The sequence below is a fragment of the Aeromonas sp. FDAARGOS 1403 genome, assembly GCF_019047325.1.
Classification (GTDB): Bacteria; Pseudomonadota; Gammaproteobacteria; order Enterobacterales; family Aeromonadaceae; genus Aeromonas; species Aeromonas dhakensis.
On the sequence record NZ_CP077249.1, the window covers coordinates 3,678,967 to 3,736,637 of the forward strand.

Consider the following 57,671-nt stretch of genomic DNA (forward strand, 5'->3'; position numbering starts at 1 on the left):
TGGACAGTGACAACGATGCGGATTAATAACCCGGGCAGCCCGTGCCAGAGCGGCTTCCACCCCTTGCCGGCCCCATCGCCGGCAACTTCGTATAAAAACATGGTTCGACAATGAGAATGCTCAAACCCCTGCTGCTTGGTGTGCTGGTGCTGCTCACCGGTTGTCACAAACAGGATGACGCGTCCAGAACGGGACTCATCTATTGTGCGGAAGGCTCGCCCCAGACCTTCAATCCCCAGGTCTCCAACTCGGGGGTGACCCTGGATGCCAGCTCGCGCCCGCTCTATGACCGCCTGCTGGAGGTGAACCCCAACACCCTGGCGCTCGAAGGCGGGCTCGCCACCCGCTGGCAGGTGAGCGAGGATGGTCTCTCCTATACCCTGACCCTGCGCCAGGGGGTGACCTTTCACCACACGCCCTGGTTCAACCCCTCCCGCCCCCTCAACGCCGACGACGTGGTGTTCACCTGGCAGCGGCTGCTCAACAAGCTGCACCCCTATCACGAGGTGTCCGGCGGCGAGTACCCCTACTTCTACAGCCTGGGGCTGGATCAGCTGATCAAGCGGGTCTACCGGAAGGGGGCCGATAACGTCGTGTTCGAGCTCAACCGGCCGGATGCCTCCTTCCTCGCCACCCTGGCCAGCGACTACGCCATCGTGCTCTCCGCCGAGTATGCAGAGCAGTTGCAAAAGGCCGGCACCCCGGGACTCATCGACAGCCGCCCGGTGGGCACAGGGCCGTTCAGCTTCAAGGAGTATCGCCACAACGAATACGTGCGCTATCTGCGCCACCCCGGTTACTGGGGCGGCGAGGCCAAGATTGAGCAGCTCATCTACGACATCACCCCCAAATCCTCCAAGCGGCTGGCCAAACTGCTGACCGGCGAGTGCGACGTGATGAGCACCCCCTCCGCCAGCCAGCTGTCGGTGATCGACAAGGATCCCGACCTCAGCCTGGCGGTGCAGTCCGGCATGAACGTCGCTTTCCTCGCCCTCAACACCCGCAAGGCACCGTTCAACAAGGTGCAGGTGCGCCAGGCCATCGCCAACGCCATCAACATCGACAACCTGCTGCAGGCGGTCTATTTCGAGACGGGCCAGCCCGCCAACAGCCTGCTGCCGCCGCTCTCCTGGGGTTACAACCCCTCCCTGCCGATGCGCCAGCCGGATCTCAAGCGGGCGCGCCAGCTGCTCAAGGAGGCGGGACTGGCGCAAGGCTTCGAGATGCAGGTGCTGGTGCAGCCGGGCTCGCGCGCCTACAACCCGGATGCCCTCAAGACCGCCCAGCTGATGCGAAGCGATCTGGCCAAGATCGGCATCAAGCTCAAAATCGTGCAGCAGGAGTGGCCGGTCATCGAGGCCCGCCTCGCCCAGGGTCAGTACGACAGCTTGCTCAGCGGCTGGATCGCCGACAACGCAGACCCGGACAACTTCTTTCGCCAGCTGCTGAGCTGCGCCGCCGTCGAGCGCGGCAACAACTACAGCCGCTGGTGCAGCCCGGCGTTTGATCAGCTGCTGGACGACGCGGTGACCACGCCCCAGCTGGCGTTTCGGCTGCGCAACTACTATTACGCCCAGACCCTGCTCAACGAACAGATGCCGCTCATTCCGCTGGCCCATGCCCTGCGTACCCAGGTCAGCCGCAGCGACATCGAGGGGCTCTCCCTGATGCCCTTTGGCGGCACCGTCTTCAACCAGGCCTATCGGGAGTAAGCATGTTTCTCTATATCCTGCGTCGCATCAATCTGCTGCTCATCACCCTGCTAGCGCTGACCTTCGTCGCCTACCTGCTGGACGTGCGTCTCATCGGCCAGCAAGCCAGCTTCTGGAGCGGCTACCCCGACTTCCTGCGCCGCATTCTGGATGGGGATCTGGGGCTCTCCAGCGTCTCCGGCCTGCCGGTGCTGGACGAGATCCGTCACTACTTCCCCGCCACCCTGATCCTCTGCGGGGCGGCCTTTGCCATCTCGCTGCTGGTGGGCATTCCGCTCGGCACCCTGGCGGCCCTCTCCCAGGGCAAGCCGCTCGATCTCACCATCATGACCGCCGGCCTCATCGGTTACGCGGTGCCGGTGTTCTGGCTGGCACTGCTGGTGGTGATGTTCTTCTCGCTGGAGCTGGGCTGGCTGCCCGCCTCCGGCCAGATCAGCCTGCTCTATGACGTGCCCTCCATCACCGGCATCGCCCTCATCGACGTCTTGATGAGCCACGAGCCCTGGCGCCAGGCTGCCCTGCACGACGCCCTGCGCCACCTGATCCTGCCCTCGCTGGTGCTGGCGGTGGTGCCCACCACCGAGGTGATCCGCCACGTGCGCAGCTCCCTCATCGACGTGATGAAGCAGAACTACATCAAGGCAGCGGCCAGCCGCGGCCTCTCCCGCCGCCAGATCGTCTGGCGCCACGGCCTCAAGAACGCCCTGCCGCCGGTGCTGCCGCTGCTGGGCCTGCAGCTGGGCAGCGTGCTCACCTCCGCCATGATCACCGAGGTGGTGTTCGAGTGGCACGGCATCGGCCGCTGGCTCATCAACAGCATCGCCCTGCAGGACTACGCCGCCATCCGCGGTGCCACCCTGGTGGTGGCCAGCTTCGTCATCTTCATCAGCGTCAGCACCGAGCTGCTCACCACCATCATCTACCCGGCGCGGCGCAAAGAACTCTATGCAAAACAAGACTGAACGTGCTCATGGCATGACCCGGAGCCAGGAATCCTATGCAAGACAAGACTAGCCTCTACCCCGAGCTCAAGATCCTCTCGCCGCTGGAGCAGACCTGGGCCTCCTATCGCCGCAATCCGCTGGCGATGGCAGGGCTCTGGTGCTTCGTGATCCTGCTGCTCATCACCCTGCTCGGCCCGCTGGTGGTGCCCTACGGCATCGACGAGCAGCACAGCTCCCGCCTGCTGCTGGCCCCCTCCTGGGCCAACAGCGGCAACATCGACTACTTCCTCGGCACCGACGATCTGGGCCGCGACATCCTCTCCCGGCTAGTGGTGGGCGCCAGGCTCACCTTTGGCAACGCCCTGCTGGTGGTGGTGATCGCCATGGTGGTGGGCACCGCCATCGGCATCCTCGGCGGCATGAGCAAGGGGCTCAAGTCGAGCGTGCTGCACCACCTGCTCGATACCCTGCTCTCCATCCCCTCCCTGCTGCTGGCCATCATCATGGTGGCCATTCTGGGGCCGGGTCTGTTCAACACCCTGATCGCCATCACCCTGGCGCTGATCCCGCCCTTCATCCGGGCCACCTACAACGCGGTCCACACCGAGATGCAGAAGGAGTACATCATCGCCAGCCGGCTCGACGGCTCGCCCCCCTTGCGGATCATGCGCCTCGCCATTTTGCCGAACATCGTCGAGACCCTGGTGGCCCAGACCACCCGCACCCTGTCGGCGGCCATCCTCGACATCTCGGCGGTGGGTTTTCTCGGCCTCGGTGCCCAGTCACCGCAACCTGAGTGGGGCGCCATGCTGGCGGACTCCAGCGATCTCATCTATCTCGCCCCCTGGACCGTGACCCTGCCGGGCATGGCCATCCTGTTCAGCGTGCTGGTCACCAATCTAGTAGGTGAAGGCATTCGCGAAGCACTCAAAGAGGGGAATGACTGATGCCGCTGCTCGATATACGCAACCTCACCATCGAGATCGACACTCCGCAGGGCAAAGTCAAGGCGGTGGACAAGGTGAGCCTGACCCTGGCCGAGGGGGAGATCCGCGGCCTGGTGGGAGAATCCGGCTCCGGCAAGAGCCTGGTGGCCAAGGTGATCGTCGGCATCCAGAAGGACAACTGGACGGTGCGCGCCGACCGGATGCGCTTCAACGACATGGACCTGCTGACCATGGCTCCCCGCGAGCGGCGCCGCATCATGGGCCGCGAGATCGCCATGATTTTCCAGGACCCCATCAGCTGTCTCGACCCCTCCGAGGAGATCGGTACCCAGCTGGAAGAGGCGATCCCCACCGACTCGTTCGAGGGGCAGTTCTGGCAGCGCTTCCAGTGGCGCAAGAAGAAGGCCATCGCCTTGTTACACCGGGTCGGCGTCAAGGATCACCGCAAGGTGATGCGGGCCTACCCTCACGAGCTGTCGGACGGCATGTGCCAGAAGGTAATGATCGCCATGGCCATCGCCAACCAGCCGCGCCTGCTGGTGGCGGACGAGCCCACCAGCGCCATGGAGTCCACCACCCATTCCCAGATCCTGCGGCTGCTGGACAAGATGAACAAGCTGGGCAACACCACCATCCTCATCATCAGCAACGACATCGCCGCCATCGCCAACCTGACCGACACCATCAACGTGATGTATTGCGGCCAGATGGTGGAGGTGGGCACCCGGGAGCAGATCCTGGAGACCCCGCACCACCCCTATACAGATGCGCTGCTCAAGTCGATCCCCGATTTTGACAAGCTGGTGCGCCACAAGTCGCGCCTCGAGACCCTGCCCGGCGTCATTCCGCCGCTGCAGCACCTGCCCATCGGTTGCCGGCTCGGCCCCCGCTGCCCCTACGCCCAGAAGCAGTGCGTGCAGACGCCGCTGATGAGCAAGATCAAGGGGCACCAGTTCAGCTGCCACTTCCCGCTGAACATGGAAGAGCCCAAGAAGTGACGTCAATTTCGTATCAGTGCGTGACAGCGAGCCCTGTCACCAAGGAGTCAGGACAGTGATCGAACCCTCTCTGCTGCAGGTCCGGGGCCTGTGCAAGACCTATCAGAACCGCACCGGCCTGTTTCGACGCCGGGCGGTGGAAGCCATCAAGCCGCTCTCCTTTGATCTCGAGGTGGGCCAGACCCTGGCCATCGTCGGCGAGGCCGGCTCCGGCAAGAGCACCCTGGCCCGCATTCTGGCGGGCATGATAGAGCCGAGCGGTGGCGAGATCGCCATCGAGGGGCAGCCGATGATCCACGGCGACTATCAGACCCGCTGCAAGCTGCTGCGGATGATCTTCCAGGACCCCAACTCCTCCCTCAATCGCAAGATCAGGGTCGGCCAGATCCTGGAGACGCCGCTGCGCCTCAACACCGAGATGACCGAGGAGGAGCGCCGCGACAAGGTGATACAGACCCTGCGCATGGTGGGCATGCTGGCGGATCACGCCCTCTTCTACCCGCAGATGCTCTCCGCCGGCCAGCAGCAACGGGTGGCGCTGGCGCGGGCGCTGATCCTCAACCCCAAGATAGTCGTGGCCGACGAGGCGCTCTCTACCCTGGATATCTCGGTGCGCTCGCAGATCATCAACCTGCTGCTGGAGATGCAGGAGACCATGGGGCTCAGCTATGTGCTGGTGGCCAACGATCTGGGGGTGGTGAGCCACATCAGCGACGAAGTGCTGGTGATGCACGAAGGGCGGGTGGTGGAGCGCGGCAAGACCCTCAAGGTGTTCGCCGATCCCCAGCACGAGGTGACCCGCCGCCTCATCCAGAACTACGACAACGAATACCGCCGCTGAGCCCTGCCCGGCGGCCTGCCGCCGGCCCTTTCCCGCCTTTCCGCTGCCCCGAAAATGAGACAAAAAAATCCCGGCTCAGGGGCCGGGAATTGCGCTCAAAAGTAAATGCGTCGCTCGTAGTAGGAACGCTGCAATGGTAGGCAGCCCCCTTCGCGTCAACAACTGTCAGATCTGACAGGAAGACCGCTATGGAACCTGAACTGCGGATCCGGCGAGCGGATCAGCTCCGCCTCCAGCTGGCCGAAGAAGGCCACCCGCTCGCTGATGTCCTCCCCCGCATATTGCTCGGCCAGCGCCAGATAATCCTGATAGTGGCGCGCCTCTGAGCGCAGCAGGGAGACGTAGAAGCGACCCAGCTCCTCGTCCAGATGGGGTGCCAGCTTGGCAAAACGCTCGCAGGAGCGCGCCTCGATATAGGCGCCGATGATCAGCTTGTCGACTATGGTGGCGGGCTCGTGGGTACGCACGTGCTGCATCAGGTTGCGCGCGTAGCGGGAGGCGGTCACCGGGCCGTAGGGGATGTCGCGGGCGGCCATCAGCTCCAGCACCTGCTCGAAGTGGTGCAGCTCCTCCTGAATGAGCCGCACCATGGGAAACAGCAGCGGATTGCGAGAGAGCTCCTCGAACACGGTGCGATCGGTCTCTCCCATGGTCCGCTTGCCCAAGATCTCGGCCTTCTCCGGAATGGCGTCCAGCTCCCGATAGAACTCCAGCTTGGGCAGCAGATGTCGCTTGCCCTTGGGCAGGCAGTAGCGGCGCACCAGGCTGTGGGCGGTGAGCGCAGCCTTGTTTTCGCAGTTGGCGTGATCGATGAGCAGGGTCGGCAGCTGGGCGGGATCCCGCGCCATCTCGATCCACGCATCCGGGGTCTCGCAGTGCAAAAACTGGCGCACGGGGGCTAGCAGGTCATCCATCTGAACTCTCGTCTGGTCGGGTTGATACGGCGGCGGCCCATGCTAGCGGATCCCGCCGCCACTGCCCATAGCTGCGGCTACAAACGCTGCTTTTTCAAGCAGATGCAGAGCCCTTTTTGGCAAGCGGAAACAACAATGGGGGCCTTGGCCCCCATCTCGTTGCAACACCTCAACGTGGAAAACGTTTAACTGCCTTCGTTAAAAATTTCCAGGTTGCTGGTGCCTTCCTGCCACTCGCGCACCGCCTTGTTGTCATCGCTGCGCATGGCGTTGAGGTGGTCGAGGTAGGACTGATCCACGTCGGAAGTGACGTAGTGACCGTTGAACACCGAGGTCTCGAAGTGACGCAGCTCGGGGTTGATCTCCCGCACCGCCGCTTCCAGATCTTCCAGATCCTGGAAGATGAGGCCGTCGGCGCCAATGAGCTTGCACACCTCTTCCACTTCCCGGCCGTGGGCGATCAGCTCGTTGGCGGTGGGCATGTCGATGCCGTAGACGTTGGGGAAGCGAATTTCCGGTGCCGCCGAGGCGAAGTAGACCTTGGCAGCCCCCGCTTCACGGGCCATCTGGATGATCTGCTCGGAAGTGGTGCCGCGCACTATGCTGTCGTCCACCAGCAACACCTTCTTGCCCTTGAACTCGGAGCTGATGGCATTGAGCTTGCGACGCACCGACTTCTTGCGCTGGGTCTGGCCCGGCATGATGAAGGTACGGCCTATGTAGCGGTTCTTCACGAAGCCCTGACGGTACGGCAGATCCAGGGTGTGGGCGATTTCCAGCGCCACGTCGCAGGAGGTCTCCGGGATGGGGATGACCACGTCCACGTCGAGATCTTCCCACTCGCGGGCGATCTTCTGACCCAGCTTGCGACCCATGTTGAGGCGGGCGGCATAGACCGACACCTTGTCGATGCACGAATCAGGGCGAGCGAAGTAGACGTACTCGAAGATGCAGGAGCTCATTTGCGGGTTCTCCGCACACTGCTCGGAGAAGAGCTGGCCCTGCTCGGTGATGTAGATGGCCTCGCCCGGGGCGATGTCGCGCACCGTCTCGAAACCGATGGCATCGAGCGCCACGCTCTCGGAGGCGAGCATGTACTCCACCTGCCCCTGCTCGTCGACCCGGCGACCCAGGATCAGCGGGCGAATGCCGTTGGGATCGCGAAAGCCGATGAGACCGTGGCCGATCACCAGAGAGACCACCGCATAGGCGCCGCGGATCTGCTGATGCACCTTGCGTACCGCAGCGAAGATATCCTCCGGTTGCAGGGCCATCTTGTCGCAGCGATCCAGCTCGTGGGCCAGCACGTTCAGCAGCACTTCGGAATCCGAGGTGGTGTTGATGTGGCGGCGGGCCACCTTGAACTGCTGCTCCTTGAGCTCCTTGGCGTTGGTGAGGTTGCCGTTGTGGGCCAGCACCATGCCGTAGGGAGAGTTCACGTAAAAAGGCTGGGCTTCAGCGGCACTGGAGCTGCCTGCGGTGGGATATCTGACATGTCCTATGCCGATATGCCCTTTCAGGCGCTGCATGTGACGCACTTCAAACACGTCCTTCACCAGGCCGTTGGCCTTGCGTTGCCGGAAGTTTCCACTGTCAATGGTCACGATCCCGGCGGCATCCTGTCCCCTGTGCTGCAACACCGTCAAGGCGTCGTAGAGGGCCTGATTGACGGGGGTGGTGCCAACTATACCGACAATACCACACATGTCTTTGCTACCTCGAAGTCACTATACCTGTTTAAGAAAACTCGATGAGTTCAGCATGAACCCGAAGAACCACTGGATGACCGGCTTGAACTCGGGCACCAGCTTGGATGCCACCCACCAGTCGCTCTGGGAGAGGCTGGTGAAGGTATCCATGAAAAAAAGCAGGGCACTGACGATCAGTACCCCGCGAATTGCGCCAAAACAGATGCCGAGCACCCGGTCGGTGCCGGACAGCCCCGTCTTGTCTACCAGCAGCCCCACCACGTAGTTGACCACGCTGCCCAGGATCAGGGTCGCCACGAACAGGGCGGCGATGGCCAAGCCGTTGCGCACCAGGGGATCGCTGAACGAGGTGAAATAGACGGCGAGATCGGGATAGAAATGGCTGGCGATGAAGAAGGCGACGAACCAGGTGACGAGAGACATGGCCTCCTTGACGAAGCCGCGCACCAGGCTGATGAGAGCAGAGAAACCGACGATGCCGATGATGGCGTAATCAATCCAGACCATAGAAAAAGATGTCCTGCGAAATTGCGGCGCAGTCTAACAAAAACGATTGCGCAATGCTTGATAAAATTGTGTTACATGTTCAAAGAGACGCCGGCAACGCAGATTTATTCACGATAAAAACGGTTGACCGGCGCCAGAATGCACAACGCCATGGCATGCCATGGCGTTGTCGTCTGCAATGAGCGCTTACCCGATGTGGGTCAGGCCGCCCATGTAGGATTGCAGCGCAGCCGGGATCGCGATGCGGCCATCTTCCTGCTGGTAGTTCTCCAGCACGGCCACCAGGGTGCGACCCACCGCCAGGCCGGAGCCGTTCAGGGTGTGCAACAGCTGCGGCTTGCCGTCGATGCGCACGCGAGCCTGCATGCGGCGTGCCTGGAAGTCGGTGCAGTTGGAGACGGAGGAGATCTCGCGATAGGTGTTCTGGGCCGGCAGCCACACTTCCAGATCGTAGGTCTTGGCGGCGCAGAAGCCCATGTCACCGGTGGAGAGTGCCATCACGCGATACGGCAGCTCCAGCAGTTGCAGTACCTTCTCGGCGTGACCCACCATCTCTTCCAGCGCGTCCCAGGATTTTTCCGGGTGCACCAGCTGTACCATCTCGACCTTGTCGAACTGGTGCATGCGGATGAGACCGCGGGTGTCACGGCCGTAGGAGCCCGCTTCGGAGCGGAAACAGGGGCTGTGGGCGGTCATCTTGATGGGCAGTTCCTGCTCGTCGAAGATCTCGTCGCGGGCCATGTTGGTGAGCGGCACTTCGGAGGTCGGGATCAGGGAGAACTTGCGAACCTTGCCCTCTTCTTCCCCTTCCCCTTCGATACCGGTATTGAAGAGATCCTGAGAGAACTTGGGCAGCTGACCGGTGCCGTACAGGCTGTCCGGGTTGACCAGGTAGGGCACGTAGCACTCGGTGTAACCGTGCTGCAGGGTGTGCAGGTCCAGCATGAACTGGGCCAGAGCACGGTGCAGGCGGGCAATCTGGCCCTTCATCACCACGAAACGGGAGCCGGAGAGCTTGACGCCGTTCTTGAAGTCGACGCCCTTGGCCGCTTCACCCAGATCGATGTGATCGCGTACCTGGAAGTCGAACTCGCGCGGGGTACCCCAGCGGCGCACTTCCACGTTGTCGTTCTCGTCACGACCGACCGGAGTGGTGTCGCTCGGCAGGTTGGGGATGGCGTCGGCGATGGTCTTCAGCTCGGCCAGCAGGGCATCCAGCTCGACCTTGCTGGTCTCGAGCTCTTCGTTGATCTTGGTTACTTCAGCCTTGAGCGGGGCAACATCTTCGCCGCGACGGGCAGCCTCACCGATGGATTTGGAGCGGGCGTTGCGCTCGGCCTGCAGCTCCTGGGTACGGGACTGCAGATCCTTGCGTTTCTCTTCCAGAGCATTGACAGCCGCTACGTCCAGAGCGTAGCCACGTGTCGCCAGACGAGCGGCGGCATCGTCGATGTCGCTGCGCAGATATTTGGGATCCAGCATGGTTTACCTACTTTTTTAAAATGGGATCTGGGCCTGAGTCATCATGACGGGCTGGGAAACAGATCCGGAAGTTAACATCGGTTGGCACACCCCTGTCGTCTTTTTGCATCGGGCCAACAAGAGCAAGCCTTCGAAATCAAGAAGATGGCACCAGGCCAAGACAAGCGGGGTCAGAGGGGCAGTGTATCAGACCGCCCCCCCGCCCGAACAGGGACTATTGCGCCCGTTTTGCCCTGTTTTCCGGGGGATGACGACCTGGATCAAATCGGCTGACCAATTAACGTGCAATCGGCCCGAATTGGTCAGGCAGAGGCGCGGCCACTCACCTGCCCCGGCCGGTTATTTCTCCCGCTGACGCGGGCTCTGCTTGTCCAGTTCGTGCAGGTAGTCGAGCTTCTGGCCGATCTGCTTCTCAAGGCCGCGATCGGTGGGCTGATAGTACTGCTTGCCAGCCAGCTCAGGCGGGAAGTACTGCTCGCCGGCGGCATAGGCGCCCGGCTCGTCGTGGGCATAGCGATACTCGGCGCCGTAGCCCAGCTCGCTCATCAGCCTGGTCGGCGCGTTGCGCAGGTGCGGCGGCACCTCGAAGTCCGGCAGGTTTTTGGCATCATGAAGCGCCGCCTTCCAGGCGGTATAGACCGCATTGCTCTTGGGGGCGCAGGCGAGGTAGACGATCGCCTGGGCGATGGCCCGCTCCCCTTCCGCCGGGCCGATACGATGGAAGCAATCCCAGGCCGAGAGCGCCACCTGCATGGCACGGGGATCGGCGTTGCCCACGTCTTCCGAGGCAATCGCCAGCAGCCGGCGCGCAATATAGAGCGGATCGCAACCGGCGCTCACCATGCGGGCATACCAGTAGAGCGCCGCATCCGGCGCCGAGCCGCGAATGGATTTGTGCACCGCCGAGATGAGGTCGTAGAAGTGATCGCCCCCCTTGTCGAAGCGCGCCACGTGCTCCCCCACCACGGCGGCGAGCAATGTGCTGTCGATCACCCGCGCCCCGGCACTGTCGATTTCAGCCATGTCGGCCAACAGCTCCAGATAGTTGAGGGACTTGCGCCCATCCCCATCCACGGCTTTCGCCAGCGCCTCCTTCACCCCGGGGGCGAAGGCGAGGCTCGGGTCATTGAGGCCACGGGGGTCCTGCATCGCCTGATCGATCATGGCGAGGATATCCTGCTCCTCCAGCCGTTTGAGCAGATAGACCCGGGCCCGGGAGAGCAGAGCATTGTTGAGTTCGAACGAGGGGTTCTCGGTGGTGGCGCCGATGAAGGTGATGGTGCCGTCTTCGATGTGGGGCAGGAACACATCCTGCTGGCTCTTGTTGAAGCGGTGCACCTCGTCCACGAAGAGGATGGTGCGCACCCCGCGCCAGCTGTTCTCCTTGGCCTTGTCGATGGCGGCGCGGATCTCCTTGATGCCGGAGGTCACCGCCGAGAGCCGCTCCACCTCGGCCTGACAGTAGTGGGCAACCAGTTCTGCCAGCGTGGTCTTGCCGGTGCCAGGTGGTCCCCACAGGATCATGGAGTGGCAGTGGCCCGCCAGGATCGCCTTGCGCAGCGGTTTGTCGGGCCCGAGGATATGTTGCTGACCTATGTACTGCTCGAGGGTTTGCGGCCGCATCCGGGCCGCCAGCGGACGAAAGTCCGACGAGAAATCCAGCGATAAATTGCTCATCTGCATTGACCGTCAGGAAGGGTGCAGGCCGCCGTTGCCGGGCGGCCTGCCAATAAAGCCAGCGCCTGCTTGCGCATCAGCGCTGATCGTCCAGTGCGACCCCCGCAGGCGTCTTGAAGACAAATTCGTTGCCCTTGAGCGCCGGTTTGCGGTTGAAGTTGCTCAGGGTGAACTCGCTCCACTGCCCCTGGGCCTCTTTCACGTCGAAGCGGTTGATGTTGTTCTGGCGGTCGAAGGTGATGCGAAAGGAGGCGATCAGCTCATCCTGACTACGGCTGGTGACGGTGTAGACGTCCCCCTGCTGGGTCACGTCGTAGTTCTTCCAGAGTGCATCGTCGTTGCCGGCGATCAGCACGAAGGGGGTGTTGAGCACCGCATCCTTGAGCTTGAGCGCCGTCACCTGCTCGACGAAGGGATCGTAGATCCAGACATCCTTGCCATCGGCCACGATCAGGCTCTCGTCCGGCGTGGTGGTATGCCAGTTGAAACGGTTGGGACGCTGCACCAGCAGGGTGCCGCCGGCACGCTGCAGCTCCTTGCCCTTGCTGTCATAGACCACCTGGGCAAACTTGGCGGAGAAGAGGCTCACCCCCGCCAGTTTCTGTTTGAGATCGCTGGCCGCGTCGGCCCACGCCTGGCTGCTGGCCACCAGCAGCACTGTGCCCATCAACAGTTGTTTTTTCATCACGCTTTTCATAACGGCTATCTCGATAAAAGGCCATGCCCGCAGAGGGCATGGCCAGGATGATAGAGGGGTGAGCCTTAGTCCCGCACCGGTGGCGGGGCCAGCACGTCGCGCTGACCATTGCCGCCCGGGGCGCTGACGATGCCCTGGTTTTCCATCTGCTCGATGAGACGGGCCGCCCGGTTGTAACCAATCTTGAACTTGCGCTGCACGCTGGAGGTGGAACCACGGCGCGACTCCACCACGAAGGCCACCGCCTCGTCGAACAGGGGGTCGAGCTCTTCGTCGTCACCACCGCCATATTCGCCGCTGCCACCCTCGCCGCCCGACTCACCAGAGAGGATCTCCTCGATGTAGTTCGGCTCGCCGCGCAGTTTCCAGTCCGCCACCACCTTGTGCACCTCGTGGTCATCGACGAAGGCGCCGTGCACCCGGGTCGGATTGGAGGTGCCGGCCGGCATGTAGAGCATATCGCCCATGCCGAGCAGGGATTCCGCACCGCCCTGGTCGATGATGGTACGGGAGTCGATCTTGCTCGACACCTGGAACGAGATACGGGTCGGGATGTTGGCCTTGATGAGGCCGGTGATCACATCCACCGACGGACGCTGGGTCGCGAGAATGAGATGAATACCGGCCGCCCGCGCCTTCTGGGCGATACGGGCGATGAGCTCCTCCACCTTCTTGCCGACGATCATCATCATGTCGGCAAACTCGTCCACCACCACCACGATGTGAGGCAGTTTTTCCAGCTCAGGCGGCATCTGATCCATGGAGTCGCCCGGACGCCACAGCGGATCCAGCAGGGGGTCACCTTCTTCGATGGCCGCCAGCACCTTGTCGTTGTAGCCCTTGAGGTTGCGCACCCCGACCGCCGACATCAGCTTGTAGCGGCGCTCCATCTCGCCCACGCACCAGCGCAGGGCGTTGGCGGCATCCTTCATGTCGGTCACCACCTCGGTCAGCAGATGGGGGATCCCTTCGTAGACCGACAGCTCCAGCATCTTGGGGTCGATCATGATGAAGCGCAGATCGTCCGGCGTCGACTTGTAGAGCATGGAGATGATCATGGTGTTCACCCCCACCGACTTACCGGAGCCAGTGGTACCGGCCACCAGCAGGTGGGGCATCTTGGCGAGGTTCACCACCACGGGTTCGCCGGCGATGTCCTGACCCAGGCCCATGGTGAGCGGGTTGCGGCTGCCCGAGAACGCCTCGCAGTCGAGGGTCTCGCGCAGGTAGACGGTCTGACGCACCCGGTTGGGCAGCTCGATCCCCACATAAGTCTTGCCCGGGATCACCTCCACCACCCGCACGCTGCTGGCCGACAGAGAACGGGCCAAGTCACGGGAGAGGTTGGTGATCTTGCTCGCCTTCATGCCGGGCGCCAGATCCAGCTCAAAGCGGGTGATGACGGGGCCCGGATAGACGCCCACCACCTTGGCCTGCACGTTGTAGTCGGCCAGTTTCGCCTCTACCAGCCGGCCCATGCGCTCCAGCTCGTCCTTGCTCATCATCTGGGTCTTGGCGGGCGGACGGTCCAGCAGCTCGATGCTCGGTAAGGGGGGCAGTCCTGGTTGCAGACGGCGCTTGGGCTTGCCAGGAGTAGGGGCAGCCGGTGCCGGCGCCTCCTCATCCCCTTCGGCCCAGGGCAAGTCGAGATCATCGTCCTCGTCATCGGCCGTCACCAGCGCGGGCTGACGACGGACGCCGGCAGCGGCGGCCCGCTTGGTGCGGGTAACCGGCGCAGGTGCGTCATCATCGTCGTCGTCAAACTGCGGATCGAACTGGAAGGTATCCTCGTCGAGCTCGGGCAGCCACTCCTCGGACTTGGCCTTCTGGCCCTTGGCGGCCACCTTCTCCTTGGGACGACGGGTCCAGCCGGTATGTGGCTCATCCTCCTCGTCGTCACCCAGCTCGATGGCACCTACGCCTCCCTCCAGCAGGGGATCAGGCCCCTCGTAACGGGGCTGGCGCCAGCCACCGGTGAGCCAGCGGCCCAGGGTGGCAGGAAAGTGATAAACGGCTCTGACCGAGCCGGTGCAGGCGGCACCGATCCGCTCGACGATGGTGAGCCAGGACCAGCCGGTAAACAGGGTGATGCCGGTGGCCACGAAGCAGAGCAGCAACAGGTTGGCCCCAACGCCGCCAAACAGCGGCACCACGGCGGAGGAGATGACGTCCCCCACCAGACCGCCGGCGGAGAAATTCTGCAGATCATTGAAGTTCATGCTGGCGATGGCGGACATACCGAGCACGGTCAGGATGAAACCGACGATGCGCACCGACAGGGTGAGGTAGTCCACATCGAGCAAGCGGCTCGGGCGCCAGAACAGGCTCCAGCCAAGCAGCACGACCAGGGGGGGCACCAGGTAGGAGAAAGCCCCGAAGGTAAACATGGTGATATCGGCGAGCCAGGCCCCCGCGCTGCCGGCGAGGTTCTTCACCTCCCCTTGCCAGGAGGTCTGGGACCAACCGGGATCGGCGGGGTGGTAGGACAACAGGGCAAGCAAGAGATAGGCAGCCATCAGGGTGATGGCGATCAAGACGGCTTCGAAGATCCGTTGTGTACCTGATAAAGGAGTAAACAGCTTTTTATCGGCCAAACTCCGGCTCCTTTCTGAAAACATGTAATGCAGGGGGATAAGGGGGCCTAGTATCCCTGAAAAGCCCACCGGTTGTCAGCCAGTGCCCGATGTGCCGACCGTATTCACAACCGGCACGATAAGAAGAAACGAGCGGACCGGCCGCTCGTTTCTGAATGTCGTGACTTGTCGCAAGGCTGGCAAGCCACAGCATAACCCAACTCAACGGGTGCTGATCACCAGCCGACTGCTCTGTTTGACCTCTTCCATCACCACGTAGGTGCGGGTGTCGTTGACGCCGGGCAGACGCAGCAGGGTTTCCCCCAGCAGGCGGCGGTAGGCCGACATGTCGCTGACTCGGGTCTTGAGCAGATAGTCGAAATCGCCGGAGACCAGATGGCACTCCTGGATCTCTTCGAGCACCTGAACAGCCTTGTTGAACTGTTCAAATACATCCGGGGCACCGCGATTGAGGGTGATTTCCACGAATACCAGCAGAGACGCATCCAGATAATGAGGGTTCAGAATGGCGGCATATCCTTCAATATACCCTTGTCGCTCGAGGCGACGAACCCGTTCCAGACACGGTGTGGGACTCAGGCCAACACGTTTGGACAACTCAACGTTCGAAATTCTGCCATCCTTTTGCAGCTCATTCAGAATGTTGCGGTCAATCCTGTCCAAATCCTTTAGCCGACTCTTAGCTTCCATCATTTATTCCATCCTTTGGCTATTTTTTGGTAAGAATCACCAGTCATTTTATAATTATGGTCACAAATCCTGTCAATACCTGAATATGCTAGGTGCAAATGTTGCTGAAAACGAGCGCAACACAAAACACCAATCGATAGTCGAGGGATAGCATGATTATCGGTGTACCTGAAGAAATAAAAAACCATGAATACCGCTTAGGCATGGTTCTGGCCAGTGTACGTTAACTAACAGCACGAAACCATACCGTTTTCGCCCAAAGCGGCGCAGGAAGCGGCAATGAGTTTGCCAATGCAGATTATCACGCTGCCACTGCTGCTATTTTGTCCTGTATTGCCGAGCTTTTCGCCAGGGCAGAGTCACCACAACGATCAGCCAAGGCCGCCAAGCCGGCAGCCACCCTCTCGTGTTTCCCTCCTTTCTATAGATATGCACCTCACCGCTCCAGCGTGTTTTGCATCCGATGTGCCATAACGAGGGCGTTTCTTCGGCAAGAGAGTCCAGGCCCCTCCCCCAAGCTGTGCCGCCGAAGCGACCCTCGCTGACAACAGGGCCTCTTAGTGAGCCCCATCGAAGCCAAATTGCCCCACCCACAGCGGGCCCCACTGCGCCAGAAGCTGTCAATCCTGGTGAGCTTGTCTCCATGTGAGCGGGGTCCGGTTCACTTGTGCCTGCAATCAGGACGCACTAGCACCACTCCCCTTGTTGTCGGCCGTGGGGCCACCAGGCATTGCTCGCCCGGGCCCATGACGACAGCCAGGGACAACCCGTGGCAAACAACCCGTGACAAGAGAGCGCTTCCCCTTCATGAAGGGCCTTGAGGCCGATTGATGCAATCGACGCACTGGCCTTTGACCCCATATCACGAATTACCTACAATCGCGCAAACTCATCACGTCTCGGAAATCACATCATGAGCCAAGTCACTCATAGCAAACTGCTGATCCTGGGCTCCGGCCCGGCTGGTTACACCGCGGCCGTCTACGCCGCCCGTGCCAACCTCAATCCGCTGCTCATCACCGGCATGCAGCAAGGCGGTCAGCTGACTACCACCACCGAAGTGGAGAACTGGCCCGGTGACCCCGAGGGTCTGACCGGTCCGGCCCTGATGGAGCGCATGAAAGAGCATGCGGAGAAGTTCGATACCCGCATCCTGTTCGATCACATCAATGAAGTGGAGCTGACCCAGCGTCCGTTCCGCCTCAAGGGTGACAACGGCGAATATACCTGTGATGCGCTGATCATCGCGACTGGCGCCTCCGCCAAGTACCTGGGCCTGCCTTCCGAAGAGGCCTTCAAGGGCCGCGGCGTCTCCGCCTGCGCCACCTGTGACGGCTTCTTCTATCGCAACCAGGAAGTGGCCGTGGTCGGCGGCGGCAACACCGCCGTGGAAGAGGCACTCTATCTGGCCAACATCGCCAAGAAGGTGCACCTGATCCATCGCCGCGACGAGTTCCGCGCCGAGAAGATCCTGATCAAGCGCCTGCACGACAAGGTTGCCAGCGGCAACATCGTGCTGCACACCCACCAGACCCTGGACGAAGTGCTGGGTGACGACATGGGGGTGACCGGTGTACGCCTGCGCAACACCCAGAACGATACCACCCAGGATCTGCCGCTGATGGGGGTATTCATCGCCATCGGTCACCAGCCCAACACCCAGATCTTCGACGGCCAGCTGGAGATGCAGAACGGCTATCTTAAGGTGCGTGGCGGCCTGGACGGCTTTGCCACCCAGACCAGCATCGAAGGGGTTTTTGCCGCCGGTGACGTGGCTGACCACACCTACCGTCAAGCCATCACCTCCGCCGGTACTGGCTGTATGGCCGCCCTCGATGCAGAGCGTTATCTGGACGCGCAATAAGCACAAGGGATATAAAAGGCATGCCGCAAGGCATGCCTTTTTGTTTTAAGGAGCCGGATGAAACAGAAAATATTGATTGTCGAGGATAGTCTGACTATTCGTCGCATGCTGATCCAGGCCATTGCCCAGCAAACCGGGCTGGAAATCGATGCGTTCGAAACCCTGGAAGGGGCCCGACACTGCCGGGGAGAAGAGTATGTGGTTGCCCTGGTGGATCTCACCTTGCCGGATGCCCCCAGCGGAGAAGCGGTCAAGGTATTGCTGGAGCGCGGCCTGCCGGTGGTGATCCTCACCGCCGACATCAGCGAGGAGAAACGGGAAGCCTGGCTTGAGGCCGGGGTGCTCGATTACGTGATGAAAGATTCACGCCACTCCCTGCAGTATGCCGTCAGCCTGGTCCATCGCCTCTACCTCAACCAGCGCATCGAAGTGCTGGTGGTCGATGATTCCCGTACCTCCCGCCACCGCACCATGGCCCAGCTGCGCAAGCAACTGCTGCAGGTGCACGAGGCGAGCCATGCCCGTGAAGCGCTGGCCCAGCTCGAACAGAACCCAGCCATCCGGCTGGTGCTGGTCGACTACTATATGCCAGAAATTGACGGGATCAGCCTGGTACGCATGTTGCGCGAGCGCTACAGCAAGCAGCAGCTCGCCATCATCGGGATCTCGGTGTCGGACAAACGCGGCCTCTCCGCCCGCTACCTCAAACAGGGTGCCAACGACTTCCTCAACCAGCCGTTCGAGCCGGAAGAGCTGCAGTGCCGGGTCAGCCACAATCTGGAGGCGCTGGAGCAGTTCAACAGCATCCAGGAGTCGGCCAATCGTGACTACCTGACCGGGCTCTACAACCGGCGCTACTGGTTCAACGAGGGTCAAAAATGGTTCGAGGAACACCAGCGCCAGGAGACGCCGCTTGCACTGTGCGTGCTCGATGTAGATCACTTCAAGCAGGTCAACGATCACTGGGGTCACGCCATCGGCGATCAGCTGTTGTGTCACCTCACCCGTCTGCTCACCCAGTTCTTCCCCGATGCCATGATCGCCCGCTTTGGCGGCGAGGAGTTTGCCCTGATGGTGCCTCACTGCACCGTGCCCGTGCTGCTCAAGCGGCTGGAAGGGTTGCGCCAGCAGATGCGCCAGCAACCGCTGTCACGGGAAACGCCGCTGTTCGTTCGCGCCAGTTTCGGGGTGATCCAGGTCGGGCGCGTCTCCATGGACGAGGCATTGAGCGAAGCGGATCGCCTGCTCTATCAGGCCAAGAACACCGGTCGTGACAAGATAGTGTCTCAAGGCTCAGCTGCCTGATCGCACCATCCCGGATGCTCGTCGTGTAGTACCGCCCGACCGCAGCCCTCCCCGGGCACACGTCGGGTTCCCCTCCTGTTACCTCCCGTCATGTCACAGCCCTCTCAGTAGGTCTTGTCGACCCGCACGCCATCGTCGAAATAGAGGATGCGCACCTTGTCGCCGTTCATGAATACCATGGCCGGATCGTAATCCTGAATGACGTTGACCAGCCCGTTCTGTTCGTTGCGAATGAGCAGTTCCACCAGCTTGTTCTCCACCACTGTGCCGCCGGATTGATACTGCTGCGCCGCAGCGGCGCCCGCCAGAGCCCCGACGGCAGTGGCGATTTCCCGACCATGGCCGCCACCGAACTGGTTGCCAAGCAGACCACCCAGCACGGCGCCGCCCAGGGTTTTCCAGCCTGAACGCTCGGATTCCAGGATCTGACGCTGGGTGATGTTGCGCACCGTTTCAACCTGGCCAAACACCACCTGATTCACGGGCCTGGCGGTATTGCGCTCGTAGACCTGGGCCCAGGCGGGCGCAGTGACAAAGCAGAACAAGCTGGATACTATCAGGATAATGGCCTTCATCTATGAACCTCGTTGCCTTATGTCTCGCTATCTTACCCAATTGGATGATGAGCTGTGCTGGTTTCCCGACCCCGAGCACGCCCTGGATGAACCCAACGGCCTGCTGGCGATCGGTGGCGATCTCTCCCCCGCCCGCTTGCTGGCAGCTTACCACAAGGGGATCTTCCCGTGGAACGAACCCCACCAGCCGCTGCTGTGGTGGTCACCCGACCCCAGAGGCGTAGTGCAGCCGGCGCAACTGCACATCGGCCGCAGCCTGCGCAAATTTATCCGCCGTACCCCATTCGATATTTCCATCGATCGCGCCTTTAATGAGGTGATAGCGGCCTGCGCCGCCCCCCGTCGCAGTGCCAGTGGAACCTGGATAAGCACACCCATGATCGACGCCTATCGACAACTGCACCGCCTTGGCCATGCCCACTCCGTCGAGATTTGGCAGGATGGCCGGCTGCAGGCCGGCCTCTACGGCCTCTCCCTCGGCCGGGTGTTCTGTGGCGAGTCCATGTTCAGTCGCATCGACAACGGCGCCAAGCTGGCCATGGTAGCCCTCTGCCAGCACTTTGCCCGGCATAACGGGGCCCTGATCGATTGCCAGATGCAGAACGACTTTCTGGCCACCATGGGAATAGAGGAGTGGCCGAGAAGCAAATTCCTGACGACGCTGACCCAGCTGAGTCGGCAACCACTGGCGGCCGGCTGCTGGCAGGCGGGGAGCATGACACTATGACCGAAGAAGTGATCCTCAAGGTAGGACTGACCCCCAAGCATCAATGCAGCTATCTGGGTCATGAACAGGAACAGCTGCTGGTATTGATGGATCACAGCCTGCTCAACGCCAGCGGTTACGAGCGCCTGCTGACGGCCGGCTTCCGCCGCAGTGGCAACGACATCTATCGCCCCCACTGCCCGGCCTGCAATGCCTGCCAGTCACTGCGCATCCACAGCGAACGGTTCGTGCCCAGCCGCAGCCAGAAGCGGATCCGCCAGCTCAACCGGGATATCGAGCTGGTGCTGAGCTACGATGACAAGCCCGAATACTATCAGCTCTATGAGCGCTACATTCGCGAACGCCACCATGACGGCAGCATGTATCCCCCCAGCCGCACCCAGTACAAGGGGTTTCTCCATTGCGACTGGATGCCTCCCCTCTATCTGGAAATGCGCAAGGATAATCGGCTGATCGGGGTTGCTACTACGGATCTGCTGCCCCATTCCCTCAGCGCAATGTACACCTTCTTCGACCCGGCCCATGCCGATCGCTCACTCGGTACCTTTGCCATTCTGAGCCAGTTGGAACTGGCCAGGCGTACAGGCCGCAGCTGGCTGTATCTGGGCTACCTGGTGGAGGAGTGCCGCAAGATGAATTACAAGAGCCAGTACCTGCCTCATGAGCGTCTGATACAGGGAGAATGGAAAAATATCGACAGCAAGCCCGAGTAAACTTTACACATAGCCTTAAATCCGGCATGATCCAGCGGATTTTTGTTGTGGCTTATCAAGAGGATTCAATGGCTAAAGAAGACAGTATTGAGATGCAGGGCACTATTCTCGAAACCCTGCCCAATACCATGTTCCGTGTGGAACTGGAAAATGGTCACGTGGTTATCGCTCATATTTCCGGCAAGATGCGCAAAAACTACATCCGTATCCTGACTGGAGACAAAGTAACGGTAGCTCTGACTCCGTACGATCTCTCCAAGGGACGTATTGTTTTCCGCTCTCGCTAAGCCAGGAATTCAGCAAAAAACCCCAACCTTTCGGTTGGGGTTTTTTGTGGTCTTTCAACTGTTCAATGCTTAGTGGGAAACGGCTTCAACATTGACCTGATAGTCAAAGCTGAGGCTGTCGTTTATCAACTCAACCTTCACAACCCCCCCATCGACCAGCGCCCCGAACAGGATCTCGTTGGCCAGGGGTTTCTTGAGGTGTTCCTGGATGACCCGTCCCATGGGTCTTGCCCCCATGGCCCTGTCATACCCTTTCTCGGCCAGCCAGTGGCGGACACCCTCGGACACTTCAAGGGATACCCCTTTCGCATCCAGCTGAACCTGCAACTCGACGATGAACTTGTCGACCACCTGATGGATGATCTGCATGTCCAGATGGTTGAACCAGATGATGTGATCAAGCCGGTTGCGAAACTCCGGACTAAACGTCTTGTTGATCACCGCCATGGCATCGTGGCTCATATCCTGCTGCTGGAAGCCGATTGACTTGCGCTGGGTCTCCTGTACCCCCGCGTTGGTGGTCATCACTAGGATCACGTTGCGAAAATCCGCCTTGCGCCCGTTGTTGTCAGTCAGGGTGCCGTTGTCCATCACCTGCAGCAGCAGGTTGAACACGTCCGGATGCGCTTTTTCGATCTCGTCCAGCAGTACCACTGAGTGCGGATGCTTGAGGACAGAGTCGGTCAGCAGACCCCCCTGCTCGAACCCCACATAACCGGGAGGAGCCCCGATCAGACGAGAGACGGTGTGGCGCTCCATGTACTCGGACATATCAAAGCGCAGCACCTCCACGCCAAGCGCCTTGCCGAGCTGCTGGGTGACCTCGGTCTTGCCTACCCCGGTCGGGCCGGCAAACAGGAAGCAGCCCACAGGGCGACGCTCGTTGCCCAGCCCTGAGCGGGAGAGGCGAATGGAGTCTGTCAGTACCTCGATGGCCTTGTCCTGGCCAAAGACCACCATCTTGAGATTGCGCTCCAGGTTCTTCAGCACTTCCTTGTCGGAAGAGGAGACTGATTTCTCCGGGATGCGGGCAATCTTGGCAACAATGGTTTCGATCTCCTGCACATTGATCACTTTCTTGCGCTTGCTCACCGGCAGCAAGCGTTGACCCGCCCCGGCCTCGTCGATCACGTCGATCGCCTTGTCCGGCAGATGGCGGTCATTGATGTATTTGGCGGAGAGCTCCACCGCTGCACGAATGGCCTTGACGGTGTAACGTACCCCGTGGTGAGCCTCATAGCGGCTCTTGAGGCCCATCAGGATGCGCGTAGTGTCATCCACGCTGGGCTCGACAATGTCGATCTTCTGGAAGCGACGCGCCAGGGCGCGGTCTTTTTCAAAGATCTGGGAGTATTCCTGATAGGTGGTAGAGCCGACGCAGCGCAGCAAGCCATTGGAGAGCAGTGGCTTGATGAGGTTGGCCGCATCCAGCTGACCACCGGAGGCAGCCCCTGCCCCAATGATGGTGTGGATCTCGTCGATGAACAGGATGGCCCCTTCCTGACGCTCGATCTGCTTGAGCAGCACCTTGAGGCGCTTCTCGAAGTCACCGCGATATTTGGTCCCTGCCAGCAGCGACCCCATATCCAGGGAGTAGATGGTACTGCCCGCAATCACCTCGGGTACATCACCCTTGACGATACGGTAGGCCAGCCCTTCCGCGATGGCTGTCTTGCCCACCCCGGCTTCGCCCACCAGCAAGGGGTTGTTCTTGCGACGACGGCAGAGCACCTGGATGGTACGGTTGAGCTCCTGATCCCGTCCGATGAGCGGATCGATACGCCCTTCCAACACCAGCTGATTGAGGTTGGTGGCAAAGCTCTCAATCTGGGCAGCAGAGACCTCATCGTCAGACTCGACGTTGTTGCTGCTGTTGTCCGGTTTGCTGTCTTTGCGTACCCCATGGGAGAGGAAGTTGACCACATCCAGCCGGCTGATCTCGGCCTTTTTCAGGAAGTAGGCGGCCTGGGACTCCTGCTCGCTGAAGATGGCAACCAGCACGTTGGCTCCACTGACCTCGGTGTTGCCGGAGGACTGAACGTGAAACACGGCGCGTTGCAGCACCCGCTGGAAGCCCAGTGTGGGCTGAGTCTCGCGGTCTTCATCATCACGGGGAATAAGCGGGGTTGTTTGACTGATGAATGCGCTGATCTCTTTGCGCATCTGCTCCACGTCAGCACCACAAGAACTCAGCGCCTCATTGGCTGAGCTGTTATCCAGCAGGGCTAACAACAGGTGCTCGACGGTCATGAATTCGTGGCGCTCGTCACGGGCCAGTTTGAAAGCCTCGTTCAGCGTCTTTTCTAGATCTTTATTCAACATAGGCACCTCCCCTAGTACAGCAACAATGTGGTGTCGTCATCGCCATCAAGTCATCAGATTCAAGCCTTTTCCATGGTACAGAGCAGTGGATGTTCGTTGTTACGTGCATAGGTGTTGACCTGGACCACTTTGGTTTCGGCAATCTCGGCGGTGAATGTGCCACAGACTCCCTTACCACTATAATGCACGCTCAGCATCACCTGAGTGGCCTTGTCCAAATCCATACCAAAGAACTTTTGCAGCACCTCCACCACGAACTCCATCGGTGTGTAGTCGTCGTTGTTCAGGACGACCTTGTACATGGGTGGCGGTTGCAGCTTGGTTTTCTCTGCCTCTGCAATCTCTTCATTAGCAAAGAGTTCTTTCTGCTTGCTCATAGTCGCGCTTTGGTACCTCTAGATTACTACCGCCTAACACAAGATTGGTCAATAGACTTGTTAACCAGATCACATCAGTTGTTAACAACTCCTTGACTCGCTCAAAAGTTAGACTAGATTGGTTACTTGCTAATCGGCGCCCGTCTGCTATGGGCTATGTTACTAGTTATAAAGGGCTGGCGCAGGTTACTCAACGACTTCAAGGTAATCAATAAAAGGATGTAGATGTATGGCAACCGGAACAGTCAAGTGGTTTAACAACGCAAAAGGATTTGGGTTTATCTGTCCGGAAGGAGGTGGCGAAGATATTTTCGCCCACTACTCCACGATACAAATGGAAGGCTACAAGACGTTGAAAGCAGGTCAAGCAGTCAACTTCGAACTGCAGCAGGGGCCGAAAGGCAATCATGCCTCTGTCATTGTGCCAAACGAAGCACAGAACATGTAAGAGTCGAACTGGATAAATAAAAAAACCGGCAACCTTGCGGCTTGCCGGTTTTTTTATTGCTGCGATCCTAGAGGAGAAGTGCATTCTCCTGGCGGGTCAGGCAAAGATCATTTTGCGTTGTCGTGATAGTCCTGACAGGCGCTCAGGGTGTTTTCCATCAGGCTGGCGACCGTCATGGGGCCCACCCCACCCGGTACGGGCGTGATGAAGGATGCGTGGTTGCGGGCCGTCTCGAACTCCACGTCACCAACCAGAGATCCATCAGCCAACCGGTTGATACCCACATCGATCACCAGTGCCCCCGGCTTGACCCACTCACCCGGGATGAAATTGGGTTTGCCAACGGCGACCACCAGCAGGTCGGCACGGCGAACCTGCTCTTCCAGATCCTGGGTGAAACGGTGACAGGTGGTGGTAGTACAACCGGCCAGCAGCAGCTCCAGCGTCATCGGCCGGCCAACGATGTTGGACGCACCGACCACCACCGCATGCAAGCCGTGTGTCTTGACCCCGGTCGTTTCAATCAAGGTCATGATACCTTTGGGAGTACAGGGACGCAGTGCCGGAATTCGCTGTGCCAGCCGACCCACGTTGTAGGGGTGGAAACCATCCACATCCTTGTCGGGGCGAATACGCTCCAATACCTGAGTCGTATCGCAGTGAGCCGGCAAGGGGAGCTGCACCAGAATACCGTCAACGTCTGCGTCTTCATTCAGCTTATCGATCAGTGCCAACAACTCTGCCTGGCTCGCCGTCGCATCCAGATCGTAAGAGCGGGAGATAAAGCCCACCTCTTCACAGGCGCGCCGCTTGCTGCCGACATAGACCTGCGAGGCAGGATCTACCCCAACCAGGATCACCGCCAGACCCGGCGCCCGTTTTCCTTGTGCCAACCGCTGTTGGACTTGCGCTGCGACCTGATTGCGAATCGTTTGCGCAACCTGTTTTCCATCAATGATTTTGGCAGACATCGTTCTTCACTCACCATGTGTTCAACTGCCGCGCATTGTCGCATTTTTTTGCCACAGGTGTTAGCGGCTCTCGCATGGAGGGCAATAAGTAGGCATTTGAATTCATTGGTGGAAAAATTCGTTGACGCTGGCTTTCCCGCTTGGGTATGATGCCGGCCCGTTGCCCAGTACAGCCGCTGTCGCTATGCTGGAGACGAGATTTTCGGTGATTAGCGCAGCCCGGTAGCGCATCTGGTTTGGGACCAGAGGGTCAAAGGTTCGAATCCTTTATCACCGACCAGGTTTTTCGACATGCCGCCAGGCTTGTCGAGGCAATGCGCCCTTAGCTCAGTCGGATAGAGCAACGGCCTTCTAAGCCGTGGGTCGCAGGTTCGAATCCTGCAGGGCGCGCCATTGATGATATGCATCTCCCCGATGCAAGCATTGATGGTTATATTCAGTGGTGGCTGTAGCTCAGTTGGTAGAGTCCCGGATTGTGATTCCGGTTGTCGTGGGTTCGAGCCCCATCAGCCACCCCATTATATCCTTTAAGAAGACATCCAGTCTTATCTATTTAAATAAATAAACCCCTTTTTTCATCCGAGTGATTCACTGCAAGATGTCTGCAATAGGTTTCATTAGTGCTCATTCCAAGTGGCATCAATAGTGAACAGGTGATTTAGCTCAATAATGAGCATATTCACCTGCTCGATCACTTCAGCCCGTAGTATCAAGAGCGTCAGATAGAAATCCACTGCATCGAGGACCTGGTGACGGTCGACACCTTCTTCATCAGCACACTCATATGGGGTTGACAAGTTCTACCTGCAAGCTGCAATAGACCGCGACAACACCGGTTTGAGGCCGGTGTCAGGTGATAACTAGATCTGTACACATAATTCAATTACTCAGCGCAAGTTTACAGCCTCAATCCAAGCAATCAGTGGGTTATTTTTTTTATTAATGTAACCAATATTAACCCATCGCCCATCAGCGCTTGCTTGGATAACTCTAACTTTATCCCCGGCTATGAGGTATGCTTTTGATTGGCTATTCTCATTAGAGTTGCTAAACAACATTGATTTATTTTTCACTTCTTTTTCAGAAAGGGACCGTAAGTAATCAAGCATGCTCTCCTTTATAGTTGATGAGTATTCTTTATTGGCTTTAAGAAAAAGCTGATATATATCTACATTAGTTTTATTAAGCGGATCGCAACGTAACATGTTTTCTAAGGAAGATTTATTAGCGATCACCTGCGGGGTGCTTTTTATATTTATTGATGGGCGCATTACTTTAAAATCAAATACCTCAGCGCCTTTATCTTCTGAACTGGCCAATACGTCTTTGCTTTTTACCCAGTCATAACCACATGCTTCACCATCCCAGTCACTAACAATACAACCATTACGCATATCAATTACGCTACAGTAGGCTCTGTCAACATATTTTTCAGTTCCATCTCCCAAGCTTACCATTTCACCTGAAACACTATAAAACAATATATAATTCCCTGTTGGAGATTTTTTTGAAATACTTCCAGCATCATTTTCCAAATAATATCTATCTTGTAAAGATAGCTCTACTTTCTTACTTTCAGATATATAATAAAGTTTACCCCAAGCATTATTATCAATGTTCTCGCCAGTTAGTTTTCCGGAAAAAAATAATGAGCTACCATCATTTGAATTAATGGAAACATCAGCAATAGCTGTAACTGAAGTTACCAGAAAAGGTGCAAGAAAAATTACCGCCATGCTTTTTATCATTGTAATTTACTCCTTAGAGAATTATACCTACTGATTGAGTCAGTCATGCTTCTTGTCACTTTATATTCCTCAAGAATTTTTTTCTCATATATTTCATGTGACTCAGCCCAATCGTGAGGATTTAAGCTAACATTTGGGTTTTTGGTGTGGAAATTACTGATGGCCATTTTGAAGTTGTCTTTAACATAACCAGGCCTATTTACCGAGTGATCCAACACTACAGCTCGACCAAAATTACTTTTAATATAATCCTTTATTCTGATATCGCCAGAAGAAACAACTTGACTTTCAGCACTATGAAGACGTTCAATAAAATCTAGCACCTGAATATCTAAAAACTCTGGCAAGGATATTACTTTCAGTAAACCAGCTAGAGGCTTGCTATTTAGAACACTATTAAATGTGCTTTCATCACAACCTTTTCGAAGTAGATTTTTCAAATCTCTCCCCGTAACCTTACCACCACTGGTCAATAAATCATCAACATAATACGTGATTGCTGATGAGCCAGTCCCTTCAACTATCCAACCGCAGTTGGACATATGATTGGCATACAAGTCAGGATATTTATCTCTAAATTTTGCTAGTTGAATTGAAAGCTCCCCTTTCCCCTCAAGGCCAACGCCATCCTTAAATGTTTTCTGCATAGCACCTGCAGTAACAACCTCACTATCATATGACTGTATCGCGTCCATTTTTCCTTCATTATCTGACATGGCAATCAAGATAACTTTCTCATTTTCAGTGATTTTTCCAGTAGCTAAGAGATTGCTCCATCTTGAATAAGATGCCAGTGTTATCGTCCCCCAATAGACAGGACCATACTTACTTCCATATCTAGTGACCTTGAACTTATCAGCATAAAGACTTTCACAATCACAGGATCTTGATGTCTTTCTTTCTCCCACTAATGCCATCATCCCAGCCGGATGAATAAACCAGGGTTTGGTATCACCCAATATCGCGCTGGCATCTTCCATCCACACCATATTGTTGTGTACCTGCATGGCATATTCATAGAGCTTCGGTTGATCAGCCAACTCCTGCTTGAGACGCGGCCAATCCCCCGGCTTTACCCATTCGCTTTTGTGCTTGATAAACAACATCCGCAACTTGCCCGCCAACTCCTCATCGGCCAGTGCGGCCTTGATGTCATTGCCGCTCAGGGTGCCATCGTTGTCTCTGTCTGTCACCAGCTTGTCATAGAGGGTACTGAAAAATTTGCTCGCCTCTTTCTGCTGCGGATCTTCACTCTCGGTATCTGCCTTGTCCAAAAAGCCATCGTCATCACTGCTGCCATCGACCAGCTTGACGCCCAGCTTGTGCCAGTCGTGCTGACTGACCACTTCGACATCACCACCCTGCAATACGAACTCGCCCGCCAGCTCCCCGTCCGCCGCCGTCCGTTCACGCACCTTCACAAAGTTGTTGGCACCGTGAGTGACAATATCAGACTCTTTCACCGCCAACGGTAAGACCTGTGGCCCAAAATTGGCAACCTCGTGAAAACCATGCTGGCTATCGTTGATAAGACGATAGGTCGTGACCTCTTGCTTTACTAGCAGGTAGCCTTGGCCACCGGTTACCCGCGCCTTGTTATTGATGCAATCTTCAAGCGCCTGCTTGTCGCTCTCTGCAACAAACACCTCAAAATGCACGACTTTGCTGTCTGCGTCTTTCACAAAACCGCTGGCTCCGGCAGTGGCTAGCTCATGCTCACCCCAATGACCGATGATCTCTCCGGCCTGCACCGGTATAGGATTTGCACTGCGGTTAACAACCGGCGCATCTTCTTTGAATTCGACAGGGATACTTGGTTCGGCGGCCAGCTCAGCTCCCATTTTGCTTTTCGCCAGCCAGCCTACAGCCCCTTTGCTGGCATTGAGCATCACCTGATTGGCGCTATCTTTGACGGTACCACTACCCGCCTTGAACACCTGTACTTTACGAAACTCAGTCGTGCCGCCATTGAGGTTCACCATCTGTGGTGGCTCACTGGATACCACCACCTCACTGCCAGCAGGTAGCCCCATGCTACCCACTGTGGTGCCAGCAGTTTTACGTAGCCATGTATTACCAGGGATCTTATGGCGGGCCGGTTTGCCTTCCGGTGGTGTCATCCACTTCGGCTTTTGTGGAAATTCCTGCTGTAATTGGCTTGCCGCAATATGGAACAGGCTGTCCGGGTCATCAACGTAGTGCACCAAATAGTAATCGTGGGGCTCATCTTTGTGGTTAAGCAGGCTCTTCACTTCCTGGCCGACCAACTTCACGTCAGCCCCTCTTTTCGCATAGATAGGTTTATCGCCAGACAGCCGACGTGTCAGCTTGGGAGGATGTCCCTCGACCACCGGTTCATAGGTGGACACACCTGTCCCCTTGACCATTACTCGCGCAGCCTCGGAACTGTTGTAGCTGTTCTCACACGCAATATGCATGTAGAGGCTGTAGAAGGTCAGCTGATTCTTGCTCTGCTCACCGGCTTCGTAGCAATGGCGTACCAGACAAAACGAAGGGGAGGTATACAAGTCAATCTTTCCCTCTGGCTTGCCCTCTTCGGAGCTACGGGTCGCCTTGGCTGGTTTGGTCGCCAGTCGGTAGGCCACGATCTCCCCGTCAGCAATCGCGCGCACAGCGCCGCTCGGGTGCCAGCCCCCGCTTTTACTGAAGTGGATACCACCGTGCCAGATACGGTTGCGGCCTATCGGGAAGGTACCGCTCTTGAGACCATTGATCTTCTTGATAAATTCATCGAGGGATGCAATCTCGCTGGAGCCATTTTCACCCGCCAGTTGCATGGGATAGACGATTTTCATCTTTGTCATTCAATCCTAAGTTGTTCGTCGAACATCAAGCAGAGGGCTGATAATCGCTATCGGGCTCCAGCACCTTGAGCAACGCCTCCATCGCCTTCTCGGTGGCAATCGCCTTGACCAGTTCAACCAGTTCGGGAGCTTTGACAACTTCTACTCCCTTGGGCACCACGGGGGCCTTGCCACCCCAGCCAGAGCCTGAGCCTGCGCTGCCGCCGGCATTGAGTTTGATGGCGGGGCCCACCAGCTTGATGCCGCTCGGGTCCACTTTCACAAAGCTGCCACCTCCTTTGAGAGTTATTTCAGAACCGGCCTCCAGCACCAGCTTGTCGCCCACCTTGATATGCACTTCCTGACCGGCTTCCACCAGCAGGGATTGCCCCAGCTTCTGGTGCAGGCTGGCATCCACCGTCAGCGAGTAGTCGGCTTTTATCTGGTCGCGCTTCTCCCCCTCCACCGTCAGGTGGTCATTGGCCTTGATGCGGGTCACCCGCTCATTGTCGATATCGGTGTGCTGGTCGTGCTTGATATGCCAAGCCGCGTCGTTCTCTATCAACACGTTCAGGTCTTTCTGACCGTGGATATAAATCTCTTCCTGCCCCGCCTGGTCTTCAAAGCGCAGTTCGTTGAAACCCTCACCCTGGTGGGTCTCGGTACGCAGCACGGTGCGGGTCTTGTTGGCCGGTAACTCATACGGCGGGCGGTTGGTGGCGTGGTAAGTTCGACCCGTCACGATGGGCTGGTCCGGGTCCCCTTCAAGGAAACTCACGATAACCTCGTGGCCGATGCGCGGGATGGCCATCATGCCATACTGACCGCCGGCCCAGCCCTGGGAGACTCGCACCCAGCAGGAACTTTGGTCGTTGCTCGAGCCATAGCGGTCCCACGGGAACTGCAGCTTCACCCGGCCATGCTCGTCGCAGTAAATCTCCTCCCCTTCGGGCCCCACCACCACGGCAATTTGCGGGCCATCCACCATGGGCTTGTGGGGGGCTTCCGGGCTGCCGATGCACGCCCGCCAGGTGGTGCTGGCTTTCACCACGCCAAATTCGTTGTGGTAGACAGTCGGGCCGCTGCCCCCCTCCTCTTCCAGCGCCTGTGGCTGCAAGCCGGTGTGTTGGATACGCACAATTTGCCAGTCGGTGTTGAGGTTGCCATTGGGATGTTCAGTGAGTGAAAACGTCTGCCCCGGCTGCAAGGCCGCGCAGTTGGACTTAGCCTGGCCCGCCACTGCATCGTTGCGCAGCGCATCCAGCCGATGTCGGGCAAAGGCCTTGCCGCTGCCATCCTGCTTGTAGCGACCCGGAAAATCGAAGTGCTGGTAAGTATCGCGCTGGTGGGTCAGCTCAGCTCCCACCTTCTTGTGGGAGAGACCGTAGGCAGGCGTCTTGAAGCTGTAGTCCTTGAGCTCCACATCCGAAGGGCGCACAGCCTCCCGGTAGTGGAACTGGCGCACATAGGGCCCCTGCTCGAGCGAGCGGTTGCCGAGGTTGAAGAAGAGCTCGGGGCCTTGAGTCAATGCCGCCGTATCGTCGGCAAACACAATGCGGTGCTTGCCCGCTTCAAACTCGTGAAAGTAGAACATCCCCTCTTCGGCGGCGAGGCGGTTCACGAAATCGAGGTCGCTCTCCCGATACTGGACGCAGTATTCCCGCTTGGCATGCTCGTTTTTCAGCGCAAACGCATAGTCGGTGATGCCGTGTTCTTGCAAGAGGATACTGAGGATTTCATCGGGCTTCTGCGCCTGGAAGATGCGGGAGTTCTGGCGAAGTGACAGCCGCCACAGGGCCGGCTGTACCATGAGCTGATAGCGGGTTCGGCGAAAACCGCTGTCCCCTTGCGCGAAGTCACTGACCACCCCGCACACTCGGCGCTGCAGCTCGCCGTTGTACCAGACCAGCAGCTCGCACGGCTGGTCCAGCACGGCGCCAAAGTCGATGTCAGGCTGGGCACTCGCCAGCTCCAGGCGCAGGTTGAACGGCCGGTTGAGCGCTTCATCCAGCGCAAACTCGGCCACCACGAAGGTGCTCTCGGGCAGGGCCCCCACCTTGACGGTAAATTGTAATCCCGTGCTGTCTGCCATGAAGCGCTCCTTAACCTGCCTGTCCGCTGCCCGAACCAATCACCACGCCGCCGCAGCCGACGGCAGTGCCGGTCACGGCGATGGGCTTGCCGTTGACCAGCACAGAGCCGACGCCGCCCGAGATGCTGCGCGGATGGGGTGGATTGTTGGGTTTGTCGTGGGGGGCCAGCGGATCACCCTGGCGGGCCACCGGCTTGCCATCGAGGAACACATCTGGGCTGGCGGCAATCACGGGGGATGGGTGGAAACCATCGTGGTCGGTGCCGATGTCACCGAGCAATGCAATAGAAGGGCACATCTGGATTCTCCGTGGGGCAACCATGGTGCAAGCGCAGCCTGGTGCAGAGACAGTTGAAGCGGCGACCCAGCAGCCTCCATGCCATGGCAAAGTCGCCCACAATCACATTAAAAATCAGTCAATTACGATTCAAGCTCGCGGCATCAGACCAATCTGCTGCAATCTATTGCGCAAGACAGGGCAAGTTTCCCGGCAAACCTTGCCTTGCCAGTCAAACTCACCACACCTTGCGCAATTTTTTGCTCAGGGCGGCATTTTCAGCTACCAGAAACGCCCTGTTGCAGCTGATAGAGGCGGATGTTGAGCGCTTTCAGATCATTTTCCAGGCTTTTGAGCTCGGCAGCCGTGATGGGCTCCTGGGAGGCTTTTCTCGCCTCCAGTTCACCGAGGCGCAGACTGAACGGGATGTTCTGCATCAGGTTCTTCTGCACTTCATAGAGCTGGGATTTGAGGTAGGAGATGGTCACCGTCTTGCGCTGGCGCTCCAGCTCCAGCAGCTGATCGAGCAGGGCATCCACCCCGGCGCGGGCATCCAGGTAGGTGGGGACGCTGATGACATCGCCCTGTTGACCGCCAAGCTGCGCCTGCCACTGCTTGTCCAGCGCCTTGACCGCCAGCGAGTCGGGATAGAGCATCTGCAGAGAGTTGCGCAGTCCCTCGCCGTAGCGATACCAGTAGAGCGGCGACGTCTGCTCGAGCCGGGTCAACTGGTTCTGGTAGCGGGCCACCAGATCGCTCTCCATGTTCTGCAGGGTCTGCTCCCCCAGCACGATGCGCGCCTGGCGAATGTCGTCGTAGCTGAGGGCTCGGGGCAGCTCGGCGGCCGGCTGTACCAGGCGCTGGGCCGCCACGGTTTTCTCCTGCTGATGTTGCTGCCAGCCGAGCCACCCCATCACCGGCAGGGCGCAGCTGAGCAGGCCGCAGCCAAACCAGAACCAGGTGGGACGCTGCCGGCGGTGCTGCTCTATCTTGAGCACGGTGGGTTTGACCTGCCCCTTCTCGCGCCCCACCAGAATGCTGCCCTGGGGCAGGTGCGGGGTCGATGCCGAGACCGTGCCGCCGTGATCACTCGCCATGTCGGACTTGAAGAACACCATGGGCGGGATCTGCAGATCCTCCTTGAGGTCTGGCTCGTCGGAGACGATGACGATCTCGGTCTCATCGAACAGGTGGGTATACCCCTCGATGAAGTGCACCAGATTCTCGACCCGGGGAATGCGGCTCAGATCCGCGTTGTGCAGCTTCTCGCTGATGAGCTGCAGCGCCCGCTCGCAGCGATAGATCAGCCGCTTGTCCTCGTGGCTGATCTGGTACTGGCGAATGACGTCGCTGATGCGGGCGATGAACCAGTCGAGCATCTCGATGCGGGCCCGCTCCTGATGGACCGGCGGCCAGAAGCTCTCCCACTGGGTGACGATAAGGTTGGCGAGAAACTCGCACCCTTCGGTAAAACCGCTGAGCCCCTGCAGGCGCGAACGGGCCAGGGTGAAGTAGATGGCGGTCTGCAGATCCACCCCGTGTTTTTCGAAGATGAGGCTGGCGAGCTGATGGATCCGCTGCCAGTCCACCTCGGGGCGCGAAGCGTGGCTGAGCTTGTTGATCTCGGCCCGCAGCGCCTCGTACTCCGGCAACATCCTGGGGTCGCGCCCCACTTTCAGGGCCTGCTGACCTTGTTGATTCTGTGACATATGAACTTCCAACGCAGGAAGGGGGCACAACGTGCCCCCGACGCGATCAATAGAGGGATTCGGGCAGTCTGAACTGGCTGAACAGGCCGCCGGTGAAGGGGTTTTGCGCGCTGTCGGTATAGACGCGATAGGTCATGGCCCCTTGATCCACCGGGAAGCGCACATCGAAGGTGGCATCATTGACCTGGGTCAGCTCCCCCTTGTCCATCAGGCGGAACATGGCCCAGGGGCCGACAAAGCCTTCACTGCGCGGTGAGCGCTCGCGGGCGGCAGGCACCAGGGTGATCTTGCTCTCGGCCCCGTCGCGCATGGTGTTGGGCCACACCAGCGGGATCTTGGTACGGCGGCCATGGGCGTATTCCAACAGCTGACCATCCAGGTTCAGCACGCTGCGCCGCTTGTTGGCGGTGAGCTCGATGGGCTCGAGGGCGAACTGCACCTCCAGGTTGCCCTGCTGGCTGAAGAAGATCTGGCGGATACGGGCCGCACGGTCCAGCTGCTTGACCAGCTCGGCCTGGATGGGCGAGCTGAACTCCCCTTCCATCAGGCCGCTCTCCACCATGGGTTTGAGGTTGACCTGATAGAAGCTGTCCAGCGTCCCGCCCGGCGCGAAGAAGCGCTCCATCTCGGAGAGGGGCACGTCCTTGTTCGAGCTCGGATCAAACGGATAACGACCGGCCAGCTGGCTATTGAAAGGGGCCAGCACCTTGTCCTGCCACTCCTGATTGAGAGAGGACATGGCAAGGTCGATCACCAGTCGCGAGCTCTGCTCGGAGAGCTGACCCACCCAGCGATCGAGCGGGGCCGGCAGGCTGCGGGCATATTGCTGCAGCGCGAACACCGGATCGGCGTACTTGTTGGTCATGCGCAGCTGCACCGCTTTCAAGGCGGACTGGCCCGGCTCGGTGGCGTTGACGATGAGCTCCAGGTAGTGCTGCAGCTCCACCAGCTTCTGGTTAACCTCCTGAATGAGCGGCCCCTGCTCACCACGTCCAGCCAATACTCCATTAGTGGCCATAAAGGGGCGACCGATGCGAGCGCTGATGGCCTGGGCCGGGTCCCCTTCCACATCGGAGATCTTGCGAATGCGGGTGTTGTCATCCAGCGAGGCCAGTACCCGCTGGAACGGCTGATCGTTGCCGGTGATGGCGGCAAGCACGTCCAGCGCCTGCTCCGGGCTCTCCAGGGTCTGCACATCCAGATTGGTCAGCAGTTTTTGCCACTGGTTGACGTAATCGGTGACGTAACGGTCGTTGACCTGACGGGTGATCTCCTTGCGATCCGCCTCGCTCAGCTGGCTCAGCTTGCGCTGGCCCAGCACCCAGGCATCCATCGCGGTGAGATCGATGAGGGCCTTGTCTTGCTTGAGGAAGAAGTCGTTGAAACCGGGCCAGGTCAGCAGCCGCGGCACCTGGCCGGCGTTGTCGCTGCGCAAGGCAAACACGGTGTCAAAGGTGGGACCCACCTCGTCACGCACATTGAGATCCGGCGGCAATACATCGCCCGCCTTCACCACCAGATTCTGGTAGACCCGCTGATACATGGGCAACTTGCCAAGCTCCCGTTGGGCACCGTAGACCGGCTCCTTGAACGGCACGAAGGCGGTGATGGCGGCCTGATCCCGCTCGGCTCTGGCGCCATACCAGTTGGTGTGATCGAGGGCATAGTCCAGGTGCCCCATCAGCTGCTCCTGCACCGCCCCCTGCCCCGGGAATGCCTTTTGCCAGCGGCTCGCCATGTACTGCGCCACCAGCTCCTTGTTGCGACCGGACGCATCGTCCAGCATCCGCATCACCCGCAGGATGGCAAGCTTCTCCTCGCTGCCGGCAGGCGCCTGGTTGAGATCCTCAAGCAACCCCTGCATCTGGGCCGGCAGGAAACGCAGGCTCAGCAACTGCAGGTAGGAGCCTTCCACATAAGGACCAATCTCGTCCCCCTGGTAGAGGCCGAGGTCGGCCACCAGCGGCATCCGCTCGCGGTAGTTGCCAAAGGAGAGGGTCGCCTCGCGAATGAGATTGAGGCGCGGCAGCTGGCTCACGCCGAAGGCGTGGGCGTCTGCCACCTCATTGGTCTCCATGAAGGCCTGGGCCTTGGTCAATACGTTGCGGCCCGCCTCCTCGTTGACCCGGTAGAAGTAGTGCCAGCCACCGATGAGGGCTGCCGAGAAGAGCGACAGGCAGCTAATGCCAATGGCCATGCGGCGACGGCGATAGAGGGTGTGCAGCCGGTTCTCGCCGGCCAGATGGGCCTCCGGGAAGATGATGGAGGAGAACAGCTGGCGCACGAAATAGGTGTTGGACTCCCCGCGCAGGGCCGAGTGGATGGGCTCTGGCAGGTTGTAGCGACGGGAGGCCGCCTGGGCAAACGCATCGAACGGCACCCCCTGCTGATAGACGGAGCTGACATAGACCCCGCGCACCAGAAGCGGCTTGCTCTCCTCGATGGCCAGAGTCTCGGCCAGCAGGCTGGTCACGTAATCCTTGAGTCCCGCCAGCTGGCGCACGAACGAAAACAGCGCGTTGCGCTGGGCGGCATCGAGCCGGCTCAACATCAGTTCAGGCAAATTCTGGTTGAGGTTGTCCACCCACTGATCCCAGAACAGGGCCAGATCCTGCTGCCAGTCGGCCCCCGGCTTGAAGGTCACCCCCAGCACGGCCTCGCGGGCCTCCTTGTCGAGCTGCTGGTAGATCACGTCAAAGCCGCGCAGCAGATCGAGCTTGGTGAAGGTGACATAGAGCGGCAACCGGGTATTCATGGTGGCCGACACCTCCTGCAGGCGCGAGCGCATCAGCTGGGCATAGGCCTTGCGCTCGGCCACGCTGGCGTGGGAGAGCCAGGCCAGATCCACGGTCAGCACCAGGCCGTTGAGGGGCTGGCGACGACGGTGTTCATTGAGCCAGCCAAGCAGGTGCAGCCAGAGCCGCTCATGCTTGCGCGCCTGTGGATCCAGTTCGGCTTCGCTCTGGGAGAGCAGCACCCCGGCGGGATCCAGCATCACCGCCTGTTCCCCCAGCCAGCAATCCACCAGCTGATCCTGCGCCACGTCGCGCAGCTCGGTATCGAGTCTCGGGTTGAGCTTGTTGGCCGGGTTGGCGCGGTGAATGAGGCTGCTCTTGCCGCTGCCGGGCAGGCCCAGTACCAGATACCAGGGCATGGCGTAGAGCGCCCCCTTGCCCAGATGGGTATTCAACGCCTGCAGCCAGCGATCGAGGAACAGCGCCTGCCTGTCGATGAGCCCCTTGACCGGGTCCTGCTCCAGCACCACCTCGTGCTGACGTTCGGCCTTGAGCTGTTGCATCTTGCGCCACACTCGCCAGGAGACCACTCCCAGCAGCAGCCAGAGCCAGAGCAGGGTGAACACCACCCGCCCCCACAGCGGCTCGAACGGCTTGGCGCCGCGCACCTCGAGACGCGGGCCCAGCCACCACACCAGAATGAGGGCGAGCACCCAGAGCACAGCACCGAGCAGGGGCCAGGAGGGTTTCAATTTCGGCAGCTGTTGCCGCAGAAAAGTAAAAATGGTTTTGAACATAAAATGTGATCCAACTCCGACTCAATGACTCATTTCGGCACTTATTTCGACAACGGCGCCGCCAGGCTCTCCAGGCGGTTGACCAGCCCGGGCTCCCAGTGCGACAACCCGAGGCGACTGGCCTCTTGCCACAAGTGTTGATAGTGCTGGCGCGCAAGCGCCTCCATGCCTTCCTGCGCCAACAGCTCCGCCTGCACCAGCAAGGCGTGGAAGCGATCTCTTGGCTCTTTCAACTGCGCAATCCGCTCATCGAGCAGGGCGAGCGCCGCTGCAACCCCCTGCTCGCCGTGACGCTGGGCGACCTCCTCGGCCAACCCTGTTTCGCCACTGCCGGCACTGCCGCCCTTGGCCGGTTGCAGCCAGCGGCTGCACTCGGGGGAGAGAAACGGCGAGCCGTCGCTGAAGGCGAGCTCCCGCAGGGCCGGCAGGCGCTGCAGGAAAGCGCCGAGCTCCTCGGCGATCGCCTGGGCCACCGCCCCGAAGCCGAGCTTCTGGGCCACCTCGGCCGAAAGCCTGTGCCCCTCGAACCAGTAAGGCGCCAGGGTCAGGCTCTGCTCGATGCGCTGCCAGAGCCCCTGATCAGGGGCGTTCATGGCGGCGCGGTACTCATCCACCATGTCCGCCGACATGGGCGCCAGCGGGGTTTTATTGCCCGCCCCGCTCATGGGAACCGCCGTGATCCCGGCCCAGACGGCATGACGGCGCAGCCGATAGCCCACTGCCGCCTCCGGCTGGCGCTCGATCAGGAGCTCCGCCACCTTGAGCTGGGTCTGGCGCCAGGCGCGATCGTTGGAACTGTCGACATCGACGCCGGCACTGCCGCCACCGCCGCTAAGCAGCATGGCACCGGCGCCGCTGGCACTCGGCCCAGCCGATGCCGGGCTACTCGCTGCCGAGGAGCGACTGCTCTGAGGCTGCCCAGCAGCATCAGCCTGCGCCTGTGCCACCTGCTGGCGCTGGGCCCGCTTCAGCCCCATCACCAGCGGGTCGAGCAGTTCCCCCTTGTCGGGACACTGCGCCAGCCAGACCCGCTCTAGCTGCTCGGCCTGGGCCAGCAACTGGGCCAGCTCGGCCGCCGAAGCGCTCTCGCAGATGCGCGGCAGGGCCCCTTCGAAGCGCTTGACGATCTGCACCATCAACCGCTGTTTCTGGCTGGCATTGCCGGGCCAGGCCAACAGCCAGTAAGCCTGGATCCAGGCCTCCAGCAGGCTGATCGCCGCCCCCAGCGGGGTCGCCTTGGCTGGGTGCTGCAGACAGCGCAGCAACTGGGCCAGCACCCGCATATCCTTGGTGCGGCTCTCCAGCAAGCCGAGGCAGGCCTCGGCCACCGCATTGAGATCGACCTGGCTGTGAGCGAGGGAGCCCAGCTTGACCAGCTCGGTCTCCACATAGTCCCAGCGCGGCTCGTCGGCCAGCACCGCGCCTCTGATCTGTTCATCCGGCAGGCTGGTGAGCAGGCGTGCACACCAGGGGTGTTGATAGCTCATCTTCCCCCCTACCAGCGGCACTGCTGACGCAGCGGTGCCAGCGCCTCTTTCAGGCCGCTCAAGTCAACCCGCAAGAGGGCACCGTTGTCGGCCCGCACCTGCAGCTCGCGATGGCCCAGCCAGCGCTTGAGCTCCTCGATGGCGGGCAGACCGCGGCCATATTCCAGCAACAGACCCTGATCCCGAATAAACCAGCTCTGGGAGCCGGCACTCGGCTGACCATCCAGCTCGACCTGCACCTTCTCGCCGCTCCAGGGCTGATCCAGCCGCAGCCGGATATGGGTGATGCTGTCGACGCAGCCGATGGAGAGCGTCGCCCCGCGCAGCGCCGGACGGGTCAATGTTTCACTGCCGCGCGTTTCATCGCTTTGCAGGAGGAAGGGGGCGCTCGCTGGCGTGCGGGCCTGCTCCTGGGCCCAGATGGCCTGCCAGGCCGCCGATTTGGGGGAATCCCCTTCAGTGGCACTGACCGCGCCATTGCCGATGGCGTCGTAGCAGGCGAGCCGCACCAGCGGCGAGGGCTCCTGCCGGCAGGCTTGCCAGCGCGCCATGTCCAGCGGTGCCTCGGCCGCACTGGTGGCCAGCAGCAGAGGCAATAGGGCGATGACGCTCATCAGTTCACCTCCAGTTTCTGGCACTTGTGATCCAGGGTGCGCTTGGGAATGTTGAGACTCTCGGCCACCAACATCCGGTTGCCGTGGAAGTGGCGCAGGCGCGCCTCGATGACGGAGGCCTCGTACTGCTGCATGGCCCGGCGCAGATCGCGGATGTGGTTGTAATCGTCCATGTAGCCGGGCAACTCGACACAGACCCGCTCACGCAGCTCGGGCGGCAGCGCCTCCAGCCCCACCTCCTCCCCGTGACGGGTATGGGCACAGGCTACCTCCAGCAGGTTGCGCAGCTCGCGCACGTTGCCGGGGAAGTCATAGGTCTGCAGCTGTTTCAAGAACTTGCGCTGCAAACCGGCGAGCGTCTTGCCATCCTGGGCGGCAAACTGGGCCATGAAGTGTTGGCACAAGAGCGGCACATCCTCGATATGCTCGCGCAGGGGGGCGATCAGCAGCAGACACTGGCAGAGGCGGTGGTAGAGGTCGGCCCGAAACTGCCCCTCCTCCACATGACGAGTGAGCGGCTGATGGGTCGCGGCGATGAGGCGAAAATCGGAGTGATACTCCTGCTCGGCCCCGAGCGGCCGGTAACTGCGGGTTTCCAGCACCCGCAGCAGCTTGGCCTGCATGGCGGCGGGCATGTCGCCCACCTCGTCCAGAAACAGGGTACCGCCGTTGGCCTGGGCCACCAGCCCGGTCTTGTTGGCAAGGGCGCCGGAGAAGGCCCCCTTCTGGTAACCGAACAGCTCGCTCTCGATGAGGTTTTCCGGAATGGCGGCGCAGTTGATGGCGACAAAGGGCTTGTTGGCGCGATCGGAGCACTGGTGCACCAGCCGTGCCACCACCTCCTTGCCGCTGCCGGTCTCACCCTGGATCAGCACGGTCAGCTTGTGCTGGCCGGCCTGGTTTATCTGCTCGCGCAGCCCGCGGATCACCGCCGACTGGCCGACCAGCTGATCGCCGAGCAGCTTCTCGTGCTGACGCAGCCGCTCCCCCTCCCCCTTCATCTGGCGCAGGGAGTCGCGCAGTACCCCCTGATCCCGTCGGCTGCGGCCGAGATCGCGAATGAGGGTGAGCTGGTTGCAAAAGACCTGGGAGAGCTGGGCCAGCTCGGGCCCCTCGGCCCAGGCCCGCAGCACCTCCCCTTCATCCATCAGGGCCAGCACGGCAAACGGCTTGCCGTTGCCATCCAGCAGCGGATAGGCGTGCAGGCCGCACTGCTGGCCAAGGTCGGCCAGCAGTGCGCGAAAACCGGCGTGCTCGATGCGGGCGCCGCCGTAGAGGGAGTCCCAGGTGCGGGACTGGGCCTTGTGCAGCACATAGGCAAGGGGGTGGGAAAAATCGTCCACCGCCAGCCCCAGCGCCACGTCCTTCCCCCTTACCCAGCCTTGGCACTCCAGCTGACGGCCGCTCACATCCAGCATGCCGAGCAGCAGCCCCTTGGGCTGGAAGCTGGCATGAACGGTCGAGCTCCACCAGTGGCACAGATGCGGCTCATCGCGCTGGGCGGTGAGGGCCAGGGCAAATGCGAGGGCTTGCTCCATACTCAAGCCCCCACCTCGGCCACAAACTGGTGATCGGCCACAGAAAAGTGGACGCGCTTGATGGGTTCACCGGCCGAGAGGCGCTGCAGCAGTTGCAGGGAGACCGGCGGCAGCAGGGCACCGTCGATGACGGATTCGAGCATGCGGGCGCCGTTCTCGCTGCGATTGGCCCGCAGCAGGATCTCCTCGGCCACCTCATCGTCCAGCACCACCTCGGCGCCGAAACGCTCCTTGAGCAGCTTGACCAGCCGGTTGAGCTTGCCGCCGACGATCTGCACCAGGGTATCGTGACCGAGCGGCAGATAGGGGATCACCTCCATGCGCGCCAGCAGCGCTGGCTTGAAGAAGGCGGCGAGCTCCGGATAGAGGGCATCCAGCAGCATGTCTGGCTGCTCGGCATGATCGACTATGGTCTGGAAACCGAGGTTGGAAGTGAGGAAGAAGACCACGTTCTTGCAGTCGATGATGCGCCCTTCCCCGTCCGCCAGCTCGCCCTTGTCGAACGCCTGATAGAAGAGGTTGAGCACGTCCGGGTGGGCCTTCTCTACCTCGTCCAGCAGCACCACGGAGTAAGGCTTCTGCCGAATGGCCTCGGTCAGCACGCCCCCCTCACCGAAACCGACGTAGCCGGGCGGCGAACCGATGAGACGGGAGACGGTGTGCTTCTCCTGATACTCGGACATGTTGATGGTGGTCAGATACTGGCGACCACCGAACATCAGCTCGGCAATCTGCAGCACGGTTTCGGTCTTGCCGACCCCGCTCGGTCCCACCAGCAGGAAGGCCCCCAGCGGGCGGCCGGGACGACGCAGGTCGGCGCGAGCGGTCAGCAGATGCTTGTGCAGGTGGGCCACCGCCACATCCTGCCCCTTGATAAGCTCGCCGAGGTACTCCGGCAAGCGGGTCACCACGTCCAGCTCCCCTTGTGAGATGCGATTGAGGGGCACCCCTGTCCACTCGGCGATGACGGCAGCAATCTGGGTCTTGTCGACGTGAGCGGAGACCAGCACTTCTCCTTGCTGCAGCTCGGCCAGCTCGCGCTCGAGGGTGGCCAGCTGCTCGGCAGCGGCCTGCGGATCGAGCGGCGCATCGGCGAGATCCAGCGCCTCTCTGGCCAGCATCTCATCCTGCTGATCGGCCAGCAGCGCCGCGCGCAGCTCGACTATCTGGTGCACCAGCCCCTGCTGCTGCTGCCAGCGGGCCTCCTGCTCGGCCAGTTCTTCGCGGCAAGCCTGCTGGGCCCCCTGCAGTTCGGCCAGGCGATCTGCGTTGTCACCAAGACCGATCAGGCTCTGGCGCTCCAGCTGGCGGATCTCCAGCTCGCGCTGGCGCAGCGCGTTTTGCAGGTGGCTGACCGCGCGCGGCGGCGTGGTGAGGTTGATGGCCACCCGGGCACAGGCGGTGTCGAGCACGTCGATCGCCTTGTCCGGCAACTGACGGCCGGAGATGTAGCGGGCGGAGAGCTGGGCGGCGGCCTGCAGCGCCTCCTCGTCGATCAGCACCCCGTGGGCCTTCTCGTAGATGCTGCGCAGGCCGCGCAGGATCACGGTGGCCTCGTCGGCATCGGGCTCACCGACCTTCACCAGCTGGAAGCGGCGCGACAGGGCCGCGTCTTTTTCCACGTATTTCTTGTACTCGCCCCAGGTGGTGGCGGCGATGGTGCGCAGCTCGCCCCGGGCCAGCGCCGGCTTGATGAGGTTGGAGACATCCAGCCCGCCGGCCTGGTTGCCGGCCCCGATCAGGGTGTGTGCCTCGTCGATGAAGAGGATGACAGGCTGCACGGCGTCCTTGACCTCCTGCATCACCCCCTTGAAGCGTTTCTCGAACTCCCCCTTGACCGAAGCGCCGGCCTGCATGGCACCGAGATCCAGCGTCATCAGCTCGACCCCGCGCAGCTTCTCGGGCACCTGGCCCGCCACCATGCGCAGAGCCAGCCCCTCGATGAGGGCGCTCTTGCCGACACCGGCCTCCCCCACGACTATGGGGTTGTTCTTGCGACGACGGGAGAGGATGTCGATCATCAGGTCGATTTCGTGATCCCGGCAGAGCACGGGGTCCAGGCTGCCCTGGCGGGCCTGTTCGGTCACGTTGACGGTAAAGCGGGCCAGCAGGCTGGCATCGGCCGGCAGCGCGGCCTGGGCCGTCTTGCCGCCGGGAGCCGTGGTCACTTGCGTCTCGGCAGACTCCTTGACCCACTCGTCGAACTGCTGGCGCAGCAGCTCGCGATTGACCTTGGCAAGCAGGCGGGTCACCGAGCCCGACAGATAACGCTGGGGGGTCATCAGCAGCACCAGCAGCATGACACCGCTGCGCAGCTGGGCGTGTTGCAGCTCGGCGGAGGCGAGCAGCCAGCTGTCTTGCAGCCACTCCACCAGCATGGGCGAAAAGGAGGGGTAACCCTGGCCATAACCGTTGTCAGCCGGCGAGGGTTGCAGCAGGACCTTCAGCTCTTCAACGTCGACCTCGGCCATCTTCAGGATCTGGCGCACGTCGCTCAGCGGGGTCTCCAGCATCTTGAGCAGCAGGTGCTCGATGCGGATCTCGGCCCCCTGGTGATTGACACAGAGGGCCGCAGCCTCCTCCAGCATGTGACGGCAGATGGGGTTGAGTCTTTCCACCAGTACCGGTAGCTCTATACGAATCAAGGCGTGCTCTCCTTAGTATTTTATTTTAATAATTCGCCCAGTTGACGCAGAACGTCCTGGGTCTGGTTATTGAGTTGGTGGTGATAGAGGCCGAAGATCAGCGCCAGGATCAACGCCCCGCCCATGAACAGGCTGCGCAGGGAAACCTGCTTGCGCAGCTGATAGCGGGAGGCCTGCTGCCCCAGATCGAGGTGAAACACGCTGGGTGCCTCACCACCTGCCTCGTGCGCCAACTGCTTGTGCAGCTGGCGCACGATGCGCTCGAACTCCTCCCGCCCCTGGCTCATCACCTTGTAGCGCCCCTCGAAACCGAGGCAGAGGCACAGGTAGATAAACTCCAGAATGTCGCGGTAGCGCACCGGGTCTTCCTGCAGACGGGCAAGCAGCACGAACACCTTCTCGCCGCCCCAGGTCTCGTTGTGGAAGCGGGCCAGCAGGGAGTGCTGGGACCATTCGCTCTGGCTGCCCCAGTCGCGCCCCATCACGGCCTCGTCGATGAAGGTGCAGAGGATGTAGCGAAACGACAGCACCACCCCGTTCTCGTACCCCTGGGCCATCAGCTCCTGTTCGATGGCCTGGATCTCGGTCACCACCCGCTGGTAGAGCTCGGGCACCTGGTCATAGCGCGACAGCAGGCGCACCCGCTGCACCAGCCCCAGCAAGGGGGTCACCGCGTCGATCATCGGGTTGATGCTCTGGCCGCGCAGGCGGAACCAGTAGTCCGAATCCATGTCCAGCTGCTCGGCGTGATCGAACAGCAGGTCGCTGAGTTGCTCGTTCTTGATAATGTCCGTGGTCATCTCTGCTTATTCCTTGGTGCGATCACTGGCTGCGAATGGCCCAGAGCTGCATGTCGAGCTCGGGGAAGTCGCCGGCGATGTGGAAGGCAAGGGTGTTGCTGACCGCCAGCATCTGCCAGGCCGGGCTCTGCCGGTCGAGCTGGAAGTAGCTGTAACCGGCGTGATAGGGCAGCTGGCGCGGCGCCACCGGCAGCGGCAGCAGCGGGATGCCGGGCAGTTGCAGGCTGATGAGCTCGCGGATCTTGTCGCTGGAGGCCACCTTGGTCTGCTGCTGCAGCTGCTTGCGCAACTGCTCCTGCGGCATGCGGGCGCGCACCGCCAGCACGAAGTCGGCGCTTTTCATCAGCTCGCTCTCGTTCACCATGGCCACCATGATGCCGTACTGGTGCTTGCGCAGCTGGATGGAGACGGCGCGCGGCGACAGCACGGTACTGAGCGCCTGACGCAGGGCCAGCATCACCGGTTCGAAGCTCACCTGCTGATCGTCGTGACGATAGGCCGGAAACTCCGGCGGCAGGCGGGACTCGTCAGTAAAGGTCATCAGCTCGCCGCAGAGCTGCACCAGTGCCTCGTGCAGCCGCTCCGGGTGCAGGGTGCCAAGGCGCGCCAGATGGGAGAGCTGGGGCTGAGCCCTGTTCAGGAGCTGCAACATCATGAACTCGGCCACGTCGGCCACCCCTTGCTGACCGGGCGCCGCGATGCGCTGGGAGAGGCTGCGGGCCCGCTCGGCCACGAGACCGGCCGACTCGCCGAGGAAGCGTTTGAGGGTCGGGATGGCGGAGACGCTGATGCTGCAGGGCATGAAGTTGGGATCCAGCACCAGACCACCGTCCGGGCGCTTGTCCAGGATGCGGGCGATGGCGAGCGACGCGTAGGCGCTGCGATCTTCGCGCTCCAGCATCAGCCGCAGGCTGACCCGCCCCACTTCGAGGGAGACCACGTCCCCCCCTTCGCTGTGCAGGTCGCGCACGTCGTGGCGATGGGCCTGCAGCCGGGTAGCCACCTGACCGCCCTGTCCCACCTCGTTGACACCGCTTACCGAGAGCGGCAGCGCCAGATAGACCTTCTGGTTGGCCACCGAGGCATCGGTGATCTCCAGCGGGGTCGGCAGCATGTCGTCGTTGGGGATATTGAACACGGTCCCGTCCGGCAGGATACCGGTGGCCCCCACCAGAGCGATGCGGCCAAAGCCCAGGTAATCCTCGTTGATGGCGAGCGACTGCAAGCCGTAGAAATAGTCGGACAGCGCGCTCAGGCGAGCGTGCAGCGCGTAATCCGAATGCCTTTGTTGTTGCTGGAAGTGCTGGGGCTTGATGAACAGCCCCTCACGCCAGATAACCCGATTTCGACTCGACATGGTTATTCTTCTTCTTTTTGCAGTTCCACTTCATCCAGGCGCAGGTGCACCAGGATTTGATAAGCCGCGCCCTTGCTCTTGATCTTGATGACCTTGCGCCACTCGGCGCTGTCCGGGTCGGCGTAGCGTGCGATCACGCCGATGTAACGGGTCTTCTCGTCGAGCTTGACGGGGGGCAGGTATTTGAACTGGCCCGGCAGCAGGGTGTAGTCCTGATGGTCGAGGTAGTTCTTGCCAAGGGCCTTCTCGACATCTGCCGTCACCTGGTCGTAGTCGGTGGCGAGCAGCTTGGAATCCTCGGCCAGCAGCACCACCTGAAACTCGATGGGCGCCGCCTCCCCGCTCTCGTTGGGATTGACGTCAGGCTCCGCCAGCAGGCTCAGCCCCAGGGTGGAGGGTTGACTGTCATTGCTGCCCACCTGGATATCCGGGTTCATGGCGACGTCGGCCATCTTGCCCATGGTGGTACAGCCAGCCAGGGCCAGCAGAGCCGCCCCCAGCATCAGCGCACGTATCATCAAATCAGTCCCTGTTGCTGACGAACGGCCTGGTCATAGGCCTGGGCATACACCTGGTGGAACAGCTTGTCGAACCCCTGCTGGCGGGCGGAGGTGAGCTCGCGGTAGTAGTGCTGGTACATGTTCCAGGCCCAGCCTTCATCGGCCATGCCCGGCGCGCCACTGCGGCGGTATTGTTCGAACCGGCCGATCAGCGCCTCGGGCGAGAAGGCTTGCAGAATGCTGTCCAGCGCCGCGCTGATGGCCTGCTGGTTTGCCACGTGGTGGATGCGCACATTGTGCAGGCTCTCGGCCACCGCCGCCGGCGCACTCAGGTGGACCGGGCTCTTCTGCTCGGCAAACAGCACCGCCAGGGTCTCGTCATAGTCAAGGCCCAGGCGCAGCGGGTTGTCCTCGATGGGGCGCAGGTGCTTGTCAGCCAGCGCCGCCTGTTCGGTTTGCAACTGCAGCAACCCCTCCACCATGGCCCGCACCGTCTTGCCCATCTCTTCGAGCATGTCGTGGGCCTGTTGGGTGTCCTGCAGTTGCAAGGGCTGACCCAGGCCGCGCATCAGCGGGGTCAGGGCCACGTGATCGACGCCGTCCAGCGACAGCTGATAATCGGGGTGGTTCTCGATGCTGGGCATATCCAGAAATTCTTGGTTCATGGTGTTCTCGACAGCAGAAAAGGGGGCAAGAGGGGAAACGTCCACATCCGGCTGTGAACGCGGTGAAGCCTGCAGGCGACTATCCGTCAGCGGGCCATCCGTCGGCACGCCAGCAGTTGGCAAGCCATCCATCAACGAATTGGGGGTCCGGCGCTCCTGTTGCAGTGCCAACAGGGGATCGGCCGCCAGGGTGCGCGGATCATCGGCCCGGGCGGTGGGCTCATCACCAGTCAGCCACTCGTCGAGCTGCTCGGTGGCACGATTGCCCAGCACCTGCTGCAGGCTCTGCTCGGGGGTGATGGCCCCCAGGTAGGTACGCAACCGGAACGGGCCGACGATGAGCTCGTCCCCCTGCTCCAGATGCACCTTGCGGGCCCGCCCGATGGGTGAGGTGGCGCCATTGATATAGGTCTGGCCGCTCAGATCGCACAGGCAGAAGCGACCGTCGTTGAGCTCGATGCGGGCGTGGGCGGGCAGCACGGTCCCCAACCTGTCCCGCAGCTGCCAATCATCCTGCTCGGAGGCCCCCAGGGTCCCCCCCATCTCGTCGAAGCGGTACTGCACCTGCTGGCTGCCGTCGAGCTGTTCGCTGTTGAGCACCACCAGGGAAAGTTGCTGGTTAAAATCGTCCACGGTTACTCCTGCACTGATCTCTGTACTTAAATGTTCTGCGCAGCGTATTTCTGCGCTTATTCCTGCACACAAATGGTCACGAACGGATCGCTCGGCGGCTGACCGAGAAAGGTACTCCACCCCAGACGGGCACTCTGCTCTTCACCGAGTCTCAGTCCCCTCGCCTGCTCCTGGCCGAAACCCAGCCGCAGATCCCAGGCCAGCTGATCGCGCAGGATGAAGGAGACGAAGGTCACCAGGGCATGGAAGTGTTCCCCGTTCGGCAGAAAGCCGAGAAACTGGCCAAAACTCAGGTTGTTGATCTTCAACAAGAACTTGCCGGCACAGTCGTTCACCTTGTCGCCGATGACAAAGTCATCCCCCAGGGTGGTACCGGCGCCGCCGAGGCGGTTTTGCTGATCCTGATGAATAGGCACCTTGCGCCACTGCCAGGCGCTCACCTCCACGTCCGTCAGATCGAAACAGTGGGCCACCAGACCGGCCACCACCTCGGGGGAGCGGCTGGGGCTGGCCAGCATGCCCGCATAGGAGAGCATCTTGGCCCGGTTGACCGGCAGGCTCTGGCAGACCGCCTCGTTGCCAAGCCCTACCAGAGCGAACATCAGGCGGGAGAAACCATCCTCGCCGTTGTCCTGAAACCGGACGTGGTAGCGATACTTGCGCCAGATCCGGTGCAGCAGGGTCAGCAGACGGTGATGGAAGAAGTCCAGGAACAGGCCGAGCTTCTGCTCCCCCTGGGCGTACTCCCATGCCAGCGAGTCGAGGTAATAGCCGGGCATCGGCGACTGGCTGCCATGCAGGCCGAGAAAGGCCACTTCCAGCTCGTGGCGCCCCTGCCCATCCCGACCAATCTGCAACACGTCGCTGGTGGGAAACCCCAGGGAGGCGGTCGCCTTGAAACGGATGTTCTCGTCACCGGGCAGGTAGTCGAGTCCTCGCTCCTGATCGGCACCATCCAGCCGGTTGAGCAGCTCAACCAGCTGGAAGAAGTTGAAACGGGGAGCGTCCTTGCCGGACGTCACATCAGGGAGTGCTGACCGATCTGGACTGGCCACTGATAGCGCTCCTTGTTGTCGAGATTGACCACCTCAAGCAGGTGGAAGGCGTTGACGCTGGCGTACAGCGAGAAGAAGTGGGCCAGCACGGTGCTGAACAGATAGAGCTCCCCTTCGCTGCCAAAGGCGGACTGGCGGATGGAGAGCACCGACTTGAGCCCCCGCACCGGCATGCCGCGCACCAGCCGATCCACCGGCTTGGTTTCGATCTCCTCGATACCCGCCAGCCGCTTGCGCGAGGCCTGTTCCGCCTGCTTGTCGTGCAGCGCCGGAAAATCGTAGGTGCGCAGCACCTGCACCAGGGCATCGCGGCGCAGCAGGGAGACATAGTTGAGGGAGAGGTTGGAGATCAGCGTCCAGTGCAGACTGCCGTCCAGCGCCGGGCGCAGCGGCCGGGTCGGCCGGATCAGGTTGCGGAAGGTGGCAAACGAGGGTGAGCTGCCGGTTGGCACGCAGACGCTGCCCACCTTGAGGCGGGCGGCGCGGGAGCGGTTGGTACAGGTGAGCGTCACCGAGATGGATTCATCCAGTTCGACCGTGGTGGTTTCATCCCCGCGCACGAACGAGAGGCTGTGCTCGAAACCATCCCCGCTCACCGCCTCCTTGACCCGCACCCGGTAGTAGAGCGCCAGCCGCTGCTTGGCCCGCTCAATCTGGTGCTGGAAGCTCTCAAACGGCTGATAGATGCGCGGTGTGCCGCGGGAGCGGCCCAGGTTCCCCTCGACCCAGCCTTCCACCTGATCCACCGAGAAGATCTCGAAGCTGTCGGCATGGCGATAACTCGCCTTGAGGGGGTACTCCGCCTGGCGGCCATTCAGATTGACCGGCTCGCTGTCGTGCTGGAACAGGTTGATGGCCGGCACGCAGTTGAGCATGAAGGAGTCGGGACGGATCTTGAGCTCTGCCGGCAGCGGCCGGTCGAAGCAGAAGTGCACCTTGAATTCGCTCACCGGCAGCGGCTGTTTGGGCCAGTCGCCACCGGCGAGTTCGAAGAAGAGGAAGCTTTCCGGGAAGCAGAAATACTCCTGCAGGATCCGGTAGCCGGAATAGACGTTGTTCGGATAGGGCAAGAGCGCATCACCGCGCTCGAAGCCGACCGGTTTGAGGGCCTTGGCCTCCTGACGAAAGCGCTTGCCGTCGATCTCGAGCTCGATATGGGAGAGCTGGTTGGAGAGCCAGAAGTAGAGCTCATAGGCGGTGTAGCTGTCGCCACCGAGGAAGAAGCGCAGCTTGTCCAGCTGCAACTCGCTGAGCGGCAGAGGGGCATGCAGGGCGATATCCAGCGAGATGGTGGAGAGATCGTTGCCGCTCTGGGCGGCAATATGACGGATATCGGCCGGATAGACCCAGGTATCGTGACAGGTCTGGAAATGGCAGGTCACCTCGTCCATGGGCAGGCTGTCGAGCTGGCAGCCTTGCCTGACCAGCGCCGGCTGGGCGATGGCCCCCGGAATGACCGAAAACTGCATGATGGTCATGCTGGGCACGGGACGCAGGTAGTTGGGCCAGAGCATGTTGAGCAGACCGTGGGTCAGCTCGGGAAACTCATCCTCAATCTTGGCGCGCAGGTTGCCCGTGAGGAAGGCGAATCCCTCCAGCAGGCGCTCCACGTCCGGATCGCTATTTTGCTCCGACAGAAAGCGGGTGAGCTCGGGATGGCTATCTGCAAATTCGCGCCCTTGCAGGCGCAAAAATGCCAGTTCATCCCTGAAGTAATGTTCCAGCGACATTGATCAGACCATGCGGTAGTGACGATGACTGTCCATATGGACGTTGAACGAGGTAACTTGCTCGATATGCTCCAGCCGCACGTGGGCCGTCACCTGAAACGACATCTCAAGCGGACTCGCCTGATGGTCGGGTGAACGGACATCCACATGCACGATCCGCGGTTCATAACGACGGATGCATTGCCGGATCGCCTCCCGGATCCGCCCCTTGATGTCGGCACTGCCCTGGGTGGCATCGTTGAAATCGATGACCCCGAGGTCAGGTGCGCTGCGACAATTGCCGGGACGGGTGTTGAGTACCTGTTCGAGCTGCCGTTTAACAGACGCGATCAGTTCCTCAGACTCCGTACGGGGGGAGGAGCCAAGCCCCTCCCCCCTGATGCGATCAAACAGACTGGCCGCATTTCCTCTATCCCAGGAAGAGAGATGCGGCATCGGGCCTTATTCCTTGTCCAGACGACCTACCAGAGAGAGCTCGAAGCTCGCCCCCATGTACTTGAAGTGCGGGCGCACCGACATGGCCACCTGATACCAGCCCGGCTCCCCTTCCACGTCCAGCACCTTGATCTGGGCGGCACGCAGCGGGCGGCGACTGCGCACCTCTGCCGGCGGGTTTTCCTGGTCTGCAACAAACTGCCGGATCCAGCTGTTCAGCTCACGCTCCAGATCCTGACGCTCCTTCCAGGAGCCGATCTGCTCGCGCTGCAGCACTTTGATGTAGTGCGCCAGGCGGTTGATGATGAACATGTAGGGCAGCTGGGTACCCAGCTTGTAGTTGGTTTCCGCCTCCCGGCCTTCCTTGGTATTCGGGAATACCTTGGGTTTTTGCACCGAATTGGCGGAGAAGAAGGCGGCGTTGTCGCTGTCTTTGCGCATGGTCAGGGTGATGAAGCCCTCTTCCGACAACTCGTATTCACGACGATCGGTGATGAGCACCTCGGTCGGGATCTTCGCCTGCAGCTGACCCATGGCTTCATATACGTGTACCGGCAGATCGTGGATGGCACCACCACTCTGCGGGCCTATGATGTTCGGGCACCAGCGATACTTGGCGAAACTGTCGGTCAGGGAGGTGCCCATCAGATAGGCGGTGTTGCCCCACAGATAGTGGTCGTGATCCGAGCTGATATCTTCCTGATAGTTGAAGCCCTTGATGGGGTTCTCGGTCGGATCGTAGGGCAGACGCGCCAGGAAGCGCGGTGCGGTCAGTCCCAGATAGCGGGCATCTTCCGATTCACGCAACGCACGCCACTTGGTGTAGGCCGGACCTTCGAAGACTGACTTGAGATCCTTGATGGAGGGCAGATCGGTAAAGCTGTCGACCCCGAAGAAAGCGGGTGCGACGGAAGAGATGAAGGGGGCATGGGACATGGCCCCTACCGCGCTGACATACTGCATCAGCTTGATGTCGGGAGAGCTGTGGGTGAAGGCGTAATCACCGATCACGGCCCCCACCGGCTGACCACCAAACTGGCCATATCCGCTGGAATAAACATGTTTGTAGAGACCGGACTGGGTGATTTCGGGTGAAAACTCGAAATCTTCCAGCAGCTCTTCCTTGGTGGCATGCAGCACCTGGATCTTGATGTTCTCGCGAAAATCGGTGCGATCCACCAAAAGCTTGAGGGAGCGCCAGGAGGACTCCATCTCCTGCAGCTCCTTGGCATGCAGGATCACGTCCATCTGCTTGCCGAGCTTCTTGTCGAGCTCGACAATCATGCTGTCCACCAAGGCCTTGTTGACCGGACTGCTGGCAGTGCCGCTATCCAGGATGTTGGCGATCAGGGCAGCTACCCCCTGCTTGGCGACACTGTAACCCTCATCCACCGGGGTGATGCGAGCCTGCGCCATGATTTCGTCCAGCAAGGACGAGGAGGCGGCACTCGCCCCCGCTTGAACCTGTTCTTCGACCAAAGACATGTTTTTTCCTTTTCTCGTCAATCAATCCAACCCGGCGATCACTCGGCAGGTTTAATCAAATCCAGCTCTTTGAGCAGTTGCTCACGCGCTTCATCACTGGACAACAGCTCCTGCAAACGATTGCGGAAGGCGGGGATATTGCCGAGCGGCCCCTTCAAGGCAACCAGGGCCTCACGCAGCTCCAGCAGCTTGCGCAGCTCGGGCACCTGCTGGGCCACGCTGTCAGGGGTGAAGTCTTCCAGAGACTGGATCTTGATCGAAACCGGCAACTCGTCCTGGCTGTTTTCCTCCAGGCGATTGGGAACGGAAAAATTCAGTTCCAGTGCAGATTCTTTCATGACGGAAGAGAAATTATTCTTGTCGATGGAGACGGTCTGACGCTCCTCGATGGGGGTGTCTTCGGTGCGTCCCTTCATGTTGCCGACCACCATCATGGTCAAGGGAAGTTCTACTTCTCCCTGTTGACCTCCGGTCGACGGTACATATTTGATATTAATACGTTCCTTGGGTGCAACAGTGGCCCCATCAATATTTTTTCCCATGCTCTAAATACCAAGTTGTGGGTCTATCCAGACCCAAAAGCTTATAGCCGGTGGTTTAGCCAACAACTGTCAAAAATGACAGTTGACGCTATTGCCGGTTGGCAAGAGACCAATCCACTGGCCAACAGATATGCGTTCGACCAAAAAGAGCAACAGCTCTAATTATCAAAAGCACAATACCCACTTGTTTATTCATAACAACCCGAAGTGCCTCTACTCTATCGTTAGAGGTCATATTGGCTTAAATACCATTTATAATTAATGGTATATTTATAGATGAGCTACCGTCAATGAAATATCCATGAAAAAGAAATCACAAAAACAAAAAACAAATTAAAACAACAACTTGCTCACAATCACTTCAATCTTAAAAGGTGAGGGTTTATATATTAACAAAAAACAAACTTATAACTTTCAACTGTCATCATACCCCATCACGCCAAAATTCAGCTGTTATGCGTCAATTATTGACTGATTGAGTCAAGATAGTAATGCGCCAGGTTATGACGCGAGAAAGAAGAAAAGAATTGTTCATACATGAAAACATGATAAAGGTTGTTTTTATCTACGCGACTAACAGATGAACAAGTTAATAAGAGTTCTGTTGTATCAACCTCACATGAAAAACGCTAACCCTCTAAAAAATAATACATTTGTTCAGCCAGGCTGATGATAATTCTGACTAGATTGCTGCAAGAACCAATGCTGCGCCAATTTCTGTCCGACACTTTTCTCTTTTTCCGTCATGCCTTTCTCCAGCTCATCACGCGCTTTGGCTGACTCTTGATTACCCTCGGTTGCCGCCAACAGATACCATGCATAAGCATGCACTCTATTGCGTGGAGCTCCCAACCCCTGCTCACGCATGATCCCCATGCGGTATTGGGCCAATCGGTGCCGGGCATTGGCCGCCAACCGATACTGTTTGAGTGCTTGCGGGTAGTCTTCCTTGCCGCCCAACCCCAGCCGCAGCATCTCGCCATAGGCGTAACGCGCATCGACATTGCCCTGTGCTGCCGCCAGTGCAAAATAGTGGCGAGCGGTCACCAGGTCCCCTTGCTCTTGCTGCCATTGAGCCAATGCAAACTGAGCCTGACTGAATCCCCCTTCTGCGGCACGCGTCAACCAATACTCTCGTTCTGCGGCACCACTCTGCTGCAAGCTCAATTGATATTCGGCCTCATGGGAGCCACTTCCTGCCGCCAGCTCCAGCCAATAGCGGCCAAGTGCAAGATCCTGGTGAACCTGTTTGCCGACCAGATAGGCTTGCCCCAACCACAGTTGGGCCGGCGCAGCACCGGCATTGGCTGCTCGCTGATAGAGGCTGAGAGCCTCTTCAGGTGGTGCCTTGCGTGCCAACACCAACAAGGCTTCCGGCTGCTGCTGAGCGGCGGCTTTCTCATACCAGCGCAGGGCAAGATCGGGGCGCTTGCTCACCCCTTTTCCCTGCTCATAGCGAGCACCAAGCTGATATTGAGCATCGCGATTACCCTGCTCCGCGGCCTTCTCCAGCCACTTGACGGCATCTTCATCGGCCCCAGCCTGGCCTGCATACCACTGCCCCAGAACCAACTGGGCATTCGCATGATCGCGCTTGGCTGCCTGCTCGAACCAGTCGAGACACTCACTGACCAGCTTGTCCTTGTGCCGTTGCCGGCAATCCTGACCCAACTGATAGCTGGCTTCGGCATTGCCCAACTTGGCTGATTTTTGCCACCATTGCGTGGCCAGCATCGGGTTCTTTGGTTCCCCCAACCCTACCTGATACCAACTCCCTACTTGCAGGGCTGCCTTTCCCCGCAGTCCGGCATCAGCCGCCAACGGACCGACTTGATCGGCGGCCTGCTTCATCCAGCGCATCGCCTGCGGGTAATCGGGCTTGGCCACCAAACGATTGGCCAATTCATATTGGGCCTTGCCCTGCCCTTGTTGTGCGGCTTGCAAGAGTTCGGATTCCGTCTGTGACGTCGTGGTTGTACAAGCGGCCAGCCAATGGCTCGCCAGCACCAAGCATAATGTGCGGTATGTCATCATTGATATCTGCGACTAATTAAGATGGGAGGGAGAACTGCATACATGACATTTTCTAACTACTTTCTGTATTTACTATTTCACGTTGGCTCTGTTTCAATAAATACCGGTATAGGGCTTTTTCGGTTGATACAAGGCGCTATTGTTCGTTCACATGGTCCAGCTTGACCAGATACAGACCCAGCTTGCGCCCCTCGTTTAACAGTTTATCGATAACATCGGTGAGACAAATAAATCCTGTATATTGATCTGCATCTATATCCCAAAGCACAACTGCATATCCTCGAGCTTGCAGCCATAAATCATAAAGCACCAACATGCGCCAAACCGATGTATTCTCACTCGGTTCGGCGCAAATGAAGTGCTCCTTCAAGCCATGAATATCCGCCAATGCATTGCCCTGTAACTCAACTTCCTCGACGTCTCGCCAGTCAATATTGAGACACACCCAATGCTCATCAGAGTTGAATTCAACAAGTGCTGACACAATGCCATCCTGTAGCTCATCGGTATGGGTATTCATCAGCGCGTTCAATCTGCCGACTCTGATCTCTTCAGGCAGAGGGGATAGTAAAATTGATAGAAGCCATTTCTTTCTTCGTCTTTCGACATAGACCATGGGAATCAACAGGGGTGACAAGATAATGACGGATAGGAGCAGAAATAGTTTTTTATCGCCTTCACTTTTCTTTCTCGATTTTTTTCATACAGAGTCAAGGGCACCAAGCAATACCCCGCAGCATCAAATGATGCTCGGTTCGCGATGTATCGATCACGCAGACAATGCATGATCGATACACTGCGGACTACTCCTGTATCCAGAACAACATGTCATCCTTGTTGACATGAGATTGGGAAGGTAAGCGCTGCCCTTTGCGAAGCTGCCACTGCTCATCGGTCAGGTTGCAGCGCCAGTTGCCATCCTGCTCCACCACGGAACCCGGCATGGCAATGGGGTGTTGAACCACGCGCAATGCCTGCCATTTCTCTGCAATACCATTGGCTCTGGCATAATCGACCAGATCCTTGGGGTAATAACGCATGTCTCGATAGCTGCTGTCATCCAGCTCATAAAGCAGGGTGACCAGCGCCGCTTCAAAAGCCCAATAGCCAAAGTAGATGGCATGCTTTGCCTTGTGCCTGTCGTGCCAATAGCACTCTTTACACCCCTTGTACCATCCTTTGAGATATTGCTTGATGCTCGCCTGACGCTCAACCTTGGTGGGATTCACACCATCTCCCTTGATGGCATCAAATAGCGGGCGGTACACCTCGGGAATATAGGACTCTGGGCCTCGAGGAAAACCAGGATAGCCCAAGCGGGCCAACAGTATGCTCCATAACGGATCGTCGTCTCCTTCTGGATTCTTACTGATATAACGCACCAACTCGGGCAACATCTCATCTTGGTCATAGAGGATACTTAATGAGAACATCCAGAGCAGATATTGATAAGCATCTTGCTCCCAGTAATAAAACTGTTCATCTGGAAACTCTTTTTTATGGCGTAAAAACTCTTTAGTGACGACGCCTAGCTGAGCAATAACCTCTTCATGAGAGACTCCGCCAGAATAAAGCAAGATCAGATGTTCAAGATTATCCATAAACATGCCCGCACTGGCACCAGAGCGAGTAGGCAATCCTGCTGGGTCACTCCAGCGTTCATGGTGAGGATCATTTATCCAACTCCACCACTCCTGGTCAAAATAGAGCGATTCTTTGTAGTCTTCTAGCTGAACCAAGAAGAAATCCTCAGATAATAGTGGATCTCGACGCTGCTCAATAAACGAACTCATTCTCTACTCCTACTTGACCGGGATAGTACCGATAGCATCGGCATTCTTATTCAACTTGGTGATCTGAATCACCTCACCAGACTCATCGACGATCATCAACCAAGATTCATATTTTTGTTTTCTGATATCCGCCAATAGCTTTTTATCTGCTATTTCATCCGGTAATCGCCTTTCTATCCACAAATTGCTCATCTGCTTGCCCGACCCCTTGGTCATCGACAACAACTGGGTGCTCTTGGTGCCATCCCCGTCGATATACTCGCCCCCTGCCGTCCGAAACTTGGTCTCGGTCACCACGTAGGGGGGCGGCGGATTGGTGTTCTTGTAGATACCATCGATGCCCCGCCCTCTGGGCTTGTCATTCAGGCTACGTACCCGGCGATGTTCTGGCAACAGGTTCTCGAACTTGTGATTCGCCATCCAGTTGTCGCTGATGATCTCGCCATAAATCCCTTTCTTCGAGCGGCTCAGGATCTTGAGCTCCACTTTGACCACATCATCCGGCAGCGGGTGGATAACGGTACCACCGGGCATGGCCTTGTAACCAGGGGCATGCTTGACCGCCTCTTTCTCCAATCCAGCGGCTATCTCATCGAGGGACTTGAGCACGGGCCCCATGGCGACAGGCAGCATCTGACCCGCCTGTGACTGCATCTGCAGCACCAGACGCTGGGATTGCTCAAGCCAGATCCTGACTGAAGCAGGAGCCAATCCCTTTATCTTGCCGATCAAGCTGGTCAGCGACTTGACGGCATCGTTCAGATAACCCAGCAACACACTGACCGCAATCTGTCCCCTCAACCCACGGATCTGACCGGCAAATTCTTTTAGCACTTTGTCGAGGCGCGAGATACCCAGCACTTTCTTGACCTTGGGATCACTGAGAAACGTCAGC

The 57,671-nt window shown here is 59.6% G+C and carries 47 protein-coding genes and 3 tRNA genes (2 of these 50 only partly in view); 15 read left to right on the top strand and 35 right to left on the bottom strand.

The window, feature by feature from the left end; translation table 11 throughout:
• From pspF to I6L33_RS17070, 6 genes are all read left to right on the top strand, one after another.
• On the top strand, positions 1-26 hold the 3' end of the coding sequence (gene pspF, locus I6L33_RS17045; RefSeq protein WP_216972987.1) for a phage shock protein operon transcriptional activator. 1,009 nt of this gene lie to the left of the window's left edge; only the last 26 of its 1,035 coding nucleotides appear in the window; its start codon lies off the left edge, out of view; its stop codon occupies positions 24-26.
• Between the two features lie 90 nt (positions 27-116).
• Positions 117-1,712: an ABC transporter substrate-binding protein SapA gene (gene sapA / locus I6L33_RS17050; protein WP_201971149.1), complete on the top strand. Its 1,596-nt coding sequence runs from the start codon at positions 117-119 to the stop codon at positions 1,710-1,712.
• 2 nt (positions 1,713-1,714) lie between these two features.
• On the top strand, positions 1,715-2,674 hold the full coding sequence (locus tag I6L33_RS17055) for an ABC transporter permease subunit (protein WP_005300071.1): 960 nt from the start codon (positions 1,715-1,717) through the stop codon (positions 2,672-2,674).
• A 35-nt stretch (positions 2,675-2,709) separates the two neighbouring features.
• Positions 2,710-3,603 carry an ABC transporter permease subunit gene (locus tag I6L33_RS17060; protein WP_005300069.1) on the top strand — a complete coding sequence of 298 codons (894 nt, stop codon included), beginning with the start codon at positions 2,710-2,712 and terminating at the stop codon, positions 3,601-3,603.
• Positions 3,603-4,601 (top strand): oligopeptide/dipeptide ABC transporter ATP-binding protein, encoded by a 999-nt coding sequence (locus I6L33_RS17065; RefSeq protein ID WP_005300065.1) that lies wholly within the window; start codon positions 3,603-3,605, stop codon positions 4,599-4,601. The genes I6L33_RS17060 and I6L33_RS17065 overlap by 1 nt, the downstream gene beginning before the upstream one ends.
• A 55-nt stretch (positions 4,602-4,656) precedes the next feature.
• Positions 4,657-5,442, top strand: a complete 786-nt coding sequence (locus tag I6L33_RS17070; RefSeq protein ID WP_005300064.1) for an ATP-binding cassette domain-containing protein — start codon at positions 4,657-4,659, stop codon at positions 5,440-5,442.
• A gap of 155 nt (positions 5,443-5,597) precedes the next feature.
• Here the strand turns inward: I6L33_RS17070 and miaE are convergent, their stop codons facing one another.
• The 8 genes from miaE to lrp all read right to left on the bottom strand — a co-directional run bounded on the left by miaE (position 5,598) and on the right by lrp (position 15,715).
• Positions 5,598-6,356: a tRNA-(ms[2]io[6]A)-hydroxylase gene (miaE, locus tag I6L33_RS17075; RefSeq protein ID WP_017779989.1), complete on the bottom strand. Its 759-nt coding sequence runs from the start codon at positions 6,354-6,356 to the stop codon at positions 5,598-5,600.
• A 185-nt stretch (positions 6,357-6,541) separates the two neighbouring features.
• Complete coding sequence (gene purF / locus I6L33_RS17080) at positions 6,542-8,062, bottom strand: amidophosphoribosyltransferase (RefSeq protein ID WP_005300060.1); 1,521 nt, start codon at positions 8,060-8,062, stop codon at positions 6,542-6,544.
• 21 nt (positions 8,063-8,083) lie between these two features.
• Positions 8,084-8,572 (bottom strand): CvpA family protein, encoded by a 489-nt coding sequence (locus tag I6L33_RS17085; protein ID WP_005300057.1) that lies wholly within the window; start codon positions 8,570-8,572, stop codon positions 8,084-8,086.
• Positions 8,573-8,758: 186 nt separating this feature from the next.
• A complete protein-coding gene (gene serS / locus I6L33_RS17090) occupies positions 8,759-10,054 on the bottom strand; it encodes a serine--tRNA ligase (protein ID WP_216972988.1) in 1,296 nt (431 codons plus the stop codon).
• A 339-nt stretch (positions 10,055-10,393) separates the two neighbouring features.
• Entirely contained in the window at positions 10,394-11,737 is a 1,344-nt protein-coding gene (locus I6L33_RS17095) for a replication-associated recombination protein A (protein ID WP_302054582.1), read from the bottom strand.
• Between the two features lie 70 nt (positions 11,738-11,807).
• Entirely contained in the window at positions 11,808-12,416 is a 609-nt protein-coding gene (gene lolA, locus I6L33_RS17100) for an outer membrane lipoprotein chaperone LolA (RefSeq protein ID WP_041202943.1), read from the bottom strand.
• 77 nt (positions 12,417-12,493) lie between these two features.
• Positions 12,494-15,022: a DNA translocase FtsK gene (locus I6L33_RS17105; protein WP_216972990.1), complete on the bottom strand. Its 2,529-nt coding sequence runs from the start codon at positions 15,020-15,022 to the stop codon at positions 12,494-12,496.
• A 201-nt stretch (positions 15,023-15,223) separates the two neighbouring features.
• Positions 15,224-15,715: a leucine-responsive transcriptional regulator Lrp gene (lrp, locus tag I6L33_RS17110; RefSeq protein WP_005300047.1), complete on the bottom strand. Its 492-nt coding sequence runs from the start codon at positions 15,713-15,715 to the stop codon at positions 15,224-15,226.
• A 910-nt stretch (positions 15,716-16,625) separates the two neighbouring features.
• On the opposite strand from lrp, the gene trxB reads away from it, so the two are divergent.
• Entirely contained in the window at positions 16,626-17,576 is a 951-nt protein-coding gene (gene trxB / locus I6L33_RS17115; RefSeq protein WP_024941340.1) for a thioredoxin-disulfide reductase, read from the top strand.
• A gap of 57 nt (positions 17,577-17,633) precedes the next feature.
• Positions 17,634-18,881, top strand: a complete 1,248-nt coding sequence (locus I6L33_RS17120; protein ID WP_017779995.1) for a diguanylate cyclase — start codon at positions 17,634-17,636, stop codon at positions 18,879-18,881.
• A 104-nt stretch (positions 18,882-18,985) separates the two neighbouring features.
• On the opposite strand, the gene I6L33_RS17125 is transcribed toward I6L33_RS17120, so the two are convergent.
• A complete protein-coding gene (locus I6L33_RS17125) occupies positions 18,986-19,456 on the bottom strand; it encodes a glycine zipper 2TM domain-containing protein (protein WP_005300039.1) in 471 nt (156 codons plus the stop codon).
• Positions 19,457-19,475: 19 nt separating this feature from the next.
• Here I6L33_RS17125 and aat point away from each other — a divergent pair, with 19 nt between their 5' ends.
• From aat to infA, 3 genes are all read left to right on the top strand, one after another.
• Positions 19,476-20,183, top strand: a complete 708-nt coding sequence (aat, locus tag I6L33_RS17130; RefSeq protein ID WP_216972991.1) for a leucyl/phenylalanyl-tRNA--protein transferase — start codon at positions 19,476-19,478, stop codon at positions 20,181-20,183.
• The gene (locus I6L33_RS17135) at positions 20,180-20,896 is read left to right on the top strand and encodes an arginyltransferase (protein WP_005300035.1); all 717 of its coding nucleotides are present in this window, start codon (positions 20,180-20,182) and stop codon (positions 20,894-20,896) included. The genes aat and I6L33_RS17135 overlap by 4 nt, the downstream gene beginning before the upstream one ends.
• Before the next feature lie 68 nt (positions 20,897-20,964).
• Positions 20,965-21,183, top strand: coding sequence for a translation initiation factor IF-1 (infA, locus tag I6L33_RS17140; protein ID WP_005300033.1), 219 nt, complete (start codon positions 20,965-20,967; stop codon positions 21,181-21,183).
• 69 nt (positions 21,184-21,252) lie between these two features.
• On the opposite strand, the gene clpA is transcribed toward infA, so the two are convergent.
• Both clpA and clpS read right to left on the bottom strand, forming a co-directional pair.
• On the bottom strand, positions 21,253-23,505 hold the full coding sequence (gene clpA / locus I6L33_RS17145; protein WP_010634216.1) for an ATP-dependent Clp protease ATP-binding subunit ClpA: 2,253 nt from the start codon (positions 23,503-23,505) through the stop codon (positions 21,253-21,255).
• Positions 23,506-23,564: 59 nt separating this feature from the next.
• Entirely contained in the window at positions 23,565-23,882 is a 318-nt protein-coding gene (gene clpS, locus I6L33_RS17150; RefSeq protein ID WP_005300028.1) for an ATP-dependent Clp protease adapter ClpS, read from the bottom strand.
• Between the two features lie 229 nt (positions 23,883-24,111).
• Between clpS and cspD the strand changes: the two genes are divergently transcribed.
• Positions 24,112-24,330, top strand: a complete 219-nt coding sequence (gene cspD / locus I6L33_RS17155; RefSeq protein ID WP_005300025.1) for a cold shock-like protein CspD — start codon at positions 24,112-24,114, stop codon at positions 24,328-24,330.
• 107 nt (positions 24,331-24,437) lie between these two features.
• Here cspD and folD read toward each other — a convergent pair whose 3' ends face one another.
• Positions 24,438-25,301 (bottom strand): bifunctional methylenetetrahydrofolate dehydrogenase/methenyltetrahydrofolate cyclohydrolase FolD, encoded by an 864-nt coding sequence (folD, locus tag I6L33_RS17160; RefSeq protein ID WP_211050726.1) that lies wholly within the window; start codon positions 25,299-25,301, stop codon positions 24,438-24,440.
• Between the two features lie 203 nt (positions 25,302-25,504).
• On the opposite strand from folD, the gene I6L33_RS17165 reads away from it, so the two are divergent.
• From I6L33_RS17165 to I6L33_RS17175, 3 genes are all read left to right on the top strand, one after another.
• Positions 25,505-25,581: transfer RNA gene (locus I6L33_RS17165), tRNA-Pro, on the top strand.
• A gap of 36 nt (positions 25,582-25,617) precedes the next feature.
• Positions 25,618-25,694: transfer RNA gene (locus tag I6L33_RS17170), tRNA-Arg, on the top strand.
• 49 nt (positions 25,695-25,743) lie between these two features.
• Positions 25,744-25,819 (top strand) — tRNA-His (locus I6L33_RS17175).
• 369 nt (positions 25,820-26,188) lie between these two features.
• On the opposite strand, the gene I6L33_RS17180 is transcribed toward I6L33_RS17175, so the two are convergent.
• From I6L33_RS17180 to I6L33_RS17290, 23 genes are all read right to left on the bottom strand, one after another.
• The gene (locus I6L33_RS17180; protein ID WP_216972992.1) at positions 26,189-27,049 is read right to left on the bottom strand and encodes a hypothetical protein; all 861 of its coding nucleotides are present in this window, start codon (positions 27,047-27,049) and stop codon (positions 26,189-26,191) included.
• Positions 27,046-29,865, bottom strand: a complete 2,820-nt coding sequence (locus tag I6L33_RS17185; protein WP_254204941.1) for a hypothetical protein — start codon at positions 29,863-29,865, stop codon at positions 27,046-27,048. The genes I6L33_RS17180 and I6L33_RS17185 overlap by 4 nt, the downstream gene beginning before the upstream one ends.
• Positions 29,866-29,899: 34 nt before the next feature.
• Complete coding sequence (gene tssI, locus I6L33_RS17190; RefSeq protein ID WP_216972993.1) at positions 29,900-31,945, bottom strand: type VI secretion system tip protein TssI/VgrG; 2,046 nt, start codon at positions 31,943-31,945, stop codon at positions 29,900-29,902.
• Positions 31,946-31,955: 10 nt separating this feature from the next.
• Positions 31,956-32,243: a type VI secretion system PAAR protein gene (locus I6L33_RS17195; RefSeq protein WP_017411057.1), complete on the bottom strand. Its 288-nt coding sequence runs from the start codon at positions 32,241-32,243 to the stop codon at positions 31,956-31,958.
• Between the two features lie 257 nt (positions 32,244-32,500).
• Positions 32,501-33,931 carry a VasL domain-containing protein gene (locus I6L33_RS17200; RefSeq protein ID WP_216972994.1) on the bottom strand — a complete coding sequence of 477 codons (1,431 nt, stop codon included), beginning with the start codon at positions 33,929-33,931 and terminating at the stop codon, positions 32,501-32,503.
• 46 nt (positions 33,932-33,977) lie between these two features.
• Positions 33,978-37,463, bottom strand: coding sequence for a type VI secretion system membrane subunit TssM (gene tssM, locus I6L33_RS17205; RefSeq protein WP_211050732.1), 3,486 nt, complete (start codon positions 37,461-37,463; stop codon positions 33,978-33,980).
• Between the two features lie 41 nt (positions 37,464-37,504).
• Complete coding sequence (gene tssA / locus I6L33_RS17210) at positions 37,505-38,950, bottom strand: type VI secretion system protein TssA (protein WP_211050733.1); 1,446 nt, start codon at positions 38,948-38,950, stop codon at positions 37,505-37,507.
• 8 nt (positions 38,951-38,958) lie between these two features.
• On the bottom strand, positions 38,959-39,564 hold the full coding sequence (vasI, locus tag I6L33_RS17215; RefSeq protein WP_211050734.1) for a type VI secretion system-associated protein VasI: 606 nt from the start codon (positions 39,562-39,564) through the stop codon (positions 38,959-38,961).
• Positions 39,564-41,102 carry a sigma-54-dependent transcriptional regulator VasH gene (gene vasH / locus I6L33_RS17220; protein WP_216972995.1) on the bottom strand — a complete coding sequence of 513 codons (1,539 nt, stop codon included), beginning with the start codon at positions 41,100-41,102 and terminating at the stop codon, positions 39,564-39,566. The genes vasI and vasH overlap by 1 nt, the downstream gene beginning before the upstream one ends.
• A 2-nt stretch (positions 41,103-41,104) precedes the next feature.
• The gene (tssH, locus tag I6L33_RS17225) at positions 41,105-43,747 is read right to left on the bottom strand and encodes a type VI secretion system ATPase TssH (protein ID WP_216972996.1); all 2,643 of its coding nucleotides are present in this window, start codon (positions 43,745-43,747) and stop codon (positions 41,105-41,107) included.
• Positions 43,748-43,767: 20 nt separating this feature from the next.
• Complete coding sequence (icmH, locus tag I6L33_RS17230) at positions 43,768-44,547, bottom strand: type IVB secretion system protein IcmH/DotU (protein ID WP_005299995.1); 780 nt, start codon at positions 44,545-44,547, stop codon at positions 43,768-43,770.
• A 22-nt stretch (positions 44,548-44,569) separates the two neighbouring features.
• Positions 44,570-45,904, bottom strand: coding sequence for a type VI secretion system baseplate subunit TssK (gene tssK / locus I6L33_RS17235; RefSeq protein ID WP_216972997.1), 1,335 nt, complete (start codon positions 45,902-45,904; stop codon positions 44,570-44,572).
• A 2-nt stretch (positions 45,905-45,906) separates the two neighbouring features.
• On the bottom strand, positions 45,907-46,422 hold the full coding sequence (tssJ, locus tag I6L33_RS17240) for a type VI secretion system lipoprotein TssJ (RefSeq protein WP_005299990.1): 516 nt from the start codon (positions 46,420-46,422) through the stop codon (positions 45,907-45,909).
• Positions 46,422-47,702, bottom strand: coding sequence for a type VI secretion system-associated FHA domain protein TagH (gene tagH / locus I6L33_RS17245; protein ID WP_216972998.1), 1,281 nt, complete (start codon positions 47,700-47,702; stop codon positions 46,422-46,424). The genes tssJ and tagH overlap by 1 nt, the downstream gene beginning before the upstream one ends.
• 56 nt (positions 47,703-47,758) lie before the next feature.
• Positions 47,759-48,757, bottom strand: a complete 999-nt coding sequence (tssG, locus tag I6L33_RS17250; RefSeq protein WP_139398358.1) for a type VI secretion system baseplate subunit TssG — start codon at positions 48,755-48,757, stop codon at positions 47,759-47,761.
• Positions 48,721-50,487 carry a type VI secretion system baseplate subunit TssF gene (gene tssF, locus I6L33_RS17255; protein ID WP_019840944.1) on the bottom strand — a complete coding sequence of 589 codons (1,767 nt, stop codon included), beginning with the start codon at positions 50,485-50,487 and terminating at the stop codon, positions 48,721-48,723. Before tssF ends, tssG begins: the two co-directional genes overlap by 37 nt.
• A 3-nt stretch (positions 50,488-50,490) precedes the next feature.
• Positions 50,491-50,922, bottom strand: coding sequence for a type VI secretion system baseplate subunit TssE (gene tssE / locus I6L33_RS17260; RefSeq protein ID WP_010634233.1), 432 nt, complete (start codon positions 50,920-50,922; stop codon positions 50,491-50,493).
• A gap of 6 nt (positions 50,923-50,928) precedes the next feature.
• A complete protein-coding gene (tssC, locus tag I6L33_RS17265) occupies positions 50,929-52,407 on the bottom strand; it encodes a type VI secretion system contractile sheath large subunit (protein ID WP_017764288.1) in 1,479 nt (492 codons plus the stop codon).
• A 38-nt stretch (positions 52,408-52,445) separates the two neighbouring features.
• A complete protein-coding gene (gene tssB / locus I6L33_RS17270) occupies positions 52,446-52,949 on the bottom strand; it encodes a type VI secretion system contractile sheath small subunit (RefSeq protein ID WP_017764287.1) in 504 nt (167 codons plus the stop codon).
• A 657-nt stretch (positions 52,950-53,606) separates the two neighbouring features.
• On the bottom strand, positions 53,607-54,980 hold the full coding sequence (locus tag I6L33_RS17275) for a tetratricopeptide repeat protein (RefSeq protein ID WP_254204981.1): 1,374 nt from the start codon (positions 54,978-54,980) through the stop codon (positions 53,607-53,609).
• 139 nt (positions 54,981-55,119) lie between these two features.
• On the bottom strand, positions 55,120-55,503 hold the full coding sequence (locus tag I6L33_RS17280; protein WP_254204942.1) for a hypothetical protein: 384 nt from the start codon (positions 55,501-55,503) through the stop codon (positions 55,120-55,122).
• Positions 55,504-55,786: 283 nt separating this feature from the next.
• On the bottom strand, positions 55,787-56,776 hold the full coding sequence (locus tag I6L33_RS17285; protein WP_026459185.1) for a PoNi-like cognate immunity protein: 990 nt from the start codon (positions 56,774-56,776) through the stop codon (positions 55,787-55,789).
• A gap of 9 nt (positions 56,777-56,785) precedes the next feature.
• On the bottom strand, positions 56,786-57,671 hold the 3' portion of the coding sequence (locus I6L33_RS17290; protein ID WP_216973000.1) for a type VI secretion system polymorphic nuclease effector. 434 nt of this gene lie beyond the right edge of the window; 886 of the gene's 1,320 nt are visible here — the last part of the coding sequence; its start codon lies beyond the right edge, outside the window — the gene reads right to left on this strand; it ends in the stop codon at positions 56,786-56,788.

Coding starts and splice junctions, on each gene's coding strand:
- vasH (WP_216972995.1), bottom strand. CDS start 41,102: ATGGAGCAAGCCCTCGCATTTGCCCTGGCCCTCACCGCCCAGCGCGAT.
- I6L33_RS17125 (WP_005300039.1), bottom strand. CDS start 19,456: ATGAAGGCCATTATCCTGATAGTATCCAGCTTGTTCTGCTTTGTCACT.
- folD (WP_211050726.1), bottom strand. CDS start 25,301: ATGTCTGCCAAAATCATTGATGGAAAACAGGTTGCGCAAACGATTCGC.
- lrp (WP_005300047.1), bottom strand. CDS start 15,715: ATGATGGAAGCTAAGAGTCGGCTAAAGGATTTGGACAGGATTGACCGC.
- aat (WP_216972991.1), top strand. CDS start 19,476: ATGTCTCGCTATCTTACCCAATTGGATGATGAGCTGTGCTGGTTTCCC.
- I6L33_RS17095 (WP_302054582.1), bottom strand. CDS start 11,737: ATGCAGATGAGCAATTTATCGCTGGATTTCTCGTCGGACTTTCGTCCG.
- trxB (WP_024941340.1), top strand. CDS start 16,626: ATGAGCCAAGTCACTCATAGCAAACTGCTGATCCTGGGCTCCGGCCCG.
- tssA (WP_211050733.1), bottom strand. CDS start 38,950: ATGAGCTATCAACACCCCTGGTGTGCACGCCTGCTCACCAGCCTGCCG.
- lolA (WP_041202943.1), bottom strand. CDS start 12,416: ATGAAAAAACAACTGTTGATGGGCACAGTGCTGCTGGTGGCCAGCAGC.
- miaE (WP_017779989.1), bottom strand. CDS start 6,356: ATGGATGACCTGCTAGCCCCCGTGCGCCAGTTTTTGCACTGCGAGACC.
- I6L33_RS17135 (WP_005300035.1), top strand. CDS start 20,180: ATGACCGAAGAAGTGATCCTCAAGGTAGGACTGACCCCCAAGCATCAA.
- I6L33_RS17180 (WP_216972992.1), bottom strand. CDS start 27,049: ATGATAAAAAGCATGGCGGTAATTTTTCTTGCACCTTTTCTGGTAACT.
- icmH (WP_005299995.1), bottom strand. CDS start 44,547: ATGACCACGGACATTATCAAGAACGAGCAACTCAGCGACCTGCTGTTC.
- clpS (WP_005300028.1), bottom strand. CDS start 23,882: ATGAGCAAGCAGAAAGAACTCTTTGCTAATGAAGAGATTGCAGAGGCA.
- clpA (WP_010634216.1), bottom strand. CDS start 23,505: ATGTTGAATAAAGATCTAGAAAAGACGCTGAACGAGGCTTTCAAACTG.
- I6L33_RS17055 (WP_005300071.1), top strand. CDS start 1,715: ATGTTTCTCTATATCCTGCGTCGCATCAATCTGCTGCTCATCACCCTG.
- I6L33_RS17285 (WP_026459185.1), bottom strand. CDS start 56,776: ATGAGTTCGTTTATTGAGCAGCGTCGAGATCCACTATTATCTGAGGAT.
- tssF (WP_019840944.1), bottom strand. CDS start 50,487: ATGTCGCTGGAACATTACTTCAGGGATGAACTGGCATTTTTGCGCCTG.
- infA (WP_005300033.1), top strand. CDS start 20,965: ATGGCTAAAGAAGACAGTATTGAGATGCAGGGCACTATTCTCGAAACC.
- I6L33_RS17065 (WP_005300065.1), top strand. CDS start 3,603: ATGCCGCTGCTCGATATACGCAACCTCACCATCGAGATCGACACTCCG.
- I6L33_RS17085 (WP_005300057.1), bottom strand. CDS start 8,572: ATGGTCTGGATTGATTACGCCATCATCGGCATCGTCGGTTTCTCTGCT.
- tssJ (WP_005299990.1), bottom strand. CDS start 46,422: ATGATACGTGCGCTGATGCTGGGGGCGGCTCTGCTGGCCCTGGCTGGC.
- I6L33_RS17060 (WP_005300069.1), top strand. CDS start 2,710: ATGCAAGACAAGACTAGCCTCTACCCCGAGCTCAAGATCCTCTCGCCG.
- tssC (WP_017764288.1), bottom strand. CDS start 52,407: ATGTCTTTGGTCGAAGAACAGGTTCAAGCGGGGGCGAGTGCCGCCTCC.
- cspD (WP_005300025.1), top strand. CDS start 24,112: ATGGCAACCGGAACAGTCAAGTGGTTTAACAACGCAAAAGGATTTGGG.
- I6L33_RS17200 (WP_216972994.1), bottom strand. CDS start 33,931: ATGTCACAGAATCAACAAGGTCAGCAGGCCCTGAAAGTGGGGCGCGAC.
- tssK (WP_216972997.1), bottom strand. CDS start 45,904: ATGTCGAGTCGAAATCGGGTTATCTGGCGTGAGGGGCTGTTCATCAAG.
- tssB (WP_017764287.1), bottom strand. CDS start 52,949: ATGGGAAAAAATATTGATGGGGCCACTGTTGCACCCAAGGAACGTATT.
- I6L33_RS17275 (WP_254204981.1), bottom strand. CDS start 54,980: ATGACATACCGCACATTATGCTTGGTGCTGGCGAGCCATTGGCTGGCC.
- tssM (WP_211050732.1), bottom strand. CDS start 37,463: ATGTTCAAAACCATTTTTACTTTTCTGCGGCAACAGCTGCCGAAATTG.
- I6L33_RS17195 (WP_017411057.1), bottom strand. CDS start 32,243: ATGTGCCCTTCTATTGCATTGCTCGGTGACATCGGCACCGACCACGAT.
- serS (WP_216972988.1), bottom strand. CDS start 10,054: ATGCTGGATCCCAAATATCTGCGCAGCGACATCGACGATGCCGCCGCT.
- sapA (WP_201971149.1), top strand. CDS start 117: ATGCTCAAACCCCTGCTGCTTGGTGTGCTGGTGCTGCTCACCGGTTGT.
- I6L33_RS17120 (WP_017779995.1), top strand. CDS start 17,634: ATGAAACAGAAAATATTGATTGTCGAGGATAGTCTGACTATTCGTCGC.
- tssI (WP_216972993.1), bottom strand. CDS start 31,945: ATGGCAGACAGCACGGGATTACAATTTACCGTCAAGGTGGGGGCCCTG.
- purF (WP_005300060.1), bottom strand. CDS start 8,062: ATGTGTGGTATTGTCGGTATAGTTGGCACCACCCCCGTCAATCAGGCC.
- vasI (WP_211050734.1), bottom strand. CDS start 39,564: ATGAGCGTCATCGCCCTATTGCCTCTGCTGCTGGCCACCAGTGCGGCC.
- I6L33_RS17280 (WP_254204942.1), bottom strand. CDS start 55,503: ATGAATACCCATACCGATGAGCTACAGGATGGCATTGTGTCAGCACTT.
- tssE (WP_010634233.1), bottom strand. CDS start 50,922: ATGCCGCATCTCTCTTCCTGGGATAGAGGAAATGCGGCCAGTCTGTTT.
- I6L33_RS17185 (WP_254204941.1), bottom strand. CDS start 29,865: ATGAAAATCGTCTATCCCATGCAACTGGCGGGTGAAAATGGCTCCAGC.